The 56514-nt window shown below is 51.1% G+C and carries 60 protein-coding genes and 4 pseudogenes (1 of these 64 only partly in view); 16 read left to right on the forward strand and 48 right to left on the reverse strand.

The genetic code is table 11. The annotated features are described in order from the left end of the window. The 34 genes and pseudogenes from OWK27_RS17095 to OWK27_RS17265 all read right to left on the reverse strand — a co-directional run. Window positions 1–602 (reverse strand): annotated as a pseudogene (locus OWK27_RS17095) (phage tail protein); the annotation flags it as partial. A gap of 63 nt (window positions 603–665) precedes the next feature. Further along, window positions 666–1637 carry a DUF6453 family protein gene (locus OWK27_RS17100; RefSeq protein ID WP_267590835.1) on the reverse strand — a complete coding sequence of 324 codons (972 nt, stop codon included), beginning with the start codon at window positions 1635–1637 and terminating at the stop codon, window positions 666–668. 4 nt (window positions 1638–1641) lie between these two features. Continuing rightward, window positions 1642–5226, reverse strand: coding sequence for a host specificity protein J (locus tag OWK27_RS17105; protein WP_267590836.1), 3585 nt, complete (start codon window positions 5224–5226; stop codon window positions 1642–1644). 51 nt (window positions 5227–5277) lie between these two features. After that, window positions 5278–5907: a tail assembly protein gene (locus OWK27_RS17110; RefSeq protein WP_267590837.1), complete on the reverse strand. Its 630-nt coding sequence runs from the start codon at window positions 5905–5907 to the stop codon at window positions 5278–5280. A 32-nt stretch (window positions 5908–5939) separates the two neighbouring features. Further along, on the reverse strand, window positions 5940–6650 hold the full coding sequence (locus OWK27_RS17115) for a C40 family peptidase (RefSeq protein ID WP_029882041.1): 711 nt from the start codon (window positions 6648–6650) through the stop codon (window positions 5940–5942). A gap of 1 nt (window position 6651) precedes the next feature. Then, window positions 6652–7407: a phage minor tail protein L gene (locus tag OWK27_RS17120; protein ID WP_230135946.1), complete on the reverse strand. Its 756-nt coding sequence runs from the start codon at window positions 7405–7407 to the stop codon at window positions 6652–6654. After that, entirely contained in the window at window positions 7404–7751 is a 348-nt protein-coding gene (locus OWK27_RS17125) for a phage tail protein (RefSeq protein WP_219284603.1), read from the reverse strand. Before OWK27_RS17125 ends, OWK27_RS17120 begins: the two co-directional genes overlap by 4 nt. A 55-nt stretch (window positions 7752–7806) precedes the next feature. Further along, window positions 7807–8160 carry a hypothetical protein gene (locus tag OWK27_RS17130; RefSeq protein ID WP_020690998.1) on the reverse strand — a complete coding sequence of 118 codons (354 nt, stop codon included), beginning with the start codon at window positions 8158–8160 and terminating at the stop codon, window positions 7807–7809. Window positions 8161–8236: 76 nt separating this feature from the next. Further along, window positions 8237–11149, reverse strand: coding sequence for a phage tail tape measure protein (locus OWK27_RS17135; protein WP_267590838.1), 2913 nt, complete (start codon window positions 11147–11149; stop codon window positions 8237–8239). After that, complete coding sequence (locus OWK27_RS17140; RefSeq protein WP_239504210.1) at window positions 11146–11457, reverse strand: DUF1799 domain-containing protein; 312 nt, start codon at window positions 11455–11457, stop codon at window positions 11146–11148. The genes OWK27_RS17135 and OWK27_RS17140 overlap by 4 nt, the downstream gene beginning before the upstream one ends. Next, window positions 11457–11768, reverse strand: a complete 312-nt coding sequence (locus OWK27_RS17145; protein ID WP_020690995.1) for a phage tail assembly chaperone — start codon at window positions 11766–11768, stop codon at window positions 11457–11459. Before OWK27_RS17145 ends, OWK27_RS17140 begins: the two co-directional genes overlap by 1 nt. Window positions 11769–11832: 64 nt before the next feature. After that, window positions 11833–12504: a phage tail protein gene (locus OWK27_RS17150; RefSeq protein ID WP_020690994.1), complete on the reverse strand. Its 672-nt coding sequence runs from the start codon at window positions 12502–12504 to the stop codon at window positions 11833–11835. Window positions 12505–12572: 68 nt separating this feature from the next. Continuing rightward, window positions 12573–12983 (reverse strand): DUF4128 domain-containing protein, encoded by a 411-nt coding sequence (locus OWK27_RS17155; protein ID WP_194500513.1) that lies wholly within the window; start codon window positions 12981–12983, stop codon window positions 12573–12575. Continuing rightward, on the reverse strand, window positions 12980–13564 hold the full coding sequence (locus OWK27_RS17160) for a hypothetical protein (protein ID WP_267590839.1): 585 nt from the start codon (window positions 13562–13564) through the stop codon (window positions 12980–12982). The genes OWK27_RS17155 and OWK27_RS17160 overlap by 4 nt, the downstream gene beginning before the upstream one ends. 1 nt (window position 13565) lies before the next feature. Next, window positions 13566–13916: a hypothetical protein gene (locus OWK27_RS17165; protein WP_267590840.1), complete on the reverse strand. Its 351-nt coding sequence runs from the start codon at window positions 13914–13916 to the stop codon at window positions 13566–13568. Between the two features lies 1 nt (window position 13917). Then, window positions 13918–14400: a DnaT-like ssDNA-binding protein gene (locus OWK27_RS17170; protein WP_267590841.1), complete on the reverse strand. Its 483-nt coding sequence runs from the start codon at window positions 14398–14400 to the stop codon at window positions 13918–13920. Window positions 14401–14436: 36 nt separating this feature from the next. Next, complete coding sequence (locus OWK27_RS17175; protein ID WP_324291174.1) at window positions 14437–14736, reverse strand: Ig-like domain-containing protein; 300 nt, start codon at window positions 14734–14736, stop codon at window positions 14437–14439. Then, window positions 14718–15668, reverse strand: coding sequence for a major capsid protein (locus OWK27_RS17180; protein ID WP_248076063.1), 951 nt, complete (start codon window positions 15666–15668; stop codon window positions 14718–14720). The genes OWK27_RS17175 and OWK27_RS17180 overlap by 19 nt, the downstream gene beginning before the upstream one ends. A 12-nt stretch (window positions 15669–15680) precedes the next feature. Continuing rightward, window positions 15681–16451 (reverse strand): hypothetical protein, encoded by a 771-nt coding sequence (locus OWK27_RS17185; RefSeq protein ID WP_267590842.1) that lies wholly within the window; start codon window positions 16449–16451, stop codon window positions 15681–15683. Between the two features lie 80 nt (window positions 16452–16531). Beyond that, window positions 16532–17629, reverse strand: a complete 1098-nt coding sequence (locus tag OWK27_RS17190) for a phage minor head protein (RefSeq protein WP_267590843.1) — start codon at window positions 17627–17629, stop codon at window positions 16532–16534. A gap of 1 nt (window position 17630) precedes the next feature. Next, window positions 17631–19019, reverse strand: a complete 1389-nt coding sequence (locus OWK27_RS17195) for a DUF4055 domain-containing protein (RefSeq protein ID WP_267590844.1) — start codon at window positions 19017–19019, stop codon at window positions 17631–17633. Window position 19020: 1 nt separating this feature from the next. Then, window positions 19021–20328: a terminase large subunit domain-containing protein gene (locus OWK27_RS17200; protein ID WP_267590845.1), complete on the reverse strand. Its 1308-nt coding sequence runs from the start codon at window positions 20326–20328 to the stop codon at window positions 19021–19023. Further along, a complete protein-coding gene (locus tag OWK27_RS17205) occupies window positions 20306–21304 on the reverse strand; it encodes a terminase small subunit (RefSeq protein ID WP_267590846.1) in 999 nt (332 codons plus the stop codon). Before OWK27_RS17205 ends, OWK27_RS17200 begins: the two co-directional genes overlap by 23 nt. A 653-nt stretch (window positions 21305–21957) precedes the next feature. Beyond that, window positions 21958–22176 carry a hypothetical protein gene (locus OWK27_RS17210; RefSeq protein ID WP_267590847.1) on the reverse strand — a complete coding sequence of 73 codons (219 nt, stop codon included), beginning with the start codon at window positions 22174–22176 and terminating at the stop codon, window positions 21958–21960. A gap of 78 nt (window positions 22177–22254) precedes the next feature. Then, window positions 22255–22770 carry a hypothetical protein gene (locus tag OWK27_RS17215; RefSeq protein WP_267590848.1) on the reverse strand — a complete coding sequence of 172 codons (516 nt, stop codon included), beginning with the start codon at window positions 22768–22770 and terminating at the stop codon, window positions 22255–22257. Further along, window positions 22767–23303: a lysozyme gene (locus OWK27_RS17220; RefSeq protein WP_267590902.1), complete on the reverse strand. Its 537-nt coding sequence runs from the start codon at window positions 23301–23303 to the stop codon at window positions 22767–22769. Before OWK27_RS17220 ends, OWK27_RS17215 begins: the two co-directional genes overlap by 4 nt. Continuing rightward, window positions 23303–23605: a hypothetical protein gene (locus OWK27_RS17225; RefSeq protein WP_048338962.1), complete on the reverse strand. Its 303-nt coding sequence runs from the start codon at window positions 23603–23605 to the stop codon at window positions 23303–23305. The genes OWK27_RS17220 and OWK27_RS17225 overlap by 1 nt, the downstream gene beginning before the upstream one ends. Before the next feature lie 964 nt (window positions 23606–24569). Continuing rightward, window positions 24570–24764: a hypothetical protein gene (locus OWK27_RS17230; RefSeq protein WP_047352380.1), complete on the reverse strand. Its 195-nt coding sequence runs from the start codon at window positions 24762–24764 to the stop codon at window positions 24570–24572. Window positions 24765–24958: 194 nt separating this feature from the next. Continuing rightward, the gene (locus OWK27_RS17235) at window positions 24959–25792 is read right to left on the reverse strand and encodes an antitermination protein (RefSeq protein WP_267590849.1); all 834 of its coding nucleotides are present in this window, start codon (window positions 25790–25792) and stop codon (window positions 24959–24961) included. Then, window positions 25789–26151, reverse strand: a complete 363-nt coding sequence (gene rusA / locus OWK27_RS17240) for a crossover junction endodeoxyribonuclease RusA (protein WP_267590850.1) — start codon at window positions 26149–26151, stop codon at window positions 25789–25791. The genes OWK27_RS17235 and rusA overlap by 4 nt, the downstream gene beginning before the upstream one ends. Before the next feature lie 2 nt (window positions 26152–26153). Beyond that, window positions 26154–26354, reverse strand: a complete 201-nt coding sequence (locus tag OWK27_RS17245; protein WP_267590851.1) for a hypothetical protein — start codon at window positions 26352–26354, stop codon at window positions 26154–26156. Further along, window positions 26351–26878 (reverse strand): HNH endonuclease, encoded by a 528-nt coding sequence (locus OWK27_RS17250; RefSeq protein ID WP_267590852.1) that lies wholly within the window; start codon window positions 26876–26878, stop codon window positions 26351–26353. The genes OWK27_RS17245 and OWK27_RS17250 overlap by 4 nt, the downstream gene beginning before the upstream one ends. 5 nt (window positions 26879–26883) lie before the next feature. Next, window positions 26884–27486, reverse strand: a complete 603-nt coding sequence (locus OWK27_RS17255) for a DUF1367 family protein (RefSeq protein WP_267590853.1) — start codon at window positions 27484–27486, stop codon at window positions 26884–26886. 388 nt (window positions 27487–27874) lie between these two features. Further along, on the reverse strand, window positions 27875–28099 hold the full coding sequence (locus OWK27_RS17265; protein WP_014832176.1) for a DinI family protein: 225 nt from the start codon (window positions 28097–28099) through the stop codon (window positions 27875–27877). 440 nt (window positions 28100–28539) lie between these two features. Between OWK27_RS17265 and OWK27_RS17270 the strand changes: the two are divergent. After that, a pseudogene (locus OWK27_RS17270) lies at window positions 28540–29158 on the forward strand (transposase); the annotation flags it as partial. A 180-nt stretch (window positions 29159–29338) separates the two neighbouring features. Here the strand turns inward: OWK27_RS17270 and OWK27_RS17275 are convergent. Further along, a complete protein-coding gene (locus OWK27_RS17275; protein ID WP_267590855.1) occupies window positions 29339–29593 on the reverse strand; it encodes a hypothetical protein in 255 nt (84 codons plus the stop codon). Window positions 29594–29988: 395 nt separating this feature from the next. Then, window positions 29989–30423, reverse strand: a complete 435-nt coding sequence (gene uspF / locus OWK27_RS17280) for a universal stress protein UspF (protein ID WP_267590903.1) — start codon at window positions 30421–30423, stop codon at window positions 29989–29991. 588 nt (window positions 30424–31011) lie between these two features. Here uspF and OWK27_RS17285 point away from each other — a divergent pair. Continuing rightward, window positions 31012–31266, forward strand: coding sequence for a type II toxin-antitoxin system ParD family antitoxin (locus tag OWK27_RS17285; RefSeq protein ID WP_267590856.1), 255 nt, complete (start codon window positions 31012–31014; stop codon window positions 31264–31266). A gap of 396 nt (window positions 31267–31662) precedes the next feature. On the opposite strand, the gene OWK27_RS17290 is transcribed toward OWK27_RS17285, so the two are convergent. Then, window positions 31663–32454, reverse strand: a complete 792-nt coding sequence (locus OWK27_RS17290; protein WP_267590857.1) for a sulfite exporter TauE/SafE family protein — start codon at window positions 32452–32454, stop codon at window positions 31663–31665. Window positions 32455–32563: 109 nt separating this feature from the next. Here OWK27_RS17290 and OWK27_RS17295 point away from each other — a divergent pair, with 109 nt between their 5' ends. Beyond that, on the forward strand, window positions 32564–33361 hold the full coding sequence (locus OWK27_RS17295; RefSeq protein WP_267590858.1) for an AraC family transcriptional regulator: 798 nt from the start codon (window positions 32564–32566) through the stop codon (window positions 33359–33361). Window positions 33362–33424: 63 nt separating this feature from the next. Here OWK27_RS17295 and OWK27_RS17300 read toward each other — a convergent pair whose 3' ends face one another. Continuing rightward, entirely contained in the window at window positions 33425–34321 is an 897-nt protein-coding gene (locus tag OWK27_RS17300; protein ID WP_267590859.1) for a LysR family transcriptional regulator, read from the reverse strand. A gap of 111 nt (window positions 34322–34432) precedes the next feature. Here OWK27_RS17300 and OWK27_RS17305 point away from each other — a divergent pair, with 111 nt between their 5' ends. Further along, window positions 34433–35596 (forward strand): alpha/beta fold hydrolase, encoded by a 1164-nt coding sequence (locus tag OWK27_RS17305; RefSeq protein ID WP_267590860.1) that lies wholly within the window; start codon window positions 34433–34435, stop codon window positions 35594–35596. A gap of 293 nt (window positions 35597–35889) precedes the next feature. Here the strand turns inward: OWK27_RS17305 and OWK27_RS17310 are convergent, their stop codons facing one another. The 4 genes and pseudogenes from OWK27_RS17310 to OWK27_RS17330 form a co-directional block, all read right to left on the reverse strand. Then, window positions 35890–36576: a replication protein P gene (locus OWK27_RS17310; RefSeq protein ID WP_267590861.1), complete on the reverse strand. Its 687-nt coding sequence runs from the start codon at window positions 36574–36576 to the stop codon at window positions 35890–35892. Further along, window positions 36573–37489 (reverse strand): annotated as a pseudogene (locus OWK27_RS17320) (replication protein). The gene OWK27_RS17310 and the pseudogene OWK27_RS17320 overlap by 4 nt, the downstream one beginning before the upstream one ends. A gap of 84 nt (window positions 37490–37573) precedes the next feature. Beyond that, window positions 37574–38125, reverse strand: a complete 552-nt coding sequence (locus OWK27_RS17325; protein ID WP_267590864.1) for a toxin YdaT family protein — start codon at window positions 38123–38125, stop codon at window positions 37574–37576. Between the two features lie 2 nt (window positions 38126–38127). Then, the gene (locus OWK27_RS17330) at window positions 38128–38355 is read right to left on the reverse strand and encodes a transcriptional regulator (protein ID WP_061098051.1); all 228 of its coding nucleotides are present in this window, start codon (window positions 38353–38355) and stop codon (window positions 38128–38130) included. Between the two features lie 102 nt (window positions 38356–38457). Here OWK27_RS17330 and OWK27_RS17335 point away from each other — a divergent pair, with 102 nt between their 5' ends. The 7 genes and pseudogenes from OWK27_RS17335 to OWK27_RS17365 all read left to right on the forward strand — a co-directional run bounded on the left by OWK27_RS17335 (window position 38458) and on the right by OWK27_RS17365 (window position 45596). Then, window positions 38458–38841, forward strand: a complete 384-nt coding sequence (locus OWK27_RS17335; RefSeq protein ID WP_267590865.1) for a helix-turn-helix domain-containing protein — start codon at window positions 38458–38460, stop codon at window positions 38839–38841. A gap of 321 nt (window positions 38842–39162) precedes the next feature. Further along, a complete protein-coding gene (locus OWK27_RS17340; RefSeq protein ID WP_061099659.1) occupies window positions 39163–40239 on the forward strand; it encodes a ParA family protein in 1077 nt (358 codons plus the stop codon). A 393-nt stretch (window positions 40240–40632) separates the two neighbouring features. Continuing rightward, window positions 40633–40788, forward strand: a pseudogene (locus tag OWK27_RS17345) (hypothetical protein); the annotation flags it as partial. Then, window positions 40781–40945: a YdaE family protein gene (locus tag OWK27_RS17350; protein WP_267590866.1), complete on the forward strand. Its 165-nt coding sequence runs from the start codon at window positions 40781–40783 to the stop codon at window positions 40943–40945. The pseudogene OWK27_RS17345 and the gene OWK27_RS17350, both read left to right, overlap by 8 nt. Window positions 40946–41085: 140 nt before the next feature. Next, window positions 41086–44223 (forward strand): RecE family exodeoxyribonuclease, encoded by a 3138-nt coding sequence (locus OWK27_RS17355; protein WP_267590867.1) that lies wholly within the window; start codon window positions 41086–41088, stop codon window positions 44221–44223. A 9-nt stretch (window positions 44224–44232) separates the two neighbouring features. Further along, a complete protein-coding gene (locus tag OWK27_RS17360) occupies window positions 44233–45318 on the forward strand; it encodes a RecT family recombinase (RefSeq protein ID WP_038985441.1) in 1086 nt (361 codons plus the stop codon). Window positions 45319–45356: 38 nt separating this feature from the next. Further along, window positions 45357–45596, forward strand: a complete 240-nt coding sequence (locus OWK27_RS17365; RefSeq protein ID WP_014832196.1) for a DUF4060 family protein — start codon at window positions 45357–45359, stop codon at window positions 45594–45596. Window positions 45597–45817: 221 nt separating this feature from the next. On the opposite strand, the gene OWK27_RS17370 is transcribed toward OWK27_RS17365, so the two are convergent. Further along, a complete protein-coding gene (locus OWK27_RS17370) occupies window positions 45818–47047 on the reverse strand; it encodes a tyrosine-type recombinase/integrase (protein WP_267590904.1) in 1230 nt (409 codons plus the stop codon). Between the two features lie 134 nt (window positions 47048–47181). On the opposite strand from OWK27_RS17370, the gene sapC reads away from it, so the two are divergent. The 3 genes from sapC to sapF are packed head-to-tail and all read left to right on the forward strand — an operon-like array spanning window position 47182 to window position 49872. Beyond that, a complete protein-coding gene (sapC, locus tag OWK27_RS17375; protein ID WP_148419687.1) occupies window positions 47182–48072 on the forward strand; it encodes a putrescine export ABC transporter permease SapC in 891 nt (296 codons plus the stop codon). After that, entirely contained in the window at window positions 48072–49064 is a 993-nt protein-coding gene (gene sapD / locus OWK27_RS17380) for a putrescine export ABC transporter ATP-binding protein SapD (protein ID WP_148419686.1), read from the forward strand. The genes sapC and sapD overlap by 1 nt, the downstream gene beginning before the upstream one ends. A 1-nt stretch (window position 49065) precedes the next feature. Beyond that, window positions 49066–49872, forward strand: a complete 807-nt coding sequence (gene sapF, locus OWK27_RS17385; RefSeq protein ID WP_148419685.1) for a putrescine export ABC transporter ATP-binding protein SapF — start codon at window positions 49066–49068, stop codon at window positions 49870–49872. Here the strand turns inward: sapF and OWK27_RS17390 are convergent. After that, window positions 49869–50459, reverse strand: coding sequence for a TetR/AcrR family transcriptional regulator (locus OWK27_RS17390; protein WP_148419684.1), 591 nt, complete (start codon window positions 50457–50459; stop codon window positions 49869–49871). The genes sapF and OWK27_RS17390 overlap by 4 nt on opposite strands. Before the next feature lie 131 nt (window positions 50460–50590). Between OWK27_RS17390 and OWK27_RS17395 the strand changes: the two genes are divergently transcribed. Together OWK27_RS17395 and OWK27_RS17400 are read left to right on the forward strand one after the other, a co-directional pair. After that, the gene (locus OWK27_RS17395; RefSeq protein WP_148419683.1) at window positions 50591–50992 is read left to right on the forward strand and encodes a RidA family protein; all 402 of its coding nucleotides are present in this window, start codon (window positions 50591–50593) and stop codon (window positions 50990–50992) included. 61 nt (window positions 50993–51053) lie between these two features. Continuing rightward, window positions 51054–51875: a helix-turn-helix transcriptional regulator gene (locus OWK27_RS17400; protein ID WP_148419682.1), complete on the forward strand. Its 822-nt coding sequence runs from the start codon at window positions 51054–51056 to the stop codon at window positions 51873–51875. Between the two features lie 2 nt (window positions 51876–51877). On the opposite strand, the gene OWK27_RS17405 is transcribed toward OWK27_RS17400, so the two are convergent. The 4 genes from OWK27_RS17405 to pgaB all read right to left on the reverse strand — a co-directional run. Continuing rightward, complete coding sequence (locus OWK27_RS17405; RefSeq protein ID WP_267590868.1) at window positions 51878–53107, reverse strand: GGDEF domain-containing protein; 1230 nt, start codon at window positions 53105–53107, stop codon at window positions 51878–51880. Between the two features lie 186 nt (window positions 53108–53293). Beyond that, a complete protein-coding gene (gene pgaD / locus OWK27_RS17410; RefSeq protein ID WP_193355291.1) occupies window positions 53294–53692 on the reverse strand; it encodes a poly-beta-1,6-N-acetyl-D-glucosamine biosynthesis protein PgaD in 399 nt (132 codons plus the stop codon). Between the two features lies 1 nt (window position 53693). Further along, entirely contained in the window at window positions 53694–55019 is a 1326-nt protein-coding gene (pgaC, locus tag OWK27_RS17415) for a poly-beta-1,6-N-acetyl-D-glucosamine synthase (RefSeq protein ID WP_267590869.1), read from the reverse strand. After that, on the reverse strand, window positions 55012–56514 hold the 3' portion of the coding sequence (gene pgaB, locus OWK27_RS17420; protein ID WP_267590870.1) for a poly-beta-1,6-N-acetyl-D-glucosamine N-deacetylase PgaB. It continues 519 nt past the right edge of the window; only the last 1503 of its 2022 coding nucleotides appear in the window; its start codon lies beyond the right edge, outside the window; it ends in the stop codon at window positions 55012–55014. Before pgaB ends, pgaC begins: the two co-directional genes overlap by 8 nt.

The raw sequence follows: 56514 nt of genomic DNA on the forward strand, positions 1-56514 counted from the left end.
GTATTAAGTGGAACTGATTCAGTAATTTCACGCCCCAGACCAAAAGCCCCCACAGTTAGAACTTTCTTTTGACCGGAATCCCCCCAGGAACTTTGAGCATCCAATAAAGCGCTACTTCCCAAACCGAGGTTTGTGCGAACGTCTGCAGCGTTAGTTGCACCAGTCCCGCCCTGGTCAATCGGGAGAGCACCGTTGGTCCCTTTCTGTGCCAGCTTACCGATGCCGGGGATAGTCACGGGGGTGCCGTTTATAGTTACCGTGATGCTCTGGTTTGCTGAGGTAGTAGCGAACGTCTCCCATGCGCCAATATTCTCGTCATACTCTTTGATGAGCTGAGACATGGCCTGTGCCAGCCCGTCGACCGAGATATTGTCTGATACCAGAATGCCGTACTTCTGGCCGCTGAACGCCGGTGATGCAGCAGGCGTTACCGTCATTGACGTGGCGCTGTTCACGGATGAAATCTGAAACATCTGCACCGGGTTGGACATAACAATAATCGTCTGCCCAGCGCGAACCTGACTGGCGGGTGCCGTCCAGTTCGTGCCGGTGCCGGTTGCGGTGTTTCCGTTAATGGCAATGGTGCCAGTGTTATAAAGCATATTTTCTCCAGGCAATAAAAAACCCCGCCGGAGCGAGGTTTGTTTAATAACGAATTGGATGAATTAAACGTACATGTCAGGTATTACTGGTAATGAGATAGGAGTAACACCCTGGTTCGCCAGCTGGCGATCGGCCCAGCCAACATAAGCTCCTCTGCCGACCCGCAGGCTTCCGTTCTGCATAACCAGCCCATAGTGATAATGGTTGATACGCTGGCCCGAGCTGTAACTGGGTATCCTCAGCCCAAAGCGCCCCACCGGAACGTAGCCTCCGCCGGGAACAGTCTGTGCTGTTGTTGAGGGAGTTAAGTTATTCCCCGTAAACACAAACGGCCTTTTAGCTGTCGAGAACGTACATTGCCCTGCCGCGTTATAAATATTGAGATCAGGATTCGCCGGTACCGGAGCCACCCCTCCTGCAAAAATAACGACATCCACCGTTCCGGTCATAGGCTGGTCAGTGGTGTTAGAACCATCATTCAGGAATATTAACCGGCTGCCGTTATAGTCCAGCGTATACGGGCTGTTCCATTTACAGCACACGAGATATTTACTGCGATCAAACCCGGCAATCGCTGGCGTATTCCATCCGGATGTCCCGACAGTAACCCTCGCCTTATAGATGCACATACCCACGTTTGATGCGGTTGTAATTGACGTAAAATCCGTGCTACTGGCAATGAGCAATCCGATATTTGAAGACTGACTGACGGGAAGAATCTGCCAGATCGTACCGGAGAAGGCCACTTGCGCCGGGTTGGGAAGACCAGGGCTGGATGCACCACTCCATTTCTGCGTCACCGTTGCGCCGGATATGGACACACTTTGCAGCATGAATATCCCGTAATCACTTATTACTGTTTCAGAAGGTATGAACAGCACAGTTGAACCTGCAACATACCCCGAAACGGTGGCCGTAGTACTCTTTCCCACACCGCCCGTTATTGCGCCGCCATAAGACGGGCAGCGCAATCCTGCTGTGATTTCCATTGGCTTACCGCCATCATTAAGATCAATCAGAAGTCCTGAAGGCATAGCACTACCAGCTCCCAAGTACGATGCGGCCACCACCGGGAATGTTAACGGTTATACCGTTGCCATTGATCACCGTTGTGTTCCCGGAGCCATTGAAAGAAAAATTACCATTTGTGGCGTAAATCGAGCCGCGAACGGTCACGTTGTTGAACGTCGCGTAACCTGATTTGTTGATGTGCCAGCCAACGTTCCCGGTACCGTCCCAGGTTGTCGACTGGATGTAGCTGCCGATTTTGGTGTTGTCGATAGTCCCTTCACCAATCACAGTATTTCGGATAATGGTCTGCCCGTTCTGAATAACAAACGGCAGTGTAACGTTGCCTCCGGCCTGAGTCATAACAGCGAAGCGGTCAGCCAGGAAAAGCACCTGGGATTGCATACCAGCTGGCGTGTTCTCAACTCCGATCCCCATCCCAGCAGCGTACTGTCGCCCGTTGGCGTCAACTGCTACTTTGATGTTGTACATCGCACTGAGGTTATTGTTCACGTCAGCCACGGCCTTCGCGTTTACTGTAATGGCAGCACTGTTCTCTCCAGATTTAACCGTTAGGGTGTTAATTTTCGTCGCCGATGCCTGAGTGAAGTCAGCAAGTGTTTCGGTCAGATCGGTGGAGTTGGAGATATTCCCGCCTGCAGACGCATCCAGCGTAACCAGCGCGCGGGCTACGGCCTGGCTGGTATCTGCAATGGTGGTATCTATGCGGTCAATGCTGGCGCTGTTCCCTGCGTTCGTTACGGTTTGAGAACGGCGAGCAGTAACCTGCGCCAGCCCGTTCTGGATAATGGCAATGGCTGAGTTCTTGACCCCGCCCGTCATGCCGTCCATAGACACACTGATGCTGTCGATTCGCTGGCCCAGCGCGGTATCAGCCGTCGCAACGGTCTGCTCAAGCTCTGAGAGGGAAGACGACACTTCACCGACCGTACTCGAAAGCTCATTAACGCTGGTCTGAACCTTCCCGACGTCCTGAGCATTTTTGGCGATATCCTTCGCCTGCTGCTCCAGTTCGTCGTTGGCCTGTTTGATGTCGTCAGCCATACCAGCAATTTTTTCATTGCTGTCCACCGCGTTCTCGATCAGGTACTTGAAGGTATCCGAGTCTCTAATCTCCTCCAAGATCACATCGGTGATGTCGGACACATCGATACTGGCCTGACCGCGCACCCATTCTGTGTAACCTGATTCGTTACCGCTGCGGTCCACCAGCTGCGCGCGGTACCAGAAAATCTGCCCAGCCTTAAGACCCATCTGCTGATATTTGCGCTGCGGGTAAGGCACATCGGCCAGCAGCATTGCATCGTCTTCGGCACCGGTCAGGCTGTACTGAATTTCCGTCTTCAGCGTGTCGTCGGTATTCGCCGGGAATCCCCAATTCAGCTCGATACCGAATACCACGTTTTCAGAAGCGATGAAGCCAACCGGCTTCGGTGGGTTGCCCACTTTACCCGTCAGCGTTTTCTCTTCTGAATAGCCCCATCCGGATGAAATTTCTGCGGCATTAATTGCGCGCACACGCACCAGGTAGCGCCCGGCATAAATCCCCGGTACGTCGAATGACGTGGTGGAGCTGCGCGGCACGTTAACCCAGTTCCCATCGTTGCGGCGCCATTGCGCTTCATAGGCGATAGCGTTCTGCGCCTGGTCCCAGCTCACGCGCATCGTTTCGACGCTGATATTTTGCTGCACCACAGAAAACGAGCTGATCACAATGTTCGCAGGCGACGACTGATTACCTGGCGGGATCACGCTCACCGGCCGCTGGTCAATGATGGCCCCGCTATCAATGCGATCGAATTTATCCGGATCGTGATTTGCACCGACGATAGTGAACGTGCCGTCATTATTATCAGTTACCGTAATAACGCGATACTGCTGTGCGTAGAGCTCATCAGACTCAATGACCCATACGGCCTCAGCCACAGGCGTTTCGCTGTAAGCGGTCGTAACGGTCACTTTATTGCCCATAATCGACTGAATGGTGCGTGACTGTGAAACACCCGACGGAAGATTGACAATCATCCTGTCGGCTGCCGAAGCATCCGGTGCCCTGTCCAGCGTCAGCACGCGACCATTCACCGCAGAGATACGGCCGCCCAGGTCGCGCCCGGAGAGATTTCGGTCCGCTACAGCGATTACATAGCCAGGCTGCGGAATGTTGCCATCTTCCCCTACATTGAAAGTAACAACGCGATCTTTGTTGTTGGTGAGGATCCCCCATCGCCCTTTCCGATTCGCTTCTGACTGACGGGTACAGCCGATCGCAGTTATCTCAAGTTGATTAAACCCATAACGCGCAACCAGCGCCTGCTCAAAAACAGGCTCCATCGCATCAGAATAAGCGTTATCAGGATCAGACCAGGACACCAGCGCATTCGTGTAACGGTTCTTTGTGGTGCTGCTGGAATAGGTAAATCGCCCATCAATAACGTTCGCATGCGTGTATGTAAAATCGACATCTCTCGGCATGTCCGCCAGCGCCACAATCTGATCGTCGCCCCAGTAGGTCATCCCACGGAAGATTGCAGCAAAATCACGCAGGACAGTATAAGCGTCGTTGCGTTCCTGAATGTACACGTTGCAGGTATAGCGTGGTTCGGTACCACTTCCGCCTTTGCCGTCCGGTACCATCTGATCGCAATACTGTGCAACCTGGTAGAGCGTCCATTTATCAATGTTGGCCGTTGTAAGACGATCCCCAAGTCCGAAACGATCGCTAACCACCAGGTCATAGAAAATCCATGCAGGGTTATCGGTCCAGGCCCATTTAAATGTCCCAGCCCACGTACCGCTATACGTGCGGGTTTCGGGGTCGTAAGTATCCGGAACGCGGATAACGCGGCCGCGGGGCTCGCAGGAGATCTGCGGGATAGAACCGTTAAACTGGCTGGAATCGAATTCGATATAAAGCAGCGCTGTGTTTGGATAGCGTAATTTGGCGTCAATTACCTCAGTGAAGCTCTGCAGCATCATCGTATCGCCGATCTTCGCGCTGTTGGCATCAGACGTAATCTTACGCAGTCGGATTGTCCAGGTACTGCCAGCCTGAGGTAAATCAATACGATGGCTGCGCTCGTAACCTGACGTCGTTTTGCCGGTTACGCTTGTATTGAGTACCGTCTGCCATGCGCCACCGTCCGTCTGCAGGTCAATCGCATAATTAACCGAGTAACCGACCAGATCGCCGTCGTCCTCCTGCTTGAAAAGCGAAGGCCATTTCAGGCGCAGGCGAACCGCTGAAAGCTGCGTATTGGTAAACGTGCGCGTCCACGCTGTAGCGCTCGATACCTCAGTTCCCACGTTGATTTCGTTTTCGGTACCGGGTATGCCCTGAATATATTTTTGCGCCTGAGTTCCCGCGCGAAATTCCCACGTAACGCCGCTGAAGTTTTGAGAGCCGTCAGCATTCTCCAGAGCCGTTCCGTCCAGGTAGATATCTTTCGCCGTCAGTTGCCCTGCAAATTCCCCCTCTCCCAGTGCAACAAGGATTTTTGCCTTTGCTACAGATTGCAGATCGTCAGGCTGTTCGGTAGGGGTTCGTGAACTCGAGCTGCCGCCCTTGCGGCCCTTTATAGCGATTGCAGTTGCCATATTGCGCCCATAAAAAAAGCCACCCGAAGGTGGCCTGAAGAAGGTTTTTATTTATTGCTGGTCTTCGACATAAATCCCGGCAGAAATAATCGCGCCGCCGATTCGCCGGCGGCCATAAAGAAGTGGTACCGGATTCCCCTGAGCTGTCGTGTTTGTTACTCCACCAAAGGCGTAGCTGGCTTGGTTATCCGCAGATTGCTTACTGGCGAGCCCGGTTGTCTGTGGAGAAAGCATCTGGACTACGCCGCCGATCGCCATTGATGCCCCAATCCCCGCCACAGCACCCCATCCACCAGCGAAAGCGGTACCACCAATCCCGATCGCGGCCCCTCCCGTGACGAACGCAGCAACAGCGACAAGGGCAGCCCCGAGGATTGTCTGAAACACCCCGGCTCGCTTACTGCCGATGATCACCGGCACGATGCGGATTTCCTCTGTGCTCCTGTCCATATTAAGCTCATCGTTTAAGAGGTTTCGTTTCCCGCTGAATACCGCATAAGTTAAACCTCGTTGCTTACTGGTATTCAGGAAACGCTCAAAACCCGGCACGATAACGCTCAGGGCGCGGATGGCCTCTTTTGGTGAAGCTACTGATAAACGATATTCACGCCCGAAGGTGGCGCCTAGCACGCCGTACAATCGAATTGTGCGGACCGGCTCAGCATTGAGTAATGCAACCATTTTTCCTCCATAAAAACTGTCACAGGCAGTTATCAGAAACAGTCTTTAAAGCGCAGTATTTTCATTGTGCGCTCACGCCAGTAGCCGCCATACGGCACGCGCTGGCTCAGATGCCCATAAAGGTGATGCAGTAGCATGTTGCCTTCCAGCAGAATCCCCGCATGATTCCACTTATCAGCCTGAACCTGCATGATCACCATATCGCCAGGTTTTGGCGGCCCGTCGAATTCACGGAATCCGCACTCATACCAGCAATCCTGATAGAAGTTGTCCGGATAGTCGTTTTCCCACCAGGGATAATCGACCCGGTAATCGTGAAGCTCTATCCCGTACGTTTGCCGGTAATAGCTCATCACCAGCCCCCAGCAGTCAAAGTGACCAAGCACAAACGGACGCTCGAGCAACGGCAGTTCTCCACGCGGCTGGATGGTCCGTAAATCCCCCTCCGGCCAGCTCACGATATGCCAGGGTAAAAGGGTTGCATCGCATTGCGCTTTATCCAGTTCGCTCGGTTGCGTCGAGGCATCAGGGTGACTGTGAGCGATAGCTATGACCTTCCCCCAGTCCTCAGCAGCTGCATAGTCTTCGGGGCAAAGGACAAAATTGTCCTCCGGCGCCGCGGCAAGATTCCGGCACGGGAAATAACGTTCAACACGGCTTTTTTGCGCCACCACGCCGCAACACTCACGAGGATACTCGGCTGCAGCATGGGCCATAATCGCATCGATGGTTTTCTGACGCATATCAGCTCCTGATCAAAGACGTGCCCGGAAAACCACCGAACGAGAGTTCGTTATTTTCGCCGAATCGAAGTTTGCAGGCCGTTAGCGTGCCGTTGCATTCATCCAGCGACGGATCACTCACCGGGTTGTTGTTTTTGTCGAAATAGCGGGTACCGGCATAGTCGCAGCCGTCGCCGGTGCGATATTTATTCCGGATACACCAGGTACACAGAGAATGAAGTTGACGTGTAGGGATCATCTTTCCCTGTAACGACATTGGGCTATCGAGTACGAATTCGATACTTTCGCCCGGAATTTCGCTGCTTTTGCTATCAATGTAAAAAACTCGTTTTCTGACCTGTTGCGGATCAGCTGTTGCGTTACCTTCTGGGAAGTTCTTCGCATCGAGATAATGCGAATAAGTGTCATGGATAGTGACTTTCGCCTGTAGCATATCGTCATAGGCAAGGCACAGCGCTGTAATCTTGCTATCGATATCAGCGACCGTGAGCGTTGGCTGGGCACTGTTGCCGTCTGTGGAGGCTTCAAGCCCTTCAATTTGATACGGCCAGGCGGCATATTCTTCCCCCTGCCACCAGATGCTTTTCGCCTGCAGCTTTGATTCATCACCACCAGCGGCGGCGATTTCTTCTTCCGTGTGCGGGAGGTTGTACGCGTGAAATCGCAGTACATCATCCACGCCGAAAGTAGAGCCATCAACTTCTATAAGCCGGACTTTGTTTCCGGGCTCAAGGCTTTGATAGTCTGCTGTGATCATGGTGCGTACGCCTGTTTGAATGTTGCGGAAATGGTTATGACTTTGCTGGATAAGGGCTGTGACTTGATTGATTCGGCCTCGATACGATACAGCCCTGTTTCGCCAACTGGAGATGTCCAGATGAATGATTTGGTGACGTGAGAACGAAAGAACTTCAGGGCCTGAAGCATGTCCGCTTTTTTCCCCGTGAGTGTTACAGGCCAAGACTGCTTTTCAGGATTAATGCCCTCCCCGGCGATCTGCTCATAGCCGTCTCCAAAGGTTGCAGAGCGCGTTTTAAGGCTGAACGATCCTTCCATTCCCGCCTGTATCTGTGTTCGCCAGGTGAATGTTTCCAAGGCCATGTTTGCTCCATAAAAAAAGCCACCCGAAGGTGGCTTGTGATAGTAGAGAAGAAGATTAACGGGTTTCACAACCAAGCTGAGACTTGTCGATAATCTGCGTGCCTTCAACACGGTAACCATATGTGCCGAACAGAAATGCGTGGTTTAATTGATAAATAACAACATCGCTTAGGCCTACGGAACACTTATCTTTTTCAATAGCTCGATCCATTGCAGTTTTAACGCTTGGAATGCCCAGCGGGAAAATAACAATTGGAGCTTTGTCTTCACCAGTCACACGTTGACCTTTTTCAAACTTAGCTGCGTTCAGATTGTAATTTTTGGTACTACCAACGGTCATATCAGCAACACGAACAGTACAGCCAGACAACATTAATGCCCCAAGAGCTAAAGCCACTACCTTCTTCATTTTAAGTTTCCTTTAATTGCAATCGGAAACATCTTAACACGATGAATAATATGTTCAAAAAAAACACCAAAGTGTCTTATCTTGATTTTGTTGCATTCCAGATGAGGCCGCCTGGCTGAAGTTGTTTGGCAATCCCAGCACGAACAGACTGATCAATGGTCTGCTTATAAGCCCGAGTAATAGCATCGTTGTTACCAGATGCCTGCTGCTGAGTGTTCTGGTTATGAACGACCACGGACGTTTGAACGGTTACACCGCCAGTTGCCGAAGATTGCAGCCCATACATCGGGGCATGGCCAACATAGCCGCCGTTTGCATACCCCTGAGCACCTCGCATAAGCGCATAAAGATTACGGACACCCAGTGCACTGGTCGCTTCCTTCGTAAACACAAACTCACCGCCGTGAACCACGCCTTTCGGTTGGTACTTACCACCATCACCGGTGTAGCCACCGCTATCGAATCGCGGCACCAGACCGCCATCAGAGAAACCAAAGAACGCACCGATACCCGTTCCACCAAAGGCTGACTTCATTCCATTGACCAGAGCCAGTTGCGTCAGCATCTGGGCGATACCCTTCAGGAAAGTAGACAGGAAATCAGAGAAGTTAGATTTACCAGTAGTAAAAAAGTCAGTGAGCGTGCTGGCCATCCCGGTGAACGTATTGCTGGTAATCGTCTGAACCTGCGAGTAAACATCGGTCGCGCTGTCTTCAAATTCAGCCCAGCCCTTTTTCGCGCCAGTCAGCCAGTCTCCACGTAACCTGTCCTCTGCCTCATAGTAATCATTCGCCGCTTTAAGCTGCTTCTGATAACCCTCGTCGTCAAGCGAACCGCCAGCATTGTTCCAGCCAGCGGCAAGCTGACTCTTTGCCAGTTCACGTTGTGCCTGACGGTCACTCATCCCGGCACCGTTCACTAATGCAGCCTGCTTCTCTGCCATCTGCGTAACGTATTTCTGCGAGGTATCCATTCGCTTGTTCAGCTGTTCCTGAGCGGTAATCTGATCACCTAACAGGGCTTTCTGCCGTGCCAACTGAAGCACCTGGTCTTTACTCGCCAGCAGGGATTTCTCCTGCTTTGTCAGTGAACGTGAACGCGAGGCCTCCTCCAGCACCTGAAATTTCGCTTCAGTCGTCCACAGTTCTTTGCGCTGCTGGCTGATAGTGTCGTTCAGCCCTTTATGCTGCTGCAGCGCGCGTAACTGTGCCTGAAGCGCCAGTAATTCGGCCTGGGCAGCATCCGTGCTGCGATCGCCAGCCGATAAAGTGCCCTGCTTTCCGGTTTTGGTCTTTTTGCCAAAAGCAGCGACTCCTTCCCGATCCTTCTGGGTGGTTGCGGTACTTATCTTTCTGGTCGTATCGAGGTATTTACCTGCACTGATATCAGCCGCATCCCAGTCTTTTTTCAGCTGAGAGACGCTGTCACCATATGCGCCGGCCATTTGTTCGTTGTAGTCCTGCCATCCCTGCAAAGTATCTGTTTTCGCCCAGTCAGGAACGAGGTTAATCGCGGCAGCGATAGAGGATGAAATGATCTGGTTCAGCTTCTGGAAAACGATCGCAACGCTGTAATAAATTGCGTTGAATTCCTTCAGTGTGTTTGATGCCAGCTCAGCTACCCACTGACCGATACTCTGCATGGCCTCAGACGCCCAGCCCTTGATATCCAGCCACAGGCGACCAAACGGTGTCAGCGAGTCGTAAGCCTGCTCCCCACGTTTTGCCATCGTATCGCCAAACAGGTCCATAGCCTGCGTAACGGCCGCGGTCTGGTCCTTTTGCTTTATCAGATCGTCAACATGCTTAAGTTGTGAAACGGTCAGGAAATTATATTGTTCGTTGAGACTCTGCAGCGCTTTAACAGGGTCTTTTTCGATGTCCTTATAGGCTTTGGTGATGTCCTGCGCCGAGACTATACCGGTCTGAACCGCCAGCGCCGTGGAGCCCGCTGCTTTTTCAAGTTGCTGCTGTGTCAGCGATCCCATGCCAACCAACTCAGTCATCAAACTCTGAACGGTTCCTACAGTAGCGCCAGTAGAGGCAGCAATAGACTGGGAGGAAGCCATGATCTGGAGCGCTGACGTGCCGGCAATATTGCCAGTCCTGATAATGGCCTTGTTGATTTCGTCGTAGGCGGTGAAGTAGTCCGAGCCCGCTTTGGCCGCAATCAGCACAGCACCGGCCAGGCCACCAATGGCCACTCGGGCAGGGGTCACCATCGACAACATCGCTTTCAGCGCATTGCCTACACCGCCAAACGAGTCACGGAGCTGACCGCCCTGCTGAATAGCAACCATATAAACCGGCATACCGGAAGCCAGTGAGGTCACAATGTCGGTAATTTGCATCGGGAGATAACGCATAGCATTGCGGTATTGTCCCGCGCTGATAGCCCCAGACTTCCACGCTTCCTCCTGCTCTTTCAGCTTTGCGATCATTGGTGCAGCACGATCGGATACGCCGAGCTGGACAGCTTTTAGCTCTAACAGTTCTGCGCGTGTTTTTCCGATTGCTGTAACCTGCTCCTCCAGCGAATCGATAAAGGTTTTACCCGCTGCAGCTGCACGCTGCGCTGCCTGAGCCTGCTCAATGCGAGCCCGCCCCTCTGCGGTTTCAGACTCCATTACCTGTGCCAGTTTTGCACGAGTAGTCTCAAGCACGCTGTTGTAACGAGTAAAATCCTCGTCTCCCACCAGCCCTTTACCGCGAAATTTCGCCAGGCTCTCCTGGATAGTGTCCAGTTCATCCAGCGCCTTGTTTACCGGGCTGATTTTATTCAGCAGGTTCTGCAGTTCCTGACGCTGCTGCTTCAGGCTTTCGCTGTTTTTCTTCTGGTTATCGATACCGGTGCGGAACGTGCTGTTCAGGTCATCCGCTTTACCTGCCGCGGCGGACGCGGTCTCCTGAAAGCGATCCAGTGCCTGGTTACCACGCTCCAGCTCACTGGTATTTACGCGCAGAGAAATCGTGGCGATATCGTTACTCATTCCGCCCTCTCTTTATGCATAACTTTTAGTGCGGCGCTCTCCATGATTCGGATGTCCGAAAGCGCGGTTGCCTCGTCCTCGACGTGGTGCAGGCGCATTACCCAGGGCAGCACGTTGTAATCAAGCCCTGATGCCCCTCCCATACCCGTGCGCCACTGCGTGCTGACAGCCTGAAACACCAGGAATGAAGGCCATACATCTGGCCATACGTCGATGTATTGATCGTCGTAGTCATCCGGCGAAAGACCATAGGGCGCCAGGTCTGCCGCTGTGGGTTCAGGCGTATAGAATGCAGAGGCAACCGCTATTAGTTTTTTTCGCGCTGCCCCATCAGCTCGCGGTAGTAGGTTTCCGGAATGGCCTTCATTGCCGCCGGATAGTTTTCAAGCAGTACCGACAGATTCTCCGCGTTGAACGCATCGGGAAGTGCCCAACCAGAAATGATTTCCATTAGAAAATCAGTGGCGGTTTTGCCTTCGAGTCTTTCCAGGTCAGCTAGTTCTTTAAGCGGCTTGTGATTAAACGTGAACGTCAGCACGCCATCCTCATCCCCGGCACGGGGAATCGAGACATTGGCCTTAAAAGTAGGTTTGGGCTGAAGAGTGAATTTGGTCGCCATTGATACCTCTTACGAAAAAAATGCCTCCGCAAAGGGAGGCAAAGATAGTGAAAGTTCTGACGGGTCAGGCGGCAGCGTCGGTCAACTTATAGAACGTCATCGCCGGTGACTGCAGGTTCAGCACCACACTCACTGTCTCTACCTCGTTAACCGCAGTAGTCGGCGTGTCGTCAAAAGATGCCGTGGCCGCCCAGTAACGGTTTTCTTTCGCCTTCGGCACGTACATGTACGCCGCCACAGTCTCTTCGTCTTCGTCCAGTTGGCGCAGCAACGGATATACCGGGAGAGTTGAGTCGTGAGCGATCGAGTAGGTCTGAGAGACTGCGGATTTATAGGTGTTCAGGTTGCGCTGGCGATCATCGCTGAGGAACTGAATCTGCGTGGTGTTCTGATCACCACCTGATTTCGATACCTCAGTGATTTGTGGCAGTTCGGTCCATTCTTCAATTTTGCGAATGGAGCCGGAACCACCGCCCGCCGCGTATTTGTTTTTGTTGGTGGTATTGATGTTGCGAAGAGTGACAGCATTCTCCGCAATCGCGTCGATTTTCGCGATAACGTTATCAATACCCGACCAGTTGCAGTTCACGTGAACGATATCGCCGACCGCGATATCGTCTGCGGCGCTGACGGTGATCACCGCGTGCTCAGCATTCGTCGCGCCGGTGAAAGTAATGGCCGGGCCGTAGCCCGACGCCAGATAAACATGAGCGCCGTTAGGCAGTGCAAAGCCCATAATGATTTCTCCTTCAGAAACGGGAAAACCGGCTCAAGGCCGGTCAGTTGTGGGACATCAGAGGGGAATCAGCTGGTAATGTCTGCCCGATAATTCAGGCTGACAGGAACGGTGTAGGACACAGGTGTAGGGACGCCGCGGAATATGCCAGGCGCGCTGCTAATCCAGCAGGTAAAGTCTTTGCCTGCAATTTCCAGCCCCTCGGGGAACAATTCCGCTACTCTGCCCGCCAGGGCAACGACGGAGGTACGGCCGGAGCCGGCTGGCGCTACGACATTAATCTGGTACACGCCTGAATAAGTCCGGCAGCGTAATCCGAGATCGATTGTTCGCGGCGTAACGGGCATATCGTGAACGGCCAGGTACATCTCGTTAGCAGGAGGTGTGAACGGCACGTTCTCCCATGCAACCGAAATGCCCTCGGCATCGGCCCAGGCACCCAGTCTGGCGGCCAGTGCAGATGCAATATCTGGAATCACTTAGTCACCTCCCTGACAGCTTCCTCAAAGAAGCGTTGAAACTCAGCTGCAGTTATGCGGACCATGCCGCCCGGAGCCTGTGTGGAATGCCCCATTTCAAGCGGGTAGGCATAGGGCACGTTGTTGCAGAAATAAATGGCCTTCATCCCGACTTTGAAGAGCGACAGCGTGTAGTTCCCGGCCGCTTTTGTCAGATCACCTGTCTTATCAACCCGGCCTGTCTCGTCAGTCGTTGGCGCATCAAAGGACACCTGCCAGTTACCGCGAAAGCGTCCGCCCGTATACCCTGGCGGTGCTTTGATATCCATCCCATCCACCACCCGGGCTTTTTTCTTCAGTCGCCCGGTTTTGGTCAGTTTGTCGGGATTGGCGCGCTGCGCCTCGTTGTGGTCGAGAACAGCGCGATTATAGGAAACGGCTGTCTGGTTAACTTCCCACAACTCCGGGTTGCCCACTGGAGACATCACCACCAGCTGGTTAAGGATTTTGATTCCGACGGCGCGCACCACTGCTTCCTGATTCGTTTTCGCCTTGTTAACGAAAGCCGTGATTTCAGCCAGGAAAGCCGCATTCTCGCCCATGTTATGCCCTCAGTTGCACTTTGTAGCAAAGCACCAGTGCAGCAGGTTTTGCCGGGTTCGGTTTGACAACACGGTAGGCTGTGCCGTCAATATCAACCACATCGCCGATTTTAATTTCCTGCTCTGCCGTAAAAACGATCTGCACATCGCCGTTAACGATGACCGTTCCATCAATTTCGCCTGGCGCGTATTCAGTCTTCACGCCCACAGCAGTAAAACGTACCGCTTCAGTTTTATGCTCAACGCCACCAATAACCGTTATCGAACCTTTACGGGTGACGTTGTACGCCACGCCGTTCTGCCTGAGCATGCGCGTCGTTCTGGCCTGCATACGTTGGTAATCAATCGCCATATCAGGCCCTCTCTGCAAATGCATTGATGGCGTAACCACGACCACCAGCGAGGTCGCCCAGCAGCGCCATAACGGTAGGATAGGAAGGGGTGAAGACTTCACCATCGGCAACCGCATAGGTCATGGTTACGGCGCCTTCGACACGTTCGGTTTTAACCGCGGCCTCACGAACGCTTGAAAGCAGATCGCCCTCAATCGCCTCGATAGCCAGCATGCATTGTGCGGAGGTAACCTGCCGCGGCACTTGGTCGGGTGGGAAATCATGACCATCCAGAATGATATTCGCCCGTGGCCAGGCCAGCGGCTGTCGAGGGTCTGCTTTTGAGCCAACCCAGTCCAGCCCCTCCAGGTAATCCATCGCCTTAATCAACAAAGGAGTGAGCTTGTCAGGTAGTTCAATGCCGCGTATTGCCGCAAACGAGGCAAGATCCTCTTCACTGGCGTAGCTGTTGGCATCAGAAGAGGTGATATCGGTATTGATCATCGAATAATCCTGTTTATGGGGCTTTCGCCCCATTCGTTATTCTCCGGCAGGCGCAGTAAAGGTGATCAAATCAGTGGTTTTCGCCACACCTTCAACCGTGCCGGTTACCGTGAAGGTGCCAGCAACGTCTGATGTGAGTTTCACCGTTGCACCACCAGCAGAGCCTGTTTGAGAACTGGCCGTGCTGAGCGTGCCGCCCGTTGAACTCCATGCAACAGTTTTACCGGAAACACCTGCGCCGTTTAGCGTGTACTTCAGGGAAATGGTGACCGCATCGGTGCTGTCAGCGGTTGCGGAGGTTTTATCCGCTGACAGCGTTACTCCCCCACTGCGGATTCCAGCTTAATCAGCACGCCAGCCGTAGATTTGTTGCTGGTGAAGTGCTTCTTCCAATTACCTGCAGTTCCGATTTTGGTCAGGTCTGGGTTATCGCCTTTGGAGGTATCCCAGCTGTAACCCAGCAGGTCGACATTCACCACGCCTTCAGCGCGGTATCCGATAGCCAGGTTTTCCTGGTCGTTGATGTCGTAGGAACGGAAGCCCGGCGCCTGAGACTCGGTGACGGTAACCGCTCCGGCCACCAGCCCAAGGATCGCATCAGCATCCATAGTGTCGGTAACCAGTACAGGTTTACCCAGCGTGCCCGGCTGCCCGCCGTAAACCACAACGCCTGCTTCTTCGTAGATTTTGTTGGCAATCGCCTCATCCACGATGTCGAAGTAAGTGGCGGAGTGCATAACGAAGAGCACCACACGGTTGAACTTATCGCCGTATTTGCGCAGGCCGCGCGTCAGAGTCTTTTTACCGTCAGTCTCAATGTCGGCGGTTACGACCATGTCGGCGTTAGCGCCAATCGCCGCAGTCAGCGCTTTCAGACCATATTTCACGTAGCCTTCCAGCGTCGCGTCAGCCACATCAGTGCCGATTACTTCGGAGAACTCGTCAACCGAGCGGCCACGGCGTTTGAATGCTTCTTCAGTCGTTTCGTATGGACCGTATTTCCACGGCGCTTTGACGGAGACGGCTTCACCTGCGCCAATCTTCTTACCCGTCACTTTTTCGGTGGAGTTAACATCACGCGATTCGATCGAGCCGCCCACCTTGTAGAAGGCACGTTTGCGGAAATCACCTTCAATAAGCTCGTTATCCAGCAGAATCGCCCCGTTGGAAGAGGCATTAAAGATTGCCAGGTTATCCTGTCGGCGCTCAAGGAAAGCGGTCTGAGCCAGGTCGTCATAAATAATCAGGTCGGTATTAACAGTCGTCATTCGGGAAACGCCTTATTTCGGAAGTTTGAGGAAGGCCTGCTGGCCATGCTTGCGGATGTAGTCCGCTTTGTCGCTGGCGCTCATTTCGGAACGTTTCAGGCTGCCACCGCCGTTTGGTTTGTGTACGCCCGCGCCGGTACCTTCTGCACGTGGGAACAGATGCGGAGCCGTCTCCTTAAGAGACTCCGCCCACTCAAGCGGGCTTAGTGGAGTTTTGCCGTCTTTACCGAACAGGACATCGCCATTTGCATCAACTGCTACGGCCTCGCCTTCGTCGTTGAGCTGGAATGTGCCTTTGGCACGCAGAATCAGATCGTCGGATGCTTCCGGCAGCGCGCCAGCTTTTAAGGCTGCTGCACGGATTGCATCGCCCAGAACCCGGTCCCGGAATTTGTTGGAGAACGCTTCGGCTTTGTCGGCGCGTTCATTTGCGGCTTTAATCTGCTTATCAACGTCAGCACGCAGACGCTCGGTGCGCTTATCGAGCACCTCATCAATTTTCCCGGCGGCAATCAGCTTTGCCTCTTCGTCGTCGGAAAAACGCTGGAGGATCCCACGTACAGCATCAGGATCGATACCATCGAAGCGTGACAGGGTTTCTTTTTGCTGCTTGATGGTGCCCAGCAGCTCAGAGTTTTTCGATTTCAGGCCTGTAACTTCGCTGGTCACGCGCTCATCAATAAGCTTCTGGATTTCTGGCGTGATTTCGATACCACCGCCACCGCTGCCCTCTCCACCACTTTCTGGTGCGTAAAATTTCAAGAGCATGTTTCGAATTAACATAATTTCCCCTTGGGATTTTGCCGGGCCTCGCCCATAAAAAAGCCCCAGCGGATGCCAGGGCGTGAAGTATGAAATGGTTGTTAGATGTCAGTGCCTGAGAGCTGCTTCAGACGTTCCAGGCTGATCCATTCGCCTTTGTCTGTGAACATATCAGCCAGGTCGATTTCACCCGTGCGGAAAAGACGGCCACGCTCGGCACCCAGAACCTGATCCTGCCTTTGAGCTGACTGACGCGCGAGCCATTCCAGATACGAGGTTTTCCCCGGTACCTGTCCATCCATGCTGGCACGAGTGCCCTCGTCCATCTCGTCGATCTCAATGCCGAGTTCGCGCCAGGACTTGAGAATTAGGGTTTCAGTAGAACGGCAGCAGAAATGAATTTTCCCTGGTCCCTGCAGATAAGGCACCTTATGCCCGACCGGTTTGTTATCCAGGGTGTAGCGCAGCAGGTCACGAATAATGCAGTCATGGCTTGTTTTATTGTCCAGCGTAGACAGCCACTGTTTGCCTTTCACGATATCGCTGTTGGCGCTGGTAAAGCTGTTACGCGCGGTGGCGGCCAGATGATTAACGGCCGTTTTAGCGATGCTGGCGGCGTTTGCCCTGCTCATCTGCAGCGCGCCGTCGCGATAATCTTTATTGGCGTGGCCGCGAACATTGCGCGCGATTGTTTCTACCGTGTCGCCGGCAAGATACCCCCTGCGGACGGCGTTCACGATCCGCGCCAGCCTGTCCGATTCCAGATTATCCGCCCACTCACTCAGCAGCCGCCCCTGAAAGGGTTGCGCCATCGCTGCGGCATACACCATATCGGCGGTGATGCCCTGCAGCGGATAGTGAGACAGAACCTGTGATGGCAGAAGGGAATCGAACAGGCTCAGCTGATAACTGGCTTCGTTCTTTGCCAGCGCCACCAGCTCACCCTCGAGCCCTGCCTGCATGGTAGCTACGGCCTGATGATTAAGTTCGCGTACGCTGCCCAGTAAACTCTGCAGACGGCTAACGGTGAAGCTCTCAGGAGGCAATCTGTCCAGCGCATCCAGTAGACGTGCCGACAGGTCAGCATCCGTCTCGTTAAGCAACTTCACCATCCGGTTTGCCACGCCGGTGGCGTAGCGGCTTAACCAGATGGAATGTGCGATTGATTCATCGCGCAAGCTTTCGTTTACTGTTGCCATATCAGCCACCGGTCAATGTGGGGGCTTGGTTGCGAAGTGCATCAATCACTTCGTCCGGGCTGTCTGCCGGGTCGATAAGGTCAAGCTTCTGCAGTGCGCGAATCATATCGCTGTCGCGCAGCGCACCGGACTGCCAGGCATTGACGATTGCCGTCACCATGCCCGACTCGGCAACCTTCGCAATGAATTCCTGGTTGATCGTGTAGCTCGTCGATTCGCCCTTGATGCCGAGATATTTCGCACACCAGGCAAGCGCCAGCGTGTAGGCCTCAGAAACGTTTGAAACGCAGATACCGAGCACGGATGTTGAGGATGTTTGCTCACCGCTCGCCTGGGTAGCAGTCTTCGCCGTGGCGTTCTGCTCAATCAATCGGGCGCCCAGCTGCACCATGTAATCGCGTTTGCTGTCCATGGCCTCTTTAGCCAGCATGTTCGGCTGTGCCTGGGCATAACCAAATGAGCCCTCCTTGGGAAGCAAAAGCGGTGATCGGGAACCAATTTTCACGCCCTTCTTCTCGAGGTGATCGCGCCAGCCGGTATCAAGTCCAGTCATATACGGCTGCACCTGTCCACAGAACCACACGCTGTCCTCATAGTCAGCGCTGTTTCGGTAATGTCCGTGGTTTATCTCCACCAGCGCAGCCAGCGGGGAATCATCGATAGTGGGATCGTTGTTCTGAGCACCGACAAAGGTGAACGGTATTTCGTCCCAGTAGTCCTTTCCTTTCGGCTTAGGGTGGTACTCACTGTCAACGGTGTAGGTTCCGCTTGCGGTGCCACCAGCCCGACGCCATACACGGCATATGAACCGCCCTTCTTCCAGCGCCAGCTCGCGGTACTGGATTTCATCCTTGTACGCGTAACCATCTGGCTCTTCTACGCATTCGCGCAGGACCACAAGCACCAGCTGATCGCGTCCGTTAATTCGCTTTGTTCGCCAGTTGATAATGTTCTCTGCCGGATAGCGGAGGATGATCGCCTCATCGGATGCTTCTGCGTAGTCAACATAAAGTCCCTCTCGTGCCACCTCCAGGACGTTCTCGGTCACCAGTTGCGACTGCTGGTAGATGCTGGTACCGGCCCCGTCAGCATTGTCCAACAGGTATTTCAGCTTTTCAGGACCGTTAAACGTGGGGTCCTTGCGATATGCCATCCCAAGCATGCCGATCTTCGTATTGCCGGCAATGGCGTAGAACACAGCGCGGCTCAGATAGTCCTCATTACGCTTTTTATTGCGTAATGATTTATCGGTTGGGTCGAGATACGGCAGATACTTATTACCTGCCGCTTTTACGGCCTCGGCCCCTTTGCAAAAGTCCCTGTATTTCCGCCAGGCAGCAGAAGCCGCCCGGTGTTCTGGTCGAACCCAGGTGATGTCGTCGTTTGCCATATCAGAAAGTGGTGCCCATGGTGATTGAGTATGCCGGTTTCACGATCGGGTAATCCTTCACGATGAAGTACCCACCAGCATCATTGGGGTGATCGTTATCAGCTGATTTGTCCGGTTCGCCATTGGCCGCCCAGATTTGCTGTTCGAGGCTTTCGGTGTAAACCGGGCAGTTCTGGACGTTGACCAGATAGCGGCGTTCGCCGTTGGCGTTACAGAACATGGCGTTCATCGAGTTGATACGGTCCTTAACCGGCGGGTTGGCATCATCAACAATGACGCTGAATCCGGCTTCGTTGAGCTGGGCGATATCGGTCTTACTGGCGTTCTGGGATTTACGGGAATCGCCTGAGGCATCCGGGTAAATATAAATCTCCCGGTTTTTCACATAGCGGCCATCCTCGTAGCGCCAGAATTCCTCCTGAATGCGCTTAATCATTGCCGGCGTGTCGTAGACCTTCACGAGTTCACGAACCGCACGCGGCAAGCCGTTACGCTTTACGTGAACAATCGCGGCCATTTTCCCCACGTTGAAGTCCATACCGATAAACAGCGGATCCCCATCCTGAATCTCGTCAGAACAGTTATTCAGCTTACGGTTGAACGTATGGTAAATGGTCCCGCTGTTGAGGTTGGTGAACTTCCCTCGCAGATAGGCCTGAATCAGTTCGTCAGGGTATGAGCTCAGAAGCGATGGAATGTAGTCAGGCGGCAGGTTCTTCGCGTTGTCGAACGTGCTGGCCTGAATCAGTCCATACAATGCGGCAAGCTCTGTTTTTTCACGCACCGCCTTCACGAACTGCTGGTAGACGAACTTGAAGCCCTCCGGCGTAGTCGTGACATCGATGCCGTTACGCAGTCCATCAACCTTATAGCGCATACGAGCAATTATTTTTCGCCATGCCTGCTGTGCTTTGGCCGCCGCCATGACATCCAGTTCATCCACCATCGCATTACCAATTTTGAAACCGACTATTGAGCCGGGCTTCTCCATTGAGCGGCAGATGGTTGTCCCGCGGTACCGTCGCCCCTCGTAGAAGTGAACCTCTTTATTCCCCTCGTTGATTTTGACGGTTAGCCCCCAATCGAAGGCTACCTCTTCAATTGTCGGGTAGAAGATGTCACGAATCTGCGGGTACGTTGGCGCGAAATACCCCTGGTTAATTTTTGGGTGTTCCCACATTCCCTTACAAATGCCGCCGCAACCCACCCACGTCTTACCCGAACCGAACCCAGCAACGTAGGCTTTAAACTTGTGCTGCATTGCGAGGAAGCGCGCCTGAGGAATGTTAAGTGTCGGGCTGATCCCCATCTTCCGCCCTCGCGTCCACTATGTTGATATTGATTTGCACTGGGGTCGGTTCGTCATCATCACCATCACCAGCCAGCTCTTTGCGGATTTTTTCCACTTCCAGCTGTCGGCGTTCGATTTCGATTTGCTGCAGCCGCTGCGCGAATTCGCTATCAGCCAGGCCAAGGCGCTTCATAACAGCTTCAAACATGCGCTCACGGCTGATGGCTGTAATCTCAACCCCATTTTTGCCCAGCTTGACGCCGGAATAAGCGAGTGCTGCCGTTGCGGGTAACTTACGAGTATCAGCAAAAAATGGCTGACCTATACCATCGCCATTGCAGCGTGGGCAGGCTGGGTTAGGCTCTCGGGTGTGGTCGTAGCCGTAACCACCAACATCGACGGGCTCGCGATTTTTCCGCTCAAGCGCTTCGAGTCTTTTCTCTTCGAACTCCACCATATCGCGCCATTGGTACTGGTGACCGAAGCCCCAGCAATAACGACACGCGCCGCGGCGATACTGCGATAGCTGGTTTGCATCGAAGGTGGCAAGCTGCCACATCTGCGCGAGGACTTCATCGGCACCGCCAAGCGTGCGCGCAATGGACGCTTTTTGCTGCTGCGCAATAGCCTGCGCAACTGAAGTTTTCTGAAGGAGTTGATAGCCGATTTGTTCAGCTGATTTTTTACTGTAGCCAGCCCGGATAGCTGCCTGTTTGGCATTGCCATCCTTCAGGTATTCTGCGACAAAGCGTCTTTGCTGTGCCGTTAACCCATCATCATCCACCAGCTCATCTGCGCTTTTATCTTTCTGCGCAGTGCGCAATTTTTGCTGCGCAGATTTTTGCGCAATTTGCGCAGAGGGTTTCTTGATGTATCGGCGGGCAGTAGCGTAATTCAGTCCCTGCGCTTCACACCATTCCTTCGGTGATACGCCGGTTGCGGCATGTTCGGACAGGAACCGTTGCTGAAGCTCGCCCCAGTCCGGTTTTGCCATCGTTTACTCCAATAAAAAAGCCACCAGCGGACGCCAGTGGCTTGGGTGTGGTAATCAGGAATGGATTCGAACCATTGAGCCAGAAGATATTGGTCGTCTGCACCATCCTCCAGCTTATAGCAGCGTCACGCTTCGTCCGTATCGGTATTACCCGACATCTCGCGCACCTGATTAATGCTTATCAACTTCACGGGATATCTTTCAACTTATCCGCCAGTAGGGATAACAAAACGCCCGCGCCATCCCGGGCTATTCTGCGCTAACTTCACGCCATTTTCTGTCGACACCTTTAATCCACTCGACCACTAGCGCGTCATTGTGAATGTCGTAAATTTCTACCTGGTCACAATTAGCTGAATCTCTGGCCTCAGAAGCGAAAATTTCTGCCTCTCTAAGATCAGTTGCTGAGCGATAAACGTCTCGCCATCCAGCAGCTCTCTCATATGAATCGTATGCAAAAACTATATAGCGCTTCATTGTCGCCCCGTCTAAACATCCTCTTGAATGCAAGAACATTATCACAGGCACTCAGTGAATGCCTGCTGTAATGCCTATTCTCTGGGGAGGGTGACGAAGTTTGGTTGCCGGGAAAGGCTGGTTGCATATAAAGTGAATGTAAAAAAACCGCCAAATTGGCGGTTTTGTCGTGTGACTTATTTTTCTAAAGCTGCCTGAATAGCATCTGCTAATCCCTCAATCCCAGCAGCAGTCTTCAATAAATCCTCGTTGACTCTGGAAACCGTAGATTGATGATGGTTTCCGACACTATGTTTTGCGATTTCTAAAGCTGCTTGCACAGCCAACAGTCGTTTACGCTTGTTAATAAAAGCTTCTCCGCTGTCACCATCGTGATTGAAGTATCCATCTAGCATTATATGCACTCCTGTAAACCACACAATTTGTGGCATTACATTAACTTGGGGCATGCTGATAATTTTCAAGTGAATTTTTCACTTTCTGGTTTTCTCGATTTCACGGATTCCCGCGAAGTTGTTGTTGCCCTTCTCAATGACGGCCAGCAGCGGCTTTATCCACAAAACCGCCTGGCAGTACGTCATTGAGCTGGCGGAAGCGGAACGATCATCGGCTGCGTCAGGTCTGTTGGTATCGGTGTGCATGGCGCTGGCACGTAAACGGTACGCGTATTCGAGCAGCCCACCAGCAATGTCAGCAGGAACAGGCAGATCACAGGTTTTTTCACGACGGAGAATCTCCCGGTATTCGATTACGGTTTCTTCGGTGCTGGTGTCGATCAGGGAGTTAAGCCTGTTGGCATGTTCTGCAACCTGATTGAACCGATTGAAGTTGAATGACTGTGTGGCGATCACCTTCGCCTGCAAGGAGTTGTCACTTCGCAGAACGTCGTTATCACTCTGAATGCTGCTGACGTCTGAGCAACTCTTTGCGAGCGCTATAGACAGACCAGCTATGATGACAACGCCAATAAGACCAGAATTAATTTTCATTGGTCCAGCCCCCAGCACGTCAACGCACTTTCCTGATCGCGCCGCTCGACTTGCCCATAGCAGCCATTCTTCTGGCCTTTGGTTAGTCGGCAATCACGGCCGCCGTCTTTAATCCACCAGCGGATTGCTTCGCATGCACCTTTACGATCACCGGCATTAATGCGCTTATAGAACGTGGACGGGAAACACTTACCCGGCCCGATGTTGTACGGGCAGAAAGAAGCGATCCCGGCTTTCTGCGGTTCGGTTAGCGGCACCGTAATATTGCGGTTAACCCACGCCAGAGCCTTATTGCGTTCGATGGCGTTTACCTGGTCGCATTTCGCCTGAGTCAGCTTCATGCCCGGCACAACCGGTTTACCATCAACCATTGTGGCACCACGGCAAATCGTCCAGATACCACCACCATCTTTGTACGCCGTGAGGCTGTTACCCTCTTTCTCATTCAGAAACTGATCGAGAATGACGGATGCCGGCGCACCAGCGAGTACCAACCCCAGAACAGTAGCACTCAATTTTGCTCTGGTTCCCATCACTCACCTTCCTTTTGTAATGCCTCTACGACCACGCTTGCAGCTGCAGGACGTTCGTGAAGAGGTTTGTCACCAACGCCTTTCAGGTAGTCATTGACCATTTTTGTTCGCTTCTCGTCCTCTTTACGCCTGCGGTGTGCATCTACACGCCCGTTGATGTAGGAGGCAAGCGAGATAAGCAAACCGGCAGCGCCAAAGAACATGAACACCAGATCCTGAGTGGTAAATCCAATGGCTGAAGCCAGAGCTGCTACCCACGCGAAGAACTGCGTGAAGATGTTCCCTGAATCATTCATTTTCATGGTCTCTCACCTCGCTGTGTGCGGGTGCTGTTGCTAGAAATAAAAAAGGGTGCCAAACGGCAACCTTATGATGATCTAAACCTGCTTGAGCGCCCTTCTCATGAGGAGTGCAATAAATTAAATAATCCTTAAGAGAGCTATTTAACCCATTAAAATAATTAACTATTCAAATAGTTATTTATTGTTATCATTTGGGTTAAGTTAAAGAAAATCTTCTTAGGGATATAAGACATACAAGCGGGCATGCACTGGCTTTATTAATGCGGAGAGGATTGATGTCGTTCTCCGCACTTTTTAGTGCTTACATCTGGCTACCAATGCCACTAGTCAAGACATTAGTGCCAGAAACGCATTGAGACATTCATCCACCTCTAATTATGCCCACCCCATTCAGAAGATTTGAGTGAATAAAAAAAGCCCGCTTTTGAAGGCGGGCTAATGAGTTGACTATTGGTAAGGTAGGTGCGAGTAGTACCTATGCTCAGTAGTGAAACTGTATCGGCTGATTCACGTTTGGTTCAGGAGAACCACCTAGCATTCAGTAACTTTCACAACTTAAAGCGTAGCAGCAGTTAGCAAATACATAAAAAAAAGCCTGCATTTTGCGGCAGGCTCTCAAGGAATTTGAAACTGTATTGTTGTTGTCATGGTGCCGGGTGCCTCCCGGTGTCTTTACCCCAGTCAGCAAAGACGCGTGCATACCTGCAGATAGCAGTTGACTGGAACGCCCTTTCGCTTAGAAAGGATTCACCACAAAAATAATTTACGCGCTAATCATTCTGTAGGTCAATCGGTTATTTCTGGACAAAAAAAAGCCCACTCAGCGAGCAGGCAACCAGACGTTAACAGCATGCACGCTGTTAGCAAAAGCACTGAGGACATAGTACTTCCATATCCATTCCACCGGATAATTAGAAGAGTAGCTCTAAAGGTATAAAGTGCAATAAATTCAGTGGAATATATTTTAGTGGCTTATTGGTGGAGCAAGGGGGCCCGCGAGAACCTCAGCTTCTCCGTTGTCGCAGATGTCGTCACCCTGTGTCAGATGCCAAATACCATTAAAAGTAAGTCCTGTCTCAAGGTCTTCAGTAACGCCATTGCTGTAGTAAGCAACCTGCAGTCTGCCGTTGTGTTGAATCCAGTAAAAGCCTTCTGTCATCATTCCCCCTCCTCTTTGATATAGAGATTATAAGAGGCAATGAATACTGATGATTTTAGTAATACTTAAATTGCTATTAAGCAAAAAGCCCCACGGGGTTAACCGCAGGGCTTTAAACGAAGGCAATAACCCATCGTTAAAGCAAAATTACCACAGATTCGGGAAAAGTAAATAGCTCACGATAAAATAACGCCCTATTTTGTTATCTGCTTAAGCTGTGCATCAGCCCATGCCTCTTCGATGTCAAACTTGGTGATTAGCTGATCGTAAAAGGGCTTAACTGACTTCTTCCAGGTATCGAGGCTGATTGCATCCGTTATCCCACATACAGCTGCGTAAGCCTCAGTTGATGGAATTCGTTCATAACCTCGGCCACTGCAGCGTTTGCAATTAGCCAGAACCGGAACGCCCTGCTGTTTTGTAAGAGCCTGATTAATGGCTTTCCCGCGTCCATGACAATCTCTACAGGCACAACTAACAACCTTCTTGCCCTTACACTGAGGGCAGAGAACGCGTGCAACCTCCCTGACCTGCCTGAGCACCTCATAGTCGGAAGGGTGAATATCTTCGACGCCCATATGCAAAGACATCTTCACGAACTTCTTATCTTTTGCCGGAGTGTGAGACTTCATGCTGAATACCTCAGCGTCAATAAACCCTTCCCCATTGCAGCCATCGCACTGCTTCACGCTGGCGGCGCTGCGGGAATAGTCCTCAAACGCGAAGGTGGCCAGCTGGTGCATCACTAATGGCTTAACCCTGGCATCGAGTTTGCGAAGTGCAGCAACCCGATCGCACTTAGTCAACGCGTACTGGGCCAGCAATTCGATCGCCCTCTCCCGGTCATTGTTGCTGATACCCATCTTCCCGAGAAAGGCGCTGTATCCCAATACTGCCCGTTCTTGTGTCATACCCATAGCGGCCATGATATCCGTCCCGGTTAATGAGTCTGACGCAGTAGCACGCGGAGAGTCGCTAATCATTGTCGATTTGGCGAAGTGATATTTGAGGGTATTTTCAAGATTCATGCGGTCTCCAGCTCGGTAATGGTGAGTTCTAATTTCCCGCCCTTAACGACAGGCATTTTCACAACGCGATAATCAACAACCTGGCAGTCATCCAGCCAGAATCCCGCCTTGGTTAAAGCGTCGAAAGCAGCTTTCTGCAGGTTATCCAGATCGCGGCGCCGGCGGTCGGGCATGTGACATTCAATTCGGATTTTGAGTGGTGCCGCCGTTCGGATATTTAGCCGGCCGCTTCGAATGATACTGGCCACGGCATAGCGGTACGCGACGCCATCAGCGCTAATGTGCGTACGCCCACGGTTGTGCCGGTAATACCGATTATTGCTCGGCGGCCAGGGCAAAGTGATTTGATATGTCTTCACGTTCACCCCCACATCCGGTTTCGCCAGCGGCTATCCGGGCGCGCTGGTGTATTTGAGGTCGGCAAGAATGCACTTACAGTCCAGGTCACGTAATCCGGATTAAGGCTACGCTCAACCCGAACGCCGCGCGCTTTGTAACGCTTAACCAGTTCGTCGGCTTGTTCGGTGCTGCAATCGGTGTGGTGGAAATAGGAGTATTTCATCGCTGATACTCCGGTACTTTGAAAAAATCGCCATGAAGCTTCATTGCCTCCTTGCAATAAGCATCAGCAGCATCTTTCTCGCTTAAATAGAGGCCAATCCGCTTGCATTTTCCGGCTTCTTTTATCCATATCTGCGCCACCCATTTTTGGTGCTGAGAATCAAAACTCACGCCTTTGTATTTGCTCGTAGTCCCTCTTCGATTGCTCCTATTTTGAGCATTCTGAGATTTCGTAGCAGCACGCAGATTGCTGAAGACATTGTTTGAGGGATTGTTATCAATATGGTCAATTTCATTTTCTGGCCAACTACCAGTCATGTATAACCACGCCAATCGATGAGCAGCGTAAAGCTTCCTAGAAAGGCTTATTTTTATGTAACCCGAGGGGGTTCTGGATCCGGCTATACGGCCAACCTGAGCTCGCTGACCAGCATTCATAGCCCAAGTGAAAACGCCAGTTTCAGGGTTGTAATGCAGCAATTCCTTCAGGGTTTCGGAGGTTAATTGTTTTGAGCTTTGTTTCATGTCCCTCACCCCGCAAAACCAAGCAGCTGAGCGGCGACATTTTCGGCCTCATCACGGCTGCGGAATGAACGGGACAGGACCCAGCGCCAGAGAACATCGAGCGCAGCTTTATAGAGCTGCTGGAATTCGAGCTCGTCCATGTTGGCGAATGAGATGCTACGAGAATGCTTTTTGAGTGTGCCGTCAGGTAGCTGAATGGCATCAAAGTGCCCTGCCTCGACGATCACCCAGGAGCGGTAGGCATCGAAGGATTTGCACAGGCTAATCCCGTTCGTGACGCGCCGGTAAGCAACCTGTTCCAGATACTGCTCAGCAGCATCGATCAGCGCGCCCTCATTGCCGGCATACGAAGCCAGGAACTTGGCGTAGCCAGTAATCAGCTTCCTCTCGTTACTCGAGATAGCCCCGCCGGTTGGTTCCCAGTATTCAAAACCGAGATTGAGAAGCGCGAAAAAGCGCCGGTGAAATGCCGGGTTTCGTACCCGCCTGAACTCGGCAACAAGAATATCGCCGAGCCGGGTTTTTGATTGCAGGATATCCCTGGTCTCGGGCGTAGCCGGGATCAGTATTCCTGAATGGTGTTTGATAAGTTGTAATTCTAGCGCCATGGTTCTCTCCGTGGCGCATCAGGTATAGGTTGTTCAGGCCTATGAAAGAATAATATCAGACGGTTGTGTAACTCGGTACCCCAGTCGTTTTGCAAATTGCATAAACCCGTTGAGAGTGAATATTTCTTCCTCTTCGAGCAACGGTCGTAATGAAACTATTCCATTTACTCGATAAACCAGATATCTGCCCTCAGCCGGGAAGCTATAGATAACTGCTTTATCGGCCCTTCTGACCACGTCGTACCATTGATCATCTGCATTAAAGGCATCTGCACTACACACTATTTCCCCCAGAGCGACTTATTGACGCGGTAAACAGAAATCGGGAACAGCCAGGGGAACGCAAACAGCGATACTCTTTGAAACTGCTCCAGTGAAATTCACGCGATTAATAAAACCACTCGTCGGCGCTTTCCCAGGTCTCCTGCACGATTTGCTCAACCTCTTTCTTGTCGCCCCCGAAAACACTCAGACCATCATTGCTGGCACGCTTGATCGTTAGCTGACAATTATCAAACTGCTTGCTGAGCCTTTTGAGCAGTTCTGACTCTAGTGCAGGTATAGCTCCATCAGGAAGTTTCTTCATGCGATCAATGGCTAACTCGATTTTCATTTTTCCCTCCGCAATGAATTACTGTATGTAAATACAGTATACTTATAAACTTATGTAGCGGATTTTGCAACGTTCTCAGAGCTCATAAAGTAGCCTACTCAGATGATGTCCCCCTAAACAAACAACAGGTTACTGCATTAGTAAAGACTTGTTGCGTCTGAGGATTACATGTTTTGTGGTGAAAGTAAGACTGATGGATTGGATACACAGCACAGCTCACTAACACCATTTCATGCCCAAACTCTATGGCGAGAACCTCACTTGCAGGCCCTCACTTCGGGACCATCGTTAAAGTATCCGTTGCGTAATGTTCTCATTATTTGAATTAAAGATTTCGCAGTCTTTGCCGATACTACTCTGGTCCTTGCTTGTGACACTTTCAGTGTTCAGTGCTGTTTGCCTTGGCCATCCGGACTGATTACATACCGCCTCATAATATCTGGCTCAACGAGTTGCACCAGAAGGTGAATGGCAAGATCGCTATAGCTCTTGAACTGAAGAAAGGCCCGGTATTGTATGCTCTTCAGAAGTACCCTTTTGTCACTGTCTTTCCTGTACACGCGTTGTCATTGGCCCGCTATCGGCAGATCTTCCGGCAAATGGTAGTCTAGCTAATCAGAACATACGACGAGCGTATTGACTCCTTATTCGGTACGCCTTCGGGAAGGGAACCGTGAATCGGGCCGCACATGCTTGCCGCATTTAGTGATAACCGTAACCGCTTCTACAGCACCGAAGAAAATCAAAGCTACGCTAGCATAGCACCTGTAGCCGAGCGAAGCGGCCAAAATCCTGGGTATACTGGCGCTGGCGGTGTGTGAAGTTCATCCGACTGACATTCGTGAGATGGACTGTGAAGAGGAGTAACTCATCGTACTAGGCCAGACAGTATTATCAGGGGCAACGTGAAAAAGGAAAACCTCATCAGTCCGCGGTGCGGGCTAAGACTTTCAAATGGATAAGGATCATTTACCGCTGTTTAAAGACCAAAATCCTTGATAACACGCGAAATATTTGCTGGCGCAGGAAGAACGAAAAACGTCCTTACTGGTGACATAAAAAGCTTGTCGAATGTCTTAGGGCGTGAAGCGGAACATCGTGTTATTTTGTTGAGTGAGCGCTATTTATAAGGTGCGCGGTTTCCTCAATGAGGGTACTGGCTGGCATCCTGCAATGATGGAGAGGATGAATGGCAAGTGATTTAAGTTAGTAATATACTTATTATCCTCTTCTTGGCGTTCAATCAAACTTGGTCTTTTTGATACTGGCTACCATTCCCAGCAAACGACGGGTATCTTCCATAATTTGCCTGGCATTGCTAGTTTCAAGATGCCCTTCATGCGCCAGGACACACCACAACATAAGAAGCGCTTCAGCACAAAATCTGTTAGTCGCAGGCATTTCATAACGGCGACTTACGTAGAACTGTATTAAATCTTCTGTTCTGGCGGTCAGTTGTTCATAGCTTATTGAAAAATTCACAGGTTCTTTCATCTAAATGGCTCTTATAAATATGGCCCAACAATCCCGACCGTTCCATGTTTATCTACACGAAATTTATCTTTCACGTAAACAGGGACGTTCCATAACCTTAAAATTATGGGCCGTGAAGTAAATGTTTTGGATTACAAATAATAGCCACACTGTACTTTCAGTATTTGAAGAAAAATGTGAAATATGTAACATATTTACACGTACCCATTTTTGCTTAAGCTGCACTGCCTTCCGTTCAGCAGAATGGTGATCATTTGGAAGGACAAAAGTGATAAACGGCACAGTGACGGATAATAAATGTTTACTAGCTTAATCGTACTGTTGACAGAGCTAAGCCCGCAGCAGCGGGCTTGTAAACCTTTAACCATTTCGGTACACCCTGCAGTAGTAGGTTGTCAACGAACAACCAGTACAGGACATTTTGCATGTCGCACGACAGCTGAAGCGTTAGAGCCTAAGAGATAGGTTGAGATACCAGGCCTGTGAGAAGCAATGATAATTAGGTCAGCATCAATCATTTCAGCAAACTTGAGAATTTGATCCTTTGGAGACCCAGTTACTGCATGCTTTTGTATCTTATTAGCAGGTATTCGAAATTGCATAATTATATCATCAAGTTTAGATAGAGCAGCCTGCTGTAAATCTCTCATCTTGGGCATTTCGGCTGAGTAAGCGATACCCAATGAAGAATAGTAAGGTAATGAAGGAATTACAGTAAGGAAATGGACCTTGGTCGTGTTAAGCACTGAATGCGTTTGGACGAAAGGGATAACCTTATGCGTTAGTTCAGTCTCAGAAATATCAATAGGAACCAGAATTGAATTATACATCATGTCCTCCAGTTACTTGTGGATTATTCAAGTTCATTTCATTATAAATTTTTCAGGTTATTTTGGGTGTTATACTGATCACACTTACTCATCATTTTTTCTAATTTATAATGCTTTTATCTGCCTCTGTATCTTTAATGCTTTTGGATGATTTGATTTGTTATGTTTTTAAGATATCATATAGAGTAGTATTTTCTCATAATTATCTCTCCACTATATTAATTGACAAAGTTTCTTAATGTTTGTTTTTTAAATGTTAAAAATTCTGATATGTCGCGTTGCTAACATTCCATAATCTCATATGAATTTAGAATCCTTTTTATCAACTTATGGATTTGTAGAGAATAAGCATTCTATAAAAATTTAAAGCAAAAAAATTTCAGGTGAGATTAACGTAAAAATGAAAGTATTTGTGTAATGTCATTTATACTTAAACGCGATGTTATTCATAACCAATCCACTGGGAATGTTAGTTTTTCGTTAAACATTCATTCTGGATATATTTAACCAATAGGGAGCAGGTCAGCTCCTATGCTAAAATAATTTACTGATGTAAGAACAAAAATTACATCATTAAAAGGAGGCGATATGGCCCGTACGATGTCGGTGGACGTGGGTGATGAGCTGCGTGAATTTATTGATTCCCTGGTCAGGACGGGTGACTACCACACCCAGAGTGAAGTCATGCGTGATGCGCTGCGTTTGTTGCGCGAGAAGCAGGCTGCATCCCGTCTGCAGGAGCTGTTTGAGTTGCTGGCCGAATGCAGCGGTGATGCGAAAGCCTGGAACAAGGATGAATTCCTGAAAAATCTCAGGGCCAAGGTAGCAAATGAAAGAGATTGAGCTGACAAAAAAAGAAGAAAATCTGGGGCTATCTGGAACTACAGCTTCATACAGTTCGCAGTGACCCAGACAATTGCGTATATAGTTCTGCCCATGCATGACAGCGGCACATATCGCACAGAGCAGGGAAAAAATATCTGCTCTTGGCCAGGGGAGCAGCATATGACTTATTTTGTGTCATCGCATATAGTGGTTATCTCATCCAGTCTCAGGGCACGGCATGAACCCTGTAGATAACCTGGAGAATCATTATAATAAAGTTATTTAATTTCAATAACTTATTAAAGATAACTCCGAACATCCAAAGTTGGGCAAAGCTGAGATGTCCGCTTAGTGCCAGAAGCGGACATTGGTACAGGTATAATTTCGAGCAGTATTAGCTACGATGGATGATGTTTACTGAAACAGCATCGCCAGTAGAACCAGGAATAGCAGCATGACATAGATTCGTGCGTGCCAAATGTCAGGTACAGCAGGTATAACCCGACGGCTAAAAACTATTCCAGCCCAGCCTGCCAGTACCAACATACCTAAAATTTTCAGGCTGATAAAACCGAGAAATCCGCTCACTGGAATATTTTGCCAGCCAATAATTGCATACGTCACGGCACCACATAGCGCGACAGGGAGGGAAAGTGGATTAGAAGCACTAATGCACTCACGCATCGCATAGCCATGTCGCCGCAACAGGGGTACCGTCATTACGCTGCCGCCTACTCCAAGCAATGCTGCTATCATACCGATGAGCACTCCGCCGCCCGTTACAACAGGAAGTGATAAGTGGCGCGGAGAACTTCCTATGAAAAAACCCTTACGCAACAAACAATCGCTGATTGTTGCCAGCATGTAGATAACGAACATCGCGCGAACAATATTCTCGCTAAATATTCCTGCCAGACAGGAACCCACAACAGCCCCAATAGCTATAAACCATAGCAACGGGAACAATGTCTGCGATGAAAGCTTGCCAGCTCGCCAGTTTCGATAGCTGACCCAGCCCGCGTTAAATATCATCACCGCTGTAGAGGTAGCAACCGCGATATGCATGGCGTTTCCTGCCAGTTCAGCCTGCCGCAGCATTAGTTGATAAACGAATGGCACCACAACAAAGCCGCCTCCGAAACCAAAAAGCACTGTGGTTATACCGGTAGTAAAGCCTGCCAGCGCAATTATTGCGATATCGTTCAAAAGAATATCCCCGACCTGAAAATGATTCAGCAGCTTATACCGGTAGCGCCCCGCTTCACATTAGCGCTGTGCTCGATTACCTTTGTCAATCGGTCAAAAGGAGACTGGTGTGCGCAACGTAAAAATTGAAGAGGTCGATCAGCTCGATCGTGAAGTGGTGGCGATAGGCAATGACTATGTGCAGGGATTTATGCTGCCACAGCACAAACATCGCCGCGCGCAGCTGCTATATGGCGCGACCGGATTGATGTATGTAATAACTCAGGATGGGGAGTGGATTGTTCCTCCACAACATGCTGTGTGGATCCCACCCGAAACTATGCACGCCGTCAAATTTGTTGGCGTGACCACTCGCAGCCTGTATATAGAACCAGATTGCGTGGCAGCTTTCTTTAAATATCATCGCTGTGAAGTTATTGGCGTATCGCCATTATTACGTCAGCTATTGCTTGAGTCAGTGGATTTACCGCCACTGTATGAAAGCACGCGCGACCGTGCTTTGATAAATCTGATGATACTGGAGCTGGCGGCAATGCCGGTTCGCGAATTCGATATTCCGCTGCCACAACATCCGGCTCTATTAGCTCTTTGTCAGGCGTTTTTACTCAATCCCTCAATTCATGATCCAGCAGAGCGCTGGGCCAATGCGCTGTACATGAGCGCCAGCACCTTTCGCCGCCATTTCCTTAAGCAAATTGGCATGTCATTTTCTGCCTGGCGCCAACGAGCCTGTGTGGTTAGCGCACTGGCATTGTTGATAACAGGAAAACCCGTAAATGAAGTAGCGTTGACTCTTGAATACGATAATGCATCATCTTTCGCAACGATGTTCCGGCGTGTCACGGGACAACCACCTTCGTATTATCACCCGGCTCGATTTCAAAAGCTCCACAGAGCAGGGCGCTGATCATAGCGTCAGCTATGTGCAAATAGCTGACATTACTGAACGTATATTTCTTTTTTTCTCTCGTTACAGCTGTGTATCTCTTAAAGCTTCGGCAATGAAATCAACAAAGCTACGAACCTTGAAAGGAATGCGGATCGCACTGGGATACACTGCCTGAATGGTAAGTTCCGTTGTCTTATGCGCTGGCAACAGATCAATCAGTCTGCCCTGTTTTATATGCTCACAAAAAACAAAACTGGGACCATAGGCTATGCCTGTTCCGGCCAGGGCGGATTCCAGAAGCAACTGCATATTATTGGACGTGATTCGGCATGCACTTTCGATACGGTGCAAGCTGCCCTCAGGGTCGCAAATAGTCCAGTCTCCCGCTGAAACCGCCTGGCTGAACGCCAGACGCGGCGCACGGGAAATATCTTCCGGTGTCTCTGGTGTGCCGTGTTTTTTCAGATACTCTGGTGATGCACACAAAACCATCTTGCAGGGCGCCAGCCGCCGGGTAACAAGCGACGGATCGTCAAGACTCCCAACCCTGATGGCAACATCAATCCGATTTTCAATCAGGTCTGCGTATTTATCTTCAAGCACAACATCCAGACTGACCTCCGGAAATTGTTCCAGATAGCGTGACGCTATCGCTCCAAGATGAATTGCACCGAAGGCGACGGGCGCAGCAATGCGAAGTAACCCGCGCGGTGTTGCCTGGACATCTCTCGCTTCTCTGTTCGCATCTTCCACAGCCTCAAGAATAACTTTGCAACGTTCATAATACCGCTGCCCCACATCCGTCAGGCTTAGACGGCGTGTTGAACGCTGAAGAAGCCGGGCATTTAAATCGGATTCGATAGCACTGACATGTTTTCCTGCCATTGCCGCTGAAAGCTTAAAACGTCTTGCAGCCGCCGCAAAACTTCCCTCTTCCACTGCCGCCATGAAAATCTGCATGCTGATCAATCTGTCCATTAGATCCCGCCATTCGATAATTACAGTATTGTCTATCGATATTATTTCACGGATTATCATTAATTGAGGCTGTAATTAATATTGTTTTCATTCCTCAGGAGGTCTGAAACGATGAAAATTAACGTGAACAATACGGGTATCAATGTACAGTTACAGGGAAGCGGTGAACTTTCGCTGGTTTTTTTGCACTATTATGGCGGCTCATCCCGTACATGGGAGAGCGTGACAGGTCAGTTATCAGACCGCTACCGCACGGTTGCCATCGATCATCGTGGCTGGGGCTTGTCAGACGCTCCCGAATCCGGATACAGGATTGAAGACCTTGCACAGGATGCCGAAGGCGTTATTTCGGCGCTTCAGCTTAAACGCTACATTCTGGTTGGCCATTCGATGGGGGGAAAGGTCGCCCTATTGATGGCATCGCGCCAGCCCGAAGGGCTTGAGGGACTGGTTCTCATTGCACCCTCCCCACCTTCTCCCATGCTGCTTTCCTCAGAGGAGCGCGACAGACTATCCAGCGCCTATAACAGCCGCGAATCAGTCGAGTTTGTCATCGACAACGTCCTGACGGCGCGGCCGCTCAGTCCTGCGCTTCGTGAGCAGATTATCGAGGACAGTTTAAGAGCATCAGTCGGCGCCAAAGCAGGCTGGCCCGGTGTAGCGATCAGCGAGGACATCACCCGGGAAGTCGCCTCCATTAATGTTCCGGTCAGAGTCATCTCAGGAGAACTGGACCGGGTTGACACCCCGGAAACTTTGCAAAGAGAGTTGCTAACCCGTATTCCTCACGCAGCGATGTATATTATTCCCGGTACGGGACACCTCTCACCGCTTGAATCACCCGGTGAGATCGCCAGCTGCATATCTGCCTTCGCTGCATCAATTGAAAAGAGTGCCGCGGTTTATCGCTCCCCTGGTGAAACCATCGCCGCCTTTGATGAAGCATTTAACGCGGGAAAAATTGATAACTTGATGTCCGTTTTCAGTAATCGCGCCACCATGAAAATGACTGATGGTACTGTCATTGAAAGTAATCCTGAAGCACTACGGATGGCTTTAATCACGCTCACAGCAACACGGCCGGTTATCAGGAACCAGATACGTACTCTCATCTATGCTGGTGATCTCGTTCTCGCCCTTATCGACTGGTCGCTGACGACGACTTCAGATGACGGCACTCAACGCGTTGAGCGCGGTATCGCCACACAGGTAATAGAGCAGGGTGCGGACAAGGGCTGGCGGATACGCATTTCAAACCCATCAGGGGTCGTCTGAATGCTATTAAAGATACGGATGCAGATATTCATCTGCAGTAAGTCATAACAAGTCAGGGCCGGTTGTAGATGCAACCTTGCCATTGCTCCACGCCTGGCGGTTAGGCAGAACCTACCAGCTCTGCCGTTTTGCTAAGTCGGCCTTAAATCACGACCTGTCGGTGCGCCTATAAGGTATATGAGCAAACGAGCAATGTTGGAGCATACCACAGGCTCGTCAGCAGACCTGTGTTCAGCTTCTTAGTATTTTGACCCGGAACGTCCGCTTCTCGCTCATAGCAGACCCTTTAATCCCTATACCGTCCCATCGGCTTTCATCCGCTCATATTTAGCTTTCAAAAGCTCAGCAGGTGTCGGCCCCTTCGGAGCTTCTGGCGCGGCCAACGCCCGCCGAACAGGCGGAATCGGCTTACCGGCCAGCACCCGCTTTTCCCACATGCCCAGAAGATCACCGGCCTCACGCTCGAGTTCTTTGTGACACAGCTGGCCATCAGTTCCGCGGCGACGCAGCTCCAGACAGATGTGGTAATAAACAGGCTTCGGCCACGGATACTGCTCGCTGCTCGGGTAACGGAACACCAGCTTACGCCACTTCCAGTACTCAGCCATGACGTCAGCAGTGGTGATCCCCAGCACGCAGCGCCCTTCCCTGCACCACTTGATGAACTGGCCTGGCGAAGGCAGGAATGGACGCTCCTGACGACGCACCATGCGCATGCCCGCTTCAACCTGCTCCATTGTGGTGATCCCGTTTTCTTTGAAGGCCAGCACCCACTGACGGCGGATCTCGTTCACGTCTTCCTGGCTGCGATTAACCAGGCTTGCCGGGAACGTGGCCGCCAGCTGAACGAACAGCCCGTTGATAATCTGCGCCACCTGCTGCGTTTGTTCGCGCTCGGTGTACTGCTCTGGCATGTTGTGCGCCACGCGGCGAGCTTGTTCCCGGTCAAAATTGCGAATGCTCTCGGCTAGGTTTTTCATTCCAGCACCCCATCAATCCAGTCGGTGTTATGCAGGTCAATGCCGCCCCGGTATGGCTTTGCCGTTCCGGTTACACGCAGCCGCTTCGTGGTGAGCTGATCCCACTGCTTGCGCAGACTTGAAGGGCTCAGGATGTTGTCTTTCCAGAACTCGTCCCGGTTAGCCCACTGGAACAAGTCACAGATTTCGTAGTGAGTACGCTTGTCCTGGACACGCATCAGCCTGATGGTGTTTGCCCATTCAGCCCAGTTGGGTTCAGATAGCGATGCGTTGACGGTGAGAAGCCTGTCGTAAATCCAGCGTGCAGCCTGAGGTCGTCAGCGGATCCCCATGATTTACCTGCCGGGGTGTATATCCCGGCGGAGGCTTCTGGATGGCGTGAGAGAAACTTTTGAGTTTTCTGGTTTCGGGATTCGTCAGAATTCCGAGACGAGGATCTTTTAATATTGTTCTTGTTATAGTCTTGGGTGTCTACCGTTTCCGGGAAGGTTTTTCCCGTTTTCGGTAACACTTTTCCCGATTTCGGGAAGACTTTTCCCGTTTTCGGTTTGTCTAAAATCCAGGCGGAAAGGTCAGTATTTACACCGACTGTTTTCATCACGCCCTGCTTCTGACTGAAGATAATTTTGCGTTCTACGAGTGATTTGAGCGCATCAGAAACGTGGGAATCACTTAGCCCTGTAAGCTCAGCGATTACTGTATTCGTAACGCGGTCCTGTTTCTTATTCCAGCCGTAGGTAAGCCAGATCACCGCCTCAAAACATTGCCACTCCCGGCCTGACATTCTTAGACGAGGTTTGAGCTGTTGGATCTCGTTAGCGACCTTGGTATACCCGTTCGACAGGTCGGCCATACGACCTCCCGGTTGTTCGGTTCTTTGGGGGAAATTGATAATTTCAGCTGTGTTTGACATACTTAGCTCCGCAATTACACTCCGTTTTTGCACCTGAAAGCCGTTGGTGTTCGAGCACCGCGGCTTTCGCCTTTTCTGAAGTTTTCACATTGCCCCCAACATGGTTGTCACCATCGCCAGCAGCGGCGCCGTAAGGTCCGGATCGATTCTGAACATTTCGAAAATCCCCTCGCCTAACTCCTTCAGCTTTTCCTTCTTCGGTGCATCGAGCATCAGAGCTTGCTTCGCTTCACTCACCTCTTTTTCCAATCTGGCCATCCGGTAAGCAAACGAGTCGTTCTTTACGACACGGTCGCGGTATCGAAGCGGTAATACGGACATGATCGCTGGCACCAGCTGTTCGACATTCTTTCGGTACGATGCGGAGTCTTCTTTGTTGTCCAGCCAGCGGAACAGTTTCACGTTCCAGACATCGGCCTGACCTGAGAAATCCACGCCATCAAGTTGAAGTTCTTCCGCCGCGTCTTGGATTTGAAGCGCGACAGCTACGCGCCCTTCTACCGCAGCCCAAGCTCGTACCGCAGAGCAGATATCGTAATGATCTATCTCCCGATATGCCGGCTCGCTTTCATGACACGGGAATTTCAGTGGATTAGAGGAAGCTCTGCTACTCTGATGAAATGAAACAGTCTGCATTGTTAAGGCTCCTGTTTAGGTAAACCATCTGTGGGATTCGGGTAGAGATCTGGGCGAAGCTCGTGGGGGGTAACACCTGTCATTTTGAAAATGGGGAAGATGTAATTTGGCGGGACTATCCCATGGTCACGATTCTTCCAATGACTTACAGACATACTCGTTACGCCAAGCGCGAGACCGAGTTTTCTGGCTGAGCCAGCGGCTTTGATTGCTTTATCGAGTGCGGACATTGTCTTCTCCTGCTTATTCACAGAAAAAGTAAACCACAGATTTATATAAATTACAAACCTAGTATTTATTGAGTGTATAAACCAAATATTTACAATGGGCCTATGAGAAAAGAAGAACCCAACCAGGTACTGGTAGAAAGGCTCAACGAGATCAATGCTCGTGGAGTAACAAAAGCCGATATGGCAAGAATCGCTGGAGTTACACCTCAGGCCGTGAACGGCTGGTTTAAAAAAGGCGTAATAAGCAAAAAGTCTGCTCTTGCAATCGCTGATGCGGTAGGGATATCTGTGGCATGGCTTTTAGGGGAAGAGGTAAGTGAAAAGGATGGACTCAAGCAGGATGAGCAGAAGCTTTTAGAGCTCTACCGCCAGCTACCGGAAGAAGAGCAACAAAATATGTTGCGAATCTTTTCTATTAGGTTGAAAGAACTTGACGCTCTTTATGAAAAATACATGAGCAGGAGAGTTAAAGGTGAGCCTGAGTAACGACTAATCTGTTAACTCATCTAAACGAATTACTACTTGTTTGATCCTTTTCCAGACATCTAAAAGATGTAGGTCTTTAGTAAATGATGTTTATGTTTAGATGGGAAAGTGTTGTAACCACAAGGATGAGATGCGTTCATCCACTTGAATTTTAATCATAAAATTCGAATATGAATGTTTGGTTTCATCCTTAAACCATCTACTCATACTTCTCGTTAGGGCTAATTAGCTTCAGGCTTTTCGCACCAAAATGTTAATTTTTTGTTAATACCATCTTTACGTTAATATTTTTTTATGGATACAGCAAATTAGGATATGATTATGGAAACAGAAACGGTTGAAGTCGCTAATGATATGATTGATACAAACAAAAAATACTTGATTTGGAACAACAAAGGTGGGGTAGGAAAGACGTTTCTTACTTACAACCTTGCAGTTGAGTATGCGATTGCCCACGAGAATGAAGACGTTGTAGTTATTGATGCTTGTCCGCAATCAAACGTTTCGGAAATTATCCTTGGGGGAAATGGTGTTGGTGAAGAAAACCTAAACCAACTCAGGGATAGAAATACGACTATCGCTGGATATATCAAAGAGCGGTTTAGCAAATCTCCTCTTTCTAGATTAGGTAATGAATCCTCTTATTTTGTTAAGGCTGATTCAGTAAATGCTAAAATGCCACCTAATTTATATCTGTTACCTGGTGATGTGGATTTAGATATTTGCTCACGTCTAATTGCTCACATTGGTTCTTCTCCAGTCAAAGAAGCTTGGAAAAAAAGTCGCTCTTTATTAATAGATCTAATTGCGTCTTTTGAAGCTGACAAAACAATTTCTGAAAGGCCTAAAACCTTTTTCATTGATTGCAATCCAAGCTTCGCGAGTTATACTGAACTCGGTGTTGTTGCGTCAAATAGAGTTATAATCCCTTGTACTGCTGATGCAGCATCTATCCGTGGAATCAAAAACTTAGTTAAGTTAATCTATGGAGTATCAATTGATAACTCGGAACAGGATGAAATGTTCCTTGATTTCAATAAAGAAGCAAAACAGAGTAAGATCGAATTCCCTAAACTTCATGTATTTGTTCAAAACCGCTCCAGAACGAATGAGAAAGACGCTGCAAAAGCCTTTAAATCGCACGCTGAAGAAATTAAAAAAATCACAACTGATTTGCTCAAAACCCATTCACATTTATTTACTGAAGAAAAAATTACTGATCGAGTAATGCATGTAAAAGATGGCAATACACTCGCTGCCATCATAAACCATGAAGGTTGCCCATTAAGTAGTCTTCAACATAAAAGCTACACCATTTACGGCATGGCGACACAGGCTAATAAAGCGCAAATCGATGCTTTAGAAACTGATGTAAATAACGTTGTAAGCTGTATCTAATCTTCCCACCCGGCTTCACGCCGGGTTTTTTATTTTAATGCGTTATATCTCGTAAGCATACCATTCTACTCACTAACTACTGCCTCGATACACTAACGACTGTTGCCTCTTTACTTCTGTTAGTTAGATGACTAAGCGTAACTCCTTAAGGTTAACCAACCTCAATCATTTGACTTTATGTCCCCCGCGATGAATGGCCTTCACATAAATGCCAAAATAAACCAAAGATTTACCCTCGACAACAACTCATGATTGACATAAATATAAACCAGTGATTTAATGACATCTACCAAGACGCACTACGAACCACCAAGGCAGGACGCCCACGAAGTAGCCGCCGACGGCATACGAATAGTCGGATGAGGTGGAGAGATTAACGCGCATCAGGTGTAAACGTTCCGCTGGCCGGCGATAAGGCAAACGAGGGTGAGAATGATTGATTTCGCACGCAAACCAGGACGGCAACAGGCAGTAAAGCTGAACTTCTTCGAGGTGATACTTCGCCGCTTATGCTACCTGCTGGCGCAAAAGGGGAATCCAGATGTGTAACTCAAAGAAATGCAGGTACTGCGGCAAGCCAGTCAAACCGGGGGAAGTAGTCAAAAGTACCCTTCTCTATCGCAACGGCTCACAGCTGGCGCGCAAAGAAAAAGAATACTGCTCTGAACGTTGTGCTTCGTACGACCAGATGGCACACGAGGCATAACGTAAAAGCCGCGCAAGGCGGCCCGTACGTCCGGTGCTCCCGACCAAAGTTACACCGGAAAACTACTTAAAAAACCAAAGTTCACCCAATGGGCGCTTTCTCTGGCCCGGGGATCTTACATCCAAAAAAGAGGATCTCACATGGAATTTTTCTATGTAGTTAAGGCTACGCAGAAATCTGGCAAAGAAGACGCAGTGATTTGGTTCACTGCGAAATCTGAAGCCCGTGCAAACCTGCAGCTCGATGTTGAGCTGGAAGATGCATGTATTGAAACCGGACGCGGTAAGGATTACGCCAAACCGGTTCGCACCGATTTCCCGGTGTATAACGACCTCCCGAAAGAAAGCACCGTGGATTACACCTGGTGCAAACGTTACAAACTGCAGGACGATGGACGCACCTGGCTGCCAAAGGCTGGTGCTGAGTCTACTGGAGCCATGGACAACACCGCGGCATCGGAAACGTCCGTTAAAGTCGAAACTACCGTCGAGAGTGTCCCGCTTGAAAACCGCACTCCAGCGGTCCGTTTTGCCTTCCATCTGACCAGCGACAAATACCAGTCAGACATTACTAAAGAGCAGCAGCTGGCTGCCAGCGAAATGTCTCTGGATGAAGGCAACACCTATCTCCAGAACCTGCTGCAGGCGAAGAACGACATCCCTGAAGTTGCCGAACTCAGCCTGAACGCTGAATGGAAACTGGTTCAGGCTATTAAGCAGGTATTCGCGCCAGATGAAGAGCACGAAGTAAAGCTACTTGCTGCTTTCATGGCCGACTGGTTGAGAGTAGATGCCGGTGAGCGCAATGAGTTAGTGAGAGAGTGGAAAAGCGGAAAGCTTACTCTGCTCAAATCAGAAAGCACCAGCGACACCGACGTTGCAACTGTTCAGGACCCAGAACCTGATAACGGAATCCAGATTGATGAGAATGATGACGAAACCACACGTTATCCAGTCGTGCGTATGCCCTTCCGCAAGCAGCTACTCGCCCAGTTTACCGCCGACGAACTGCGCCACCACTTAACCCGCGAAGAATACGAAGGTATCAGCGCGCTGGAGATGGACACTGACAACGGCTATGTCCAGAACCTGCTGCTGGCGGCAGAAAACTGCGAAGAGGTTAAGGGTTACGATACCAAAGACCTTTGGCGCTATACCGACGCAATTCGCAAGGTGTTCAGCCAGGAGAAGCGTCACGAACTCGCTTGGGTTCTCCGTTTCACCAGGATCTGGGCGGCGACTGATTATATTGACCGCGGCATTCTCGTTCGCGAATGGGCAGCCGGAAACCTCATCAGCAGCGTGCAACGTACTGATTCAGGCACTAACGCTGATGGCGGCTATGTTACTGACCGCGGCGAAGGTGCGCAACACACATTGGACACTCTCGATCTTGAGATTGCCTGTGCCCTACTGCCTATGGACTTCCATCACTTCGAAATTCCTTCGAGCGTGTTACGACGCGCCAAAGAAATCGTGGCCAAGAAAGAAGAGCCATGGAAGTCATGGAGCGCAATCTTACGCAATCAACCAGGCATACTGGCGGTGAACCGTGCGGCAATCTTCAATCTTATCCGCATCGCGCCAGAAAACATCCACCACACGCCAGCGGCTCATCTTGAGTTTGTGAATAAAACCATGACGGCTGAGTTTAACTCTGCTGTGGAGTTGCTGCCGCTGTCTACTCCGGCTGTTGAGACCGAAGCACATGTTGAACAACCGCAGGTTGAAAATCTCGGCAGCGGCATGTTCTCCATCGATGGCCTGATGGGAGGAAATACCGCCCCGGTCATCGATATCCCCTCAAATGAAGTCGAAAAAACGGAAAACACAGCGGAGACCACCAGCGATGTGCAGATGGAAACGGCTAAGCCAAAGAAAGTCGAAAATACTGATCCGGTACAACCAGGCGAAGGCGCTGATGCAGCTAATACGCAAGCAGTTACCGTAGCGCCGGAAGAGCAGCAGTCAGAGCCAGTAATCGAATACCCGGCTTACTTCGAGCCTGGCCGCTACGAAGGTCTGCCGAATGAGGTTTATCACGCAGCAAACGGTATTAGCTCAACCCAAGTAAAAGATGCCCGCGTCAGCCTGATGTACTTCAACGCGCGCCATGTGGCTAAAACTATCCCGCGCACAGCATCTAAAGTGCTGGACATGGGGAACCTGGTGCACGCCCTTGCACTGCAGCCGGAAACCCTCGATGCAGAGTTCAGCGTGGAGCCTGAGATCCCAGAGGGTGCTTTCACTACCACCGCAACCCTGCGCGAGTTCATTGACGCGTACAACGCCAGCCTGCCGACGCTGCTGAGCTCAGACGAGATTAAAGCGTTGCTTGAAGAACATAACGCGTCCCTTCCCGCTCCGGTGCCGCTTGGCGCCAGCCTGGAAGAAACGGCTCAAAGCTATATGGATCTCCCTGCTCAGTACCAGCGTATTGAAGAAGGCCAGAAGCAGACAGCAACGGCAATGAAGGCATGCATTAAAGAGTACAACGCCACCCTGCCCGTGTCGGTTAAAACCAGCGGCAGCCGTGATGCGCTACTCGAGCAATTAGCGATTATCAATCCTGATTTGGTGGCACAGGAAGCGCAGAAACCGACGCCGCTGAAAGTGTCCGGCACCAAAGCAGACATGATCCAGGCAGTTAAGTCGGTTAAGCCCGATGCCATATTCGCCGACGAACTGTTGGATGCCTGGCGCGACAACCCTGGCGAAAAAATTCTGGTTACCCGCCAGCAGCTGGCAACGGCACGGGCAATTCAGTCTGCGCTCCTGGCGCACCCGACCGCTGGCATGCTGCTGACACATCCAAGCCGTGCCGTTGAAGTGAGCTACTTCGGCTTTGACGAGGAAACGGGCCTAGAAGTTCGTGTACGTCCTGACCTTGAGATCGACCTGGACGGCGTGCGCATCGGTGCTGACCTGAAAACTATCAGCATGTGGAACGTCAAGCAGGAAAGCCTGCGCGCCCGGCTGCACCGGGAAATCATTGACCGGGACTACCACCTCAGCGCGGCTATGTATTGCGAGACCGCGGCGCTGGACCAGTTCTTCTGGATTTTCGTCAACAAAGACGAGAACTACCACTGGATCGCCATCATCGAGGCATCCGCAGACCTGCTGGAACTGGGCATGCTCGAGTACCGCAAAATGATGCGCGCCATCGCAACCGGCTTCGACACCGGAGAATGGCCGGCGCCGATCATCGATGATTACACCGATGAACTGAACGACTTTGACATGCGCCGCCTTGAAGCGCTGCGCACTCAGGCTTAAGGGGGATTTATGAATAACACTAACGTTACCGTTGCTGACCAGAACACCGTTATTAACTCCAACGTGGCTCTGTTCGATTCCCAGTATCTGAACGCCATCAGCACGTTCGCGCAGATTATGGCGCAAGGCACCGCGACTGTTCCTAAACACCTGCAGGGCAACCAAGCCGACTGCATGGCTGTAGCGATGCAAGCGGCACAGTGGCAGATGAATCCCTTTGCTGTGGCGCAGAAGACGCACCTGATTAACGGTGTGCTCGGGTATGAAGCGCAGCTCGTTAATGCCGTCATTTCACGAAGCGGCGTGCTGGCCAGCCGCTTTGAATATGAATGGTACGGGCCATGGGAAAAGGTTGTTGGGAAATTCCACATCCGTAAAGGCGACAAAGGCGAGTACCGCGTCCCGGGCTGGACCCTGGCTGACGAAGCCGGGATCGGCATCATTATCCGCGCAACGCTTAAAGGTGAAGATCAGCCGAGGGAACTTGATTTACTGCTGGCTCAGGCCCGAACCCGAAACTCTACCCTTTGGGCTGACGACCCTCGCCAGCAGCTGGCGTACCTGGCCGTCAAACGTTGGGCGAGACTGTTCTGCCCGGATGTGATTCTGGGTGTATATACCCCGGATGAACTCGATGATCGCCGTGAAGAACGAGAGGTAAATCCGGCACCGGCACAGCACGTAAGCCTTGCAGATATTTCAGGTGAGAACGTCACCCCGACTCAAACAGCTCAGGAATCAGCTCAAAATATCGATGCACTTGCTGATGATTTCCGCGACCGCATCGAGGCGGCCCAGGATGTCGATAGTGCAAAAGCTCTACGCGCAGATATCGAAACCGTCAAAGCAACGCTAGGTTCTGCCCTGTTTACCGAGCTTAAGAACAAAGCAGTGAAGCGCTACTACCTGGTTGATGCTCGCAATAAAGTGGAAGCGGCGATCAACTCCCTGCCATCTCCGGATGAACCCGACGCGGCAGAACGCTTTGGCGAAGCTGAACGCGTGCTGGCTTCTTCAAAGCGTCACCTGGGCGATGAACTGCATGAGCAGTTCAGCATCACCCTGGCGGATATGAAACCGGAATACGTGAACTAACGAGATTGGGAGGGGAAACCCTCCCTCAAGGAGAAGAAATGCGACTGATTAATCGCAGTAAGCAATCCCCTTTGGCTCGCCAGGCATGTGATGCCGCTCTCGCGAAGCACGTCGAAACTTACGGTGAATTCGCCAGACAGAAAACCAAGACCACATACACCGTAGTGGTTGATGGAATAAAGGTAACAGTGGAAGTCGTTAACCGCCGGGCCAGCTACGTTGCGACAGCCATGAATGGTGCCCGCAGGCTGCGCAATCTGCCGGGACAATGCAACTGAGAGGTGCAATATGAATGAAACAACTTATACGAATGTTGATATCTTGATCACCAGTGAAGTTTTATCAAGATACAAAATTTCGCGGAGCACGCTGTACTTTTGGAGCACCCCTTCCAGAATGCCGGCATATTTTTCACAACCATTTCCGAAGCCGAAGATAAATGGAAGCCCGAAGCGCTGGAGACTTTCAGACCTCCTGGAGTGGGAAGAAAAAGTGGGCATCAAACCAGAGGATGACCAACCAGTTTCTCCAAATGGTTCTGCCATACCGCAAGCCAATGGCGCTGATCATCAATGTAGTCATGCAGGTTATACCTCGCCATGACACCTGCCATATGATGGCCAAGCAGTTTCTCAACAACATGTGGCGGCGCACCTAATTCAGAAAGTCGCGTCGCCACGGTTCGTCGAAGGTCATGGAGGGACCACGGCTTCATTCCTGTCTTGGAGATTATTTGGGCAGAAAATAACGCAACGTTAGGCTGAAGAGGCGGCCTGTCATCCTCTGGCCCCTTATAGCGTGACAACGTAACAACATGCTTTGACATTGATGTTTCTTTATGAAATTTCATCATCTTTACAACAGCATCCGGCAACGCTCTCCTGACAGATTTACCTGTTTTATAATCACTTGCTGGAATGGTCCATGTTTGATCCATAAAATCGAACCATTCCCACTTTGCCGTTCTTATTTCCGTACTCCTACAACCGGTCAGAATGAGAAATTTCATGATCAGCTGTTGTCGTTCTCTCATCTCAGGCAAAGCATTCCAGACAGTTTTGATCTCCTCGTCGCTCAATCTTCGGTCTTTAACTGCCGCGGTGAGCCCCACATCAGATCGCCTGAGACTCTCAATTGGGTTTAGGTTGATTATTCCTCTGTTAGAGCAAAAACGAAAAACACGCTGCATCAACCCTAACATTTGCCCTGTAACCACCCTTCTTCCCATACCGTCGAACAGGCTAAGCCAATGCGCCTTTGTGGTCTGATCTACGATCATATTCCCCAGCACAGGATTGATATGGTTGTTGAAGTCCCGGCGGTTCACGTGGATTTTTACCAGGCCTTCAGGAATGCAGTAATGCTTTTCCCAGTAATCAAAGGCTTCTTTTACGGTAATCGCATCAGTTTTTTTCTGTTTCTCTAGTACGGTCTGTCGTCTCGGATCGAACCCTTCTTTAAGCCAGACTCTGAACTGCTGTTTACGCTCTCGCGCCTGAGCTAATGATATGGTCGGATAATCGCCGATCGTCAATTGAGCCGCTTTTCCGTTCCATCTGTAGCGGTAAAAGAATGTTATACTGCCGGATGTAGACAATCTGACATTCAAGCCGTGAGCGTCTGAAATGACCTCGATTTTGTCTCTCTTTTTGCCAAGAGCTTTTCTCAGTTTTGTATCGGTTAGCAATGTGTACACTCCGGGAAAAGATATACACAATAGTGTACACATTTTGCGTAAATTGATAACCTTCAAATTAATGCGCGATATACAAAAATAAAGCACTCAGAGTAGGCAAGATGTTGATAATGGCGGAATTTTTCAAAAGACATAAAGCATGACAAACAAACTTAAAACGGATTCATATGCCCTACGATAACGTCTACAGCGAAAAGCGCACGCCCGGTGCGCTACGCACCGTGTGGCGTAATTTTTACGGTGACACCACGGCAATGATCGGCTTTTACGGCTGCATTGGCCTCGTGCTGCTGTGTCTCTTCGGTTCATGGTTTGCCCCGTATGGTATCGATCAGCAATTCCTCGGCTACCAGCTTTTGCCGCCGTCGTGGTCGCGCTACGGAGAGGTCTCTTTCTTCCTCGGGACTGACGATCTCGGACGCGACGTGCTCAGCCGTCTGCTGAGCGGTGCCGCACCGACCGTAGGTGGCGCATTCGTGGTGACGCTCGCCGCCGCCGTCTGCGGCCTGGCGCTGGGCATTTTCGCCGGTGCAACCCACGGCCTGCGCTCAGCCGTACTTAACCATATTCTTGATACCCTGCTCTCTATTCCCTCGCTGCTGCTGGCGATCATCGTCGTGGCCTTCGCAGGCCCGCACCTTTCGCACGCGATGTTCGCCGTCTGGCTGGCTATCCTGCCGCGCATGGTGCGTTCGGTTTACAGCCTGGTGCATGACGAGCTGGAGAAAGAGTACGTTGTCGCCGCCCGTCTGGATGGCGCCACCACCTTCAATATTTTGTGGTTTGCCGTGCTGCCTAACATTGCCGCCGGGCTGGTTACGGAGATCACCCGCGCCCTGTCGATGGCGATACTGGATATCGCCGCGCTGGGCTTCCTGGACCTGGGCGCACAGCTGCCCTCCCCGGAATGGGGCGCCATGCTCGGCGATGCGCTGGAGTTGATTTACGTCGCGCCGTGGACCGTGATGCTGCCGGGCGCGGCTATTATGGTGAGCGTTCTGCTCGTCAACCTGCTGGGCGACGGCATCCGCCGCGCAATCAACGCGGGGGTGCAATAATGCCGTTACTTGATATTCGCAACCTCACCATCGAAATCAAAACGGGTGAAGGCTGGGTAAAAGCCGTGGATCGCATCAGCATTACCCTTGCAGAAGGCGAAATCCGCGGGCTGGTGGGCGAATCTGGTTCGGGTAAAAGCCTGATCGCCAAAGCCATTTGCGGCGTGGCGAAAGACAACTGGCGCGTCACCGCCGACCGCATGCGCTTCGACGACATCGACCTGCTGCGTCTCTCACCGCGCGAACGCCGCAAGCTGGTGGGCCATAACGTATCGATGATTTTCCAGGAGCCGCAATCCTGTCTCGACCCGTCCGAGCGCGTGGGCAAACAGCTGATGCAGAACATTCCCGGCTGGACCTATAAAGGCCGCTGGTGGCAACGTTTCGGCTGGCGTAAGCGCCGCGCCATTGAGCTGCTGCACCGCGTCGGGATCAAAGACCATAAAGACGCGATGCGCAGTTTTCCGTATGAACTGACCGACGGCGAATGCCAGAAGGTGATGATTGCCATCGCCCTTGCTAACCAGCCGCGCCTGCTGATTGCCGATGAACCGACGAACGCGATGGAGCCGACGACGCAGGCGCAGATTTTCCGCCTGCTCACGCGTCTGAACCAGAACAATAACACCACCATTTTGCTCATCAGCCATGACCTGCAAATGCTGAGCAAGTGGGCGGACAAGATTGACGTAATGTACTGCGGACAGACGGTGGAAACCGCGCCGAGTGAAGATCTGGTGAACACCCCGCATCATCCGTACACCCAGGCGCTGATCCGTGCGATCCCTGACTTTGGCAGCGCGATGCCGCACAAGAGCCGTCTGAATACCCTGCCCGGGGCGATCCCGCTGCTGGAGTCGCTGCCGATTGGCTGCCGTTTGGGTCCGCGTTGCCCGTATGCTCAGCGTAAATGCATTGAAACGCCACGGCTGACGGGGCCGAAGAATCATCTGTTTGCCTGTCATTTCCCGCTGAACATGGAGAGAGAGTGAAATGGTCGAAACCTTACTGGAAGTGCATAACCTGAGTAAGACCTTTCGCTATCGCACTGGCCTTTTTCACCGTCAGACCGTCGAGGCGGTTAAGCCGCTGAGCTTTACGCTGCGCGAAAAGCAAACGCTGGCCATTATCGGCGAAAACGGCTCGGGCAAATCAACGCTGGCAAAAATGCTCGCCGGCATGGTAGAGCCGAGCGGCGGAGAAATACTGATTGACGATCATCCTCTGGTTTTTGGGGACTATTCGTTTCGCAGCCAGCGCATCCGCATGATTTTCCAGGATCCGTCGACGTCCCTTAATCCACGCCAGCGAATTTCGCAGATTCTGGATTTCCCGCTGCGGTTAAATACCGATCTGGAGCCGGAAGCGCGACGGAAACGCATTGTTGAAACCCTGCGCCTGGTGGGGCTGCTGCCCGATCACGTTAGCTACTACCCGCACATGCTGGCACCGGGTCAAAAACAGCGTCTCGGCCTGGCCCGCGCGCTTATCCTGCGCCCAAAGGTCATTATCGCCGACGAAGCGCTGGCCTCGCTGGATATGTCGATGCGTTCGCAGCTCATCAACCTGATGCTGGAATTACAGGAAAAACAGGGAATTTCGTATATCTACGTGACCCAGCACCTGGGCATGATGAAGCATATCAGCGACCAGGTGCTGGTCATGCATCAGGGAGACGTCGTCGAGCGCGGCAGTACGGCTGACGTGCTGGCCTCCCCGCTCCACGACCTGACAAAACGCCTGATTGCAGGACACTTTGGTGAAGCGTTAACGGCCGACGCGTGGCGTAAAGACCGCTAGCTGTTGCGTAACCCGCTTGCCAGCAGGCTAAACACCTCGATGGCATGCGGCAGCGTCTTCTGCGGCTCGTCACTTGCGGCAATCAACAGGGCAGCATTCAGCGCAGCGCCATTCAACAGATGGGCTGCGACTTTTGCATCCATTTTTTTAAGCACCTTGCAGTCGATCATTTTTTCGATAGTCTGGCGGGTCGACTCAAGGCAGCTATTCTGGCTGGGCCATTGCGCCGGATCGCCCAGAACTGCCGGGCCATCAAGAAGCACGATACGCTGCACTTCCGGAACGAGCGCCATGTTGATGTAGGCGATGCCTTCCGCGAGCAGCCGGTCCCAGTCGTTCTCCGCGGTTGCGGCAATGGCTTTCGCTTTTGCCGCCATTTCGCTATCAATCTGCGCGACCACCGCCGCCAGCAACCCCTTCTTGTCGCTAAAGTTATGGTATAGCGCACCGCGCGTTAACCCCACGCTGGCCGTGAGTTCGTCCATCGACGCTGCGGCATAGCCTTTTTCAGCAAAGGCCTTCCGCGCCGCCTGAATCATTTTTTCGCGATTTTCCTGAGCCGTTTCAGCACGACGTTTTACAGCCATAGGGCTCCCTTAGTTAACCGATCTTTTAATTTGACATACACGGCGTATGTGAATTACATTTTTGACATACACCGCGTATGTTACTTCCGATGCGCAATCACGACAACATCTCTGACAAAAAAGGAAAAACCATGCATTCACGCGATCCTGTATTCCCGGCCAACCGTCATGCCCTGTATGAAGAGCACGGCTATTCAGCGGCAATCCGCTCAGGCGATCTGTTATTTGTTTCCGGCCAGGTTGGCAGCCGCAGCGATGGCACACCTGAACCCGACTTCCCCGCTCAGGTGCGGCTGGCATTCGATAATTTACGGGCGACTCTGGCAGCCGCCGGGTGTACTTTTGACGATTTAATTGATGTCACCACGTTTCATACCGATCCAGAAAACCAGTTCCCCGTCATTATGGAGGCGAAAAAACTGGCGTTTCCGCATCCTCCTTACCCAAACTGGACGGCTATTGGCGTTAACTGGCTGGCAGGATTTGATTTTGAAATTAAAGTTATTGCCAGGATCCCTTCGCCTGCTAATTAACTTACGGCATAATCTGTCCGGCACTAAACTGGTTTACCGTTAAGTACTCACTGACAGACAAATGAAAGACAGCATCAGAAAGTATATTCTCTCCTGGGTGGAGGAGAATAACTTCACTATTTTACATATTGATGATCTGGTTGCAGATATCGGATATAGCAGAAGAACCATCGAAACATGGTTCAAGGAGCATTATCAGCTCTCACTCGGAGAATATATTCTCCGAAGGAGGCTGAGCCGTGCTGCCATTATGCTAAGAATGACGTCTATTCCGGTGACGGATATTGCCTATTTATTCCATTACCAGAGCAGCCAGAGTTTTTCGAGAGCCTTTAAAAAAATGACGGGTCTGACGCCCTCTGAGTACAGACATGCCAGAGTGTGGGATTTTGATATCTTACAGCCCTCATTTTTATTAAGCGAACAACAAACGCCTGAGCTCGAAATATGTGAGCTGAATGAGACGCTTATCTGTAACCATCAAATTATAGAGCACGATCATCTTTTTGATACCTCGGTGCATGATATTACTAAAAAAATCAAAAAGCTCCTGACAGAAAACCGTCATGAGATCGAGAAAATTACCCTGCTGCCCCGCCGACCCGAACTCGGCAAAAGCCGATCGTATCTGGTGGAGGTGTTAATATCTTACGCTTTACAAAGCGACACGAAGGATAATAAACAAACGTGCGTAGTGCGTGGTAAATACGCAAGAATGCCCTTTAGCGGCAGTTGGGAAAGTTACAGCGCCTTTAACAAGATTGCCTTCGTTAAGGCGATGGTTAAAAATCGCCTGACGCTGCGCGACGATATTTACCTCATGAAATTTAATTCGTACAGCGAGGAACATGTCGATTTTGATGTTTACATCCCTGTCCTGTAGCCTCAGCTGCATTCAGCCTGTCTGGTGACGGTTCTGTTTTTACCGTTGTGCTTCGCCTCATAGAGCGCATCATCCACGTTACGAATGACATCGTTACTGTTGAGGCTGTTCTGAATGGCAGAGCACACGCCAATACTTAACGTTACCTCTGCGGGAATCGCATAGTGGTTGCCCTGTCCGGTGCGACGCTGGACGTTCTGGCGAATGCGCTCTGCAACGGATAGCGCCAGATTTGCGTCCGTATCCGGCAGCAGAAGGCCGAACTCCTCACCTCCCAGTCGGGCAAAGATATCCTTATCCCGGATGCTGTCTTTGATGATATCCACGACCGCGAGTAGGACGCGATCGCCTGCCGGGTGGCCCCAGGTATCATTAATAGACTTGAAGTTATCGATATCCAGCATCATTATGCTGGCCCCCTTTTCTGTTCTGAGCGTGCGGATCCGCTGAAGCGCCTCATAAAAATATTTACGGTTGAAGATTTGCGTAAGCGGATCGCGATTAACCCGGTCGCCAAAAATTTTTAACATGCTAAAGACATGAAACAGTAAGGTGCAAATAACAAACAATTTACTAAATACTTCTACCGTCCGGCTGATATACCAGAGCGACATATTGTACGTATCAAGCAGCAGCAGGAAAAAGTTATAAATGATGGCCGAGAGACACACCACAATAATACTGTTCCAGATCCCGGATGACAGTCGCGTTACATAGGTCATATAGCAGAGCAAAAACGACCAGAACGCGATCAGAACGTTAACGTAACTGACGTTCCAGACCGGATCGTGGCGGTCACGGCCGTCTGACGCTATCGTTAATGACAATGCGGGATGGTAGCTGCTCAGATAATGGGCCAGCACCGGAAATACGACCAGCGGAATAAATAATGCCAGAGCCAGTTTAGCCTTATTACGACGCCCAAGTACCGATCGCGTTGAGAGCTTCTCCACCCAAACGGCGAGCGCCAGCAAAAAGATCAGGCTGAGCTGTCGGAAAAAATAAAACACCGCCGTATCGTTAGTTTTTACCGCATAGGAAAACCCGGCGTTTTCCGGAAGCTGAATAATCACGATGGTTTCAATGAAGTAGACCAGCCCGCTTAAAAACGCCAGGCTCAGTACTAATAATGAAGGATGCGACCTGTCAGACGCATACTGCATCTGGATAAAAATAAAGATGATGGTATCCAGAAAAAACAGCGCAATCATGACAATTAGGTACGTTGTCATGGGTACCCTGAAACCTGGACTGTCATTCACGCAAAAGGAGTTCACCGCGATCATGAGTGCAAAAAGGAATGCACCGCACAGCACGATCATCTTCTCGGCCAACGTAACGTTATTCATCTTACTTCTTACCGCAAATCTCTATACACGCAAATCGACTCCCCTGACCGGCGAGGTCAGGGGATCGTACTACTGCTCTGGGGTGACATTCACCACATCGCCATGGCTGTCAAAATCAACGTACAGCTTTTTATTAGCCTGGAACTGCTGATAAACCGGCTGCGCAAGCGAAAAGCTCGTCGCCAGCTCCGCCTCACTCGCGACGCGGGCGGGCTGAACCGCTACGTTATGGTGTTTATAGCGGTTATAAAGCGCCCAGAGAACCAGCACCAGCGCGTTGAGTATCGCTAGGATGAAATAGAGGAATAGCCGCGAATACGCGTCATCCTCTTGCGCAAATCCCTTCAGAAAAAAAGAGATAAATCCCGTGGCGAAGTAGGTGAACACGGCCCATAAAAGGCAGGTTACCGCCAGTTCCACGCCCTTGCGCAGGCCATTCCTGCGCGAATAAATGATCCAGTTTTTCATGTTATCCCCTTGCGATCCCGCGGTCCGGACTGACCCAACGCGCGCGCGCGTTACGGGGATTTAGCATCACAGCCGTAAATGCAACAAGCGTGGTGAATAAGCTGATAAGCCAGAAGATGATTGGGTACCAGATGATCCAGAACAGCGTGGAGATGACGTTATGCTCATACCGGTATTCAATCATAATACTTACCAGGAACTGCACGAGGCACAGGCTACAGAGCAGCACTCCGGCATTCTCCGATACCGAAGAAATTGACAGCCCGCCCGCCGTACCGTTCTGGATGACGTCCACCAGGATGACCAGCCCGCTCACCAGGCAGGTGAATGCCCAGGCCGTGGAAGCACAATATTCCACAAACAGCGGCCACATATGGCGGTGTTTCCAGCGCCAGAGCGACCCCATATTTTTCAGGAATACCTCTGCGCCTCCCTTCGCCCAGCGCAAGCGCTGCTTCCACAGCCCCCGTAGCGTTTCTGGCATCAAAATCCAGCACAGCGCACGCGGCTCATAAAACACAGACCAGCGGCGAAGCTGCAATTTCCAGCTGATATCAATGTCTTCCGTAATCATGTCATCGCTCCAGTAACCGACGTCCGCCAGCGCGCTACGGCGAAACGCGGCAATGACGCCAGAGACGGTAAACACCTGGCCATATACCCGCTGCGTACGCTTGATTAGACCGATGATGGAAGAAAACTCGCCGACCTGAATTTTACCGATTAACGTTGAGCGAGTTCGGATCCGCGGATTGCCGGTGACCGCCCCCACGCGCGGGTTATCAATCATTGGCGCAACAAGCCAGGCTGCCGCGTCACGATCCAGACAGGCGTCGCCGTCCACGCAAACCAGAAATTCACCTTTTGCGGCGGCTGCACCGCTTTTCAGCGCAATCGCTTTTCCCTGGTTTTCCATCAGATGCAGAACGCGCAGGCGGGGATAACGCTCGGCCAGCATATTAAGCTGAAAGCCCGTATCGTCCGAAGACCCGTCGTTCACCGCGATAACTTCAAAATTGTCATACCGCTGGGACATGGCCGCCGCAATGGTCTCATGAATATTTTTCGATTCATTAAAACAAGGAATGACGATCGAAATTAAAGGATTGCCCCGGAGCCCGGGCGCCGGCGCATTCTTTCCCCACGCCCAGTGGCGTTCGCGATAAAACCAGAAAAATACGCTGCCGGCTATCCAGAATATCGACATAAAGAACGGCCAGAAAAAGACGTAACGCAGCATAACCTCTGCGGAAAACAGCAGAGTCAAACCGACTGGGATGCACAACACCAGAATTAAAATAACGATAGAGAAATAGCGATTATTCATCTTCAGGGTACCAGCTAGTTGAGAATTCTGGCCGAATAACATTTATCTTCGGCTGATTATTCAAAAAATCATCCGGGTAATAACCGTAATGTTTTATTCCGGAGAACTGCATAATACGCATCCATTGCGCAATCTTGCTGGATGCAATATGTTGATGCTGGCCGTCGGGACGCCAGTCGCGAGCCTGAAGCTCAATAATCATTTTATTTTTCCCGTCGGGTAACGCTGCTACACGAGCAATAAGCGCTTTAAACCATTTATCGCCCTCCCGACCGTTCACTCCCTCCATGTAGGGCATCGCCATCACGGCCGTCCAGTCATAGTGGGCGAGAAAGTCGCTGGTGTTTTGCGCAAACCAGGCTTCGCTTTGCGGTTCAATCAACGGCAACGCATACAGGTTACGCGCCGTTTTGATTTCCGGACCGCGGATCGCTTTTACTTTATCCGCCAGCTCAAGCGTGAAGCGGGTGAGCGTTTCGGTTTTAAAGCGGGTCCATGCCTCAAACCGCTCTGGGTCGTCACGAATGGCCCGAATATCACGTCCAAAGCCTGCTTTTTCGTAAGCATCCAGCGCAGCGGGGCTGGCATCCTCCGTATCGGACAGCACGGCGTCATCGTGAAAAAGAATGCCGTCAAAAGAGGCGTGCGCCGCCAGATCTTCATACACCTCACCGATTCGCTGCCTTGCCCGATCGTCGAAGGGCGACAGGCGACGATATTGTGAAGGATTGACCTGAGGGCCGTCCTCATCCCCTGTCTCCAGGCTATGCACGCGGGTTAAGGTTTCCGCCATTTCCCAGCTCAGAACGGGCATCCAGGCATAAACGGCCACGCTCGCCCGGGTACGCAGCTGCCACGCAACGCGGCTGAAAATATCGGCCTTTACCGGCATCCATCGATTCGGGAAGTAGACCGCTTTAACCAGACCGTCACCCGCCGGGTCCGCGAAGGCCTGGAGGTATACGGTGGTGATCCCCATGTCTTTCACTCTCTGAATAAGGGCATCGATATTTTTTTCCATCTGCCCGGCATCAGGATCAAATACGTAGTCCAGGTCGACATGCATCACGCGCTGAAGCTGCTGCTCCTGTACCCCCGTCACCTGAAGCGCAAACTCTTCCAGCGTCGGGTTGCCGTTAATCAGGATACGGGGAATTGCATCCAGCTGCGTGGCCGTTGACAGCCCGTCCTCAAGGGTGAAAAACATGTCAAACCCGAGTGCCTTTAGCTCCTGAATCGCCGTACCGTTCGCCGCGCCATAGGGCCACACCCAGGCCGTAGGTGCTTTGCCGGTATGCGCTTTTACATGGCTTATCAGCGTCTGCGCGTCTCGCCGTATCCGCGCCCGGTATTCCGTTTCGGTTTCATAGCGACGGCCGTCCTGAATAAACCGACGATTCGCAAAGGCAGGAAGCATGCTGCCGCTCGGGTTAGCAAGCGTCCCAAAGTGGCTGTTCCAGGTATGCCCGCCAATCTCTACCAGCGGCGAACGGGA

It is taken from the genome of Enterobacter cloacae complex sp. 2022EL-00788 (assembly GCF_026627565.1).
In the GTDB taxonomy this organism is placed as follows: domain Bacteria; phylum Pseudomonadota; class Gammaproteobacteria; order Enterobacterales; family Enterobacteriaceae; genus Enterobacter; species Enterobacter pasteurii.

Coding starts and splice junctions, on each gene's coding strand:
- OWK27_RS17100 (WP_267590835.1), bottom strand. CDS start 1,637: ATGCCTTCAGGACTTCTGATTGATCTTAATGATGGCGGTAAGCCAATG.
- OWK27_RS17105 (WP_267590836.1), bottom strand. CDS start 5,226: ATGGCAACTGCAATCGCTATAAAGGGCCGCAAGGGCGGCAGCTCGAGT.
- OWK27_RS17110 (WP_267590837.1), bottom strand. CDS start 5,907: ATGGTTGCATTACTCAATGCTGAGCCGGTCCGCACAATTCGATTGTAC.
- OWK27_RS17115 (WP_029882041.1), bottom strand. CDS start 6,650: ATGCGTCAGAAAACCATCGATGCGATTATGGCCCATGCTGCAGCCGAG.
- OWK27_RS17120 (WP_230135946.1), bottom strand. CDS start 7,407: ATGATCACAGCAGACTATCAAAGCCTTGAGCCCGGAAACAAAGTCCGG.
- OWK27_RS17125 (WP_219284603.1), bottom strand. CDS start 7,751: ATGGCCTTGGAAACATTCACCTGGCGAACACAGATACAGGCGGGAATG.
- OWK27_RS17130 (WP_020690998.1), bottom strand. CDS start 8,160: ATGAAGAAGGTAGTGGCTTTAGCTCTTGGGGCATTAATGTTGTCTGGC.
- OWK27_RS17135 (WP_267590838.1), bottom strand. CDS start 11,149: ATGAGTAACGATATCGCCACGATTTCTCTGCGCGTAAATACCAGTGAG.
- OWK27_RS17145 (WP_020690995.1), bottom strand. CDS start 11,768: ATGGCGACCAAATTCACTCTTCAGCCCAAACCTACTTTTAAGGCCAAT.
- OWK27_RS17150 (WP_020690994.1), bottom strand. CDS start 12,504: ATGGGCTTTGCACTGCCTAACGGCGCTCATGTTTATCTGGCGTCGGGC.
- OWK27_RS17160 (WP_267590839.1), bottom strand. CDS start 13,564: ATGGGCGAGAATGCGGCTTTCCTGGCTGAAATCACGGCTTTCGTTAAC.
- OWK27_RS17165 (WP_267590840.1), bottom strand. CDS start 13,916: ATGGCGATTGATTACCAACGTATGCAGGCCAGAACGACGCGCATGCTC.
- OWK27_RS17170 (WP_267590841.1), bottom strand. CDS start 14,400: ATGATCAATACCGATATCACCTCTTCTGATGCCAACAGCTACGCCAGT.
- OWK27_RS17180 (WP_248076063.1), bottom strand. CDS start 15,668: ATGACGACTGTTAATACCGACCTGATTATTTATGACGACCTGGCTCAG.
- OWK27_RS17185 (WP_267590842.1), bottom strand. CDS start 16,451: ATGTTAATTCGAAACATGCTCTTGAAATTTTACGCACCAGAAAGTGGT.
- OWK27_RS17190 (WP_267590843.1), bottom strand. CDS start 17,629: ATGGCAACAGTAAACGAAAGCTTGCGCGATGAATCAATCGCACATTCC.
- OWK27_RS17195 (WP_267590844.1), bottom strand. CDS start 19,019: ATGGCAAACGACGACATCACCTGGGTTCGACCAGAACACCGGGCGGCT.
- OWK27_RS17200 (WP_267590845.1), bottom strand. CDS start 20,328: ATGGGGATCAGCCCGACACTTAACATTCCTCAGGCGCGCTTCCTCGCA.
- OWK27_RS17205 (WP_267590846.1), bottom strand. CDS start 21,304: ATGGCAAAACCGGACTGGGGCGAGCTTCAGCAACGGTTCCTGTCCGAA.
- OWK27_RS17210 (WP_267590847.1), bottom strand. CDS start 22,176: ATGCTAGATGGATACTTCAATCACGATGGTGACAGCGGAGAAGCTTTT.
- OWK27_RS17215 (WP_267590848.1), bottom strand. CDS start 22,770: ATGAAAATTAATTCTGGTCTTATTGGCGTTGTCATCATAGCTGGTCTG.
- OWK27_RS17220 (WP_267590902.1), bottom strand. CDS start 23,303: ATGGGAACCAGAGCAAAATTGAGTGCTACTGTTCTGGGGTTGGTACTC.
- OWK27_RS17225 (WP_048338962.1), bottom strand. CDS start 23,605: ATGAAAATGAATGATTCAGGGAACATCTTCACGCAGTTCTTCGCGTGG.
- OWK27_RS17230 (WP_047352380.1), bottom strand. CDS start 24,764: ATGACAGAAGGCTTTTACTGGATTCAACACAACGGCAGACTGCAGGTT.
- OWK27_RS17235 (WP_267590849.1), bottom strand. CDS start 25,792: ATGAATCTTGAAAATACCCTCAAATATCACTTCGCCAAATCGACAATG.
- OWK27_RS17245 (WP_267590851.1), bottom strand. CDS start 26,354: ATGAAATACTCCTATTTCCACCACACCGATTGCAGCACCGAACAAGCC.
- OWK27_RS17250 (WP_267590852.1), bottom strand. CDS start 26,878: ATGAAACAAAGCTCAAAACAATTAACCTCCGAAACCCTGAAGGAATTG.
- OWK27_RS17255 (WP_267590853.1), bottom strand. CDS start 27,486: ATGGCGCTAGAATTACAACTTATCAAACACCATTCAGGAATACTGATC.
- OWK27_RS17265 (WP_014832176.1), bottom strand. CDS start 28,099: ATGAAAATCGAGTTAGCCATTGATCGCATGAAGAAACTTCCTGATGGA.
- OWK27_RS17275 (WP_267590855.1), bottom strand. CDS start 29,593: ATGAAAGAACCTGTGAATTTTTCAATAAGCTATGAACAACTGACCGCC.
- uspF (WP_267590903.1), bottom strand. CDS start 30,423: ATGTATAATTCAATTCTGGTTCCTATTGATATTTCTGAGACTGAACTA.
- OWK27_RS17285 (WP_267590856.1), top strand. CDS start 31,012: ATGGCCCGTACGATGTCGGTGGACGTGGGTGATGAGCTGCGTGAATTT.
- OWK27_RS17300 (WP_267590859.1), bottom strand. CDS start 34,321: ATGGACAGATTGATCAGCATGCAGATTTTCATGGCGGCAGTGGAAGAG.
- OWK27_RS17305 (WP_267590860.1), top strand. CDS start 34,433: ATGAAAATTAACGTGAACAATACGGGTATCAATGTACAGTTACAGGGA.
- OWK27_RS17310 (WP_267590861.1), bottom strand. CDS start 36,576: ATGAAAAACCTAGCCGAGAGCATTCGCAATTTTGACCGGGAACAAGCT.
- OWK27_RS17325 (WP_267590864.1), bottom strand. CDS start 38,125: ATGCAGACTGTTTCATTTCATCAGAGTAGCAGAGCTTCCTCTAATCCA.
- OWK27_RS17330 (WP_061098051.1), bottom strand. CDS start 38,355: ATGTCCGCACTCGATAAAGCAATCAAAGCCGCTGGCTCAGCCAGAAAA.
- OWK27_RS17335 (WP_267590865.1), top strand. CDS start 38,458: ATGAGAAAAGAAGAACCCAACCAGGTACTGGTAGAAAGGCTCAACGAG.
- OWK27_RS17340 (WP_061099659.1), top strand. CDS start 39,163: ATGGAAACAGAAACGGTTGAAGTCGCTAATGATATGATTGATACAAAC.
- OWK27_RS17350 (WP_267590866.1), top strand. CDS start 40,781: ATGTGTAACTCAAAGAAATGCAGGTACTGCGGCAAGCCAGTCAAACCG.
- OWK27_RS17355 (WP_267590867.1), top strand. CDS start 41,086: ATGGAATTTTTCTATGTAGTTAAGGCTACGCAGAAATCTGGCAAAGAA.
- OWK27_RS17360 (WP_038985441.1), top strand. CDS start 44,233: ATGAATAACACTAACGTTACCGTTGCTGACCAGAACACCGTTATTAAC.
- OWK27_RS17365 (WP_014832196.1), top strand. CDS start 45,357: ATGCGACTGATTAATCGCAGTAAGCAATCCCCTTTGGCTCGCCAGGCA.
- OWK27_RS17370 (WP_267590904.1), bottom strand. CDS start 47,047: ATGTGTACACTATTGTGTATATCTTTTCCCGGAGTGTACACATTGCTA.
- sapC (WP_148419687.1), top strand. CDS start 47,182: ATGCCCTACGATAACGTCTACAGCGAAAAGCGCACGCCCGGTGCGCTA.
- sapD (WP_148419686.1), top strand. CDS start 48,072: ATGCCGTTACTTGATATTCGCAACCTCACCATCGAAATCAAAACGGGT.
- sapF (WP_148419685.1), top strand. CDS start 49,066: ATGGTCGAAACCTTACTGGAAGTGCATAACCTGAGTAAGACCTTTCGC.
- OWK27_RS17390 (WP_148419684.1), bottom strand. CDS start 50,459: ATGGCTGTAAAACGTCGTGCTGAAACGGCTCAGGAAAATCGCGAAAAA.
- OWK27_RS17395 (WP_148419683.1), top strand. CDS start 50,591: ATGCATTCACGCGATCCTGTATTCCCGGCCAACCGTCATGCCCTGTAT.
- OWK27_RS17400 (WP_148419682.1), top strand. CDS start 51,054: ATGAAAGACAGCATCAGAAAGTATATTCTCTCCTGGGTGGAGGAGAAT.
- OWK27_RS17405 (WP_267590868.1), bottom strand. CDS start 53,107: ATGACAACGTACCTAATTGTCATGATTGCGCTGTTTTTTCTGGATACC.
- pgaD (WP_193355291.1), bottom strand. CDS start 53,692: ATGAAAAACTGGATCATTTATTCGCGCAGGAATGGCCTGCGCAAGGGC.
- pgaC (WP_267590869.1), bottom strand. CDS start 55,019: ATGAATAATCGCTATTTCTCTATCGTTATTTTAATTCTGGTGTTGTGC.